At 58.7% G+C, this 57671-nt stretch carries 53 protein-coding genes and 1 tRNA gene; 20 read left to right on the plus strand and 34 right to left on the minus strand.

Features of this window, described 5'->3' with window-relative positions:
• Positions 1-6: 6 nt before the first annotated feature.
• From ACY692_RS02080 to ACY692_RS02140, 13 genes are all read right to left on the minus strand, one after another.
• A tRNA-Phe gene (locus ACY692_RS02080) sits at positions 7-82 on the minus strand.
• A 97-nt stretch (positions 83-179) separates the two neighbouring features.
• A complete protein-coding gene (locus ACY692_RS02085) occupies positions 180-356 on the minus strand; it encodes a hypothetical protein (protein WP_462323672.1) in 177 nt (58 codons plus the stop codon).
• Positions 349-618, minus strand: coding sequence for a hypothetical protein (locus ACY692_RS02090; protein ID WP_462323673.1), 270 nt, complete (start codon positions 616-618; stop codon positions 349-351). Before ACY692_RS02090 ends, ACY692_RS02085 begins: the two co-directional genes overlap by 8 nt.
• Positions 619-683: 65 nt before the next feature.
• Complete coding sequence (locus ACY692_RS02095; RefSeq protein ID WP_462323674.1) at positions 684-1544, minus strand: slipin family protein; 861 nt, start codon at positions 1542-1544, stop codon at positions 684-686.
• Positions 1545-1635: 91 nt separating this feature from the next.
• Entirely contained in the window at positions 1636-2967 is a 1332-nt protein-coding gene (locus tag ACY692_RS02100) for an NfeD family protein (protein WP_462323675.1), read from the minus strand.
• 130 nt (positions 2968-3097) lie between these two features.
• A complete protein-coding gene (locus tag ACY692_RS02105) occupies positions 3098-3838 on the minus strand; it encodes a hypothetical protein (RefSeq protein WP_462323676.1) in 741 nt (246 codons plus the stop codon).
• Positions 3829-5037 carry a bifunctional phosphopantothenoylcysteine decarboxylase/phosphopantothenate--cysteine ligase CoaBC gene (gene coaBC / locus ACY692_RS02110; RefSeq protein ID WP_462323677.1) on the minus strand — a complete coding sequence of 403 codons (1209 nt, stop codon included), beginning with the start codon at positions 5035-5037 and terminating at the stop codon, positions 3829-3831. The genes ACY692_RS02105 and coaBC overlap by 10 nt, the downstream gene beginning before the upstream one ends.
• 4 nt (positions 5038-5041) lie before the next feature.
• Entirely contained in the window at positions 5042-5524 is a 483-nt protein-coding gene (locus ACY692_RS02115) for a hypothetical protein (RefSeq protein ID WP_462323678.1), read from the minus strand.
• Positions 5525-5677: 153 nt separating this feature from the next.
• Complete coding sequence (locus ACY692_RS02120; RefSeq protein ID WP_462323679.1) at positions 5678-6190, minus strand: cyclic nucleotide-binding domain-containing protein; 513 nt, start codon at positions 6188-6190, stop codon at positions 5678-5680.
• Complete coding sequence (locus tag ACY692_RS02125) at positions 6187-7326, minus strand: ion channel (protein ID WP_462323680.1); 1140 nt, start codon at positions 7324-7326, stop codon at positions 6187-6189. The genes ACY692_RS02120 and ACY692_RS02125 overlap by 4 nt, the downstream gene beginning before the upstream one ends.
• Positions 7298-9136 carry a triose-phosphate isomerase gene (locus tag ACY692_RS02130; RefSeq protein WP_462323681.1) on the minus strand — a complete coding sequence of 613 codons (1839 nt, stop codon included), beginning with the start codon at positions 9134-9136 and terminating at the stop codon, positions 7298-7300. The genes ACY692_RS02125 and ACY692_RS02130 overlap by 29 nt, the downstream gene beginning before the upstream one ends.
• 315 nt (positions 9137-9451) lie before the next feature.
• The gene (locus tag ACY692_RS02135; protein WP_462323682.1) at positions 9452-9961 is read right to left on the minus strand and encodes a LysM peptidoglycan-binding domain-containing protein; all 510 of its coding nucleotides are present in this window, start codon (positions 9959-9961) and stop codon (positions 9452-9454) included.
• Positions 9962-10087: 126 nt separating this feature from the next.
• Positions 10088-10924, minus strand: a complete 837-nt coding sequence (locus ACY692_RS02140; protein ID WP_462323683.1) for a hypothetical protein — start codon at positions 10922-10924, stop codon at positions 10088-10090.
• Positions 10925-11164: 240 nt separating this feature from the next.
• Between ACY692_RS02140 and ACY692_RS02145 the strand changes: the two genes are divergently transcribed.
• The 9 genes from ACY692_RS02145 to ACY692_RS02185 all read left to right on the plus strand — a co-directional run bounded on the left by ACY692_RS02145 (position 11165) and on the right by ACY692_RS02185 (position 20868).
• Positions 11165-12043, plus strand: coding sequence for a hypothetical protein (locus ACY692_RS02145; protein ID WP_462323684.1), 879 nt, complete (start codon positions 11165-11167; stop codon positions 12041-12043).
• Between the two features lie 12 nt (positions 12044-12055).
• Positions 12056-12193, plus strand: coding sequence for a hypothetical protein (locus ACY692_RS02150; protein ID WP_462323685.1), 138 nt, complete (start codon positions 12056-12058; stop codon positions 12191-12193).
• Positions 12194-12196: 3 nt separating this feature from the next.
• On the plus strand, positions 12197-13327 hold the full coding sequence (locus ACY692_RS02155) for a hypothetical protein (protein WP_462323686.1): 1131 nt from the start codon (positions 12197-12199) through the stop codon (positions 13325-13327).
• Complete coding sequence (locus ACY692_RS02160; protein ID WP_462323687.1) at positions 13327-14361, plus strand: hypothetical protein; 1035 nt, start codon at positions 13327-13329, stop codon at positions 14359-14361. Before ACY692_RS02155 ends, ACY692_RS02160 begins: the two co-directional genes overlap by 1 nt.
• A gap of 54 nt (positions 14362-14415) precedes the next feature.
• Positions 14416-15678 (plus strand): hypothetical protein, encoded by a 1263-nt coding sequence (locus tag ACY692_RS02165; protein ID WP_462323688.1) that lies wholly within the window; start codon positions 14416-14418, stop codon positions 15676-15678.
• Positions 15679-17100 carry a hypothetical protein gene (locus tag ACY692_RS02170; protein WP_462323689.1) on the plus strand — a complete coding sequence of 474 codons (1422 nt, stop codon included), beginning with the start codon at positions 15679-15681 and terminating at the stop codon, positions 17098-17100.
• A gap of 53 nt (positions 17101-17153) precedes the next feature.
• Positions 17154-18404: a hypothetical protein gene (locus ACY692_RS02175; protein WP_462323690.1), complete on the plus strand. Its 1251-nt coding sequence runs from the start codon at positions 17154-17156 to the stop codon at positions 18402-18404.
• 153 nt (positions 18405-18557) lie between these two features.
• Entirely contained in the window at positions 18558-19073 is a 516-nt protein-coding gene (rfaE2, locus tag ACY692_RS02180) for a D-glycero-beta-D-manno-heptose 1-phosphate adenylyltransferase (protein WP_462323691.1), read from the plus strand.
• A 4-nt stretch (positions 19074-19077) separates the two neighbouring features.
• Positions 19078-20868 carry a GspE/PulE family protein gene (locus tag ACY692_RS02185; RefSeq protein ID WP_462323692.1) on the plus strand — a complete coding sequence of 597 codons (1791 nt, stop codon included), beginning with the start codon at positions 19078-19080 and terminating at the stop codon, positions 20866-20868.
• 172 nt (positions 20869-21040) lie between these two features.
• Here the strand turns inward: ACY692_RS02185 and ACY692_RS02190 are convergent, their stop codons facing one another.
• The 10 genes from ACY692_RS02190 to flgB form a co-directional block, all read right to left on the minus strand.
• Complete coding sequence (locus ACY692_RS02190; protein WP_462323693.1) at positions 21041-21640, minus strand: FlgO family outer membrane protein; 600 nt, start codon at positions 21638-21640, stop codon at positions 21041-21043.
• The gene (locus ACY692_RS02195; RefSeq protein WP_462323694.1) at positions 21630-21926 is read right to left on the minus strand and encodes a hypothetical protein; all 297 of its coding nucleotides are present in this window, start codon (positions 21924-21926) and stop codon (positions 21630-21632) included. The genes ACY692_RS02190 and ACY692_RS02195 overlap by 11 nt, the downstream gene beginning before the upstream one ends.
• 30 nt (positions 21927-21956) lie before the next feature.
• On the minus strand, positions 21957-22742 hold the full coding sequence (locus ACY692_RS02200; protein WP_462323695.1) for a hypothetical protein: 786 nt from the start codon (positions 22740-22742) through the stop codon (positions 21957-21959).
• A 105-nt stretch (positions 22743-22847) separates the two neighbouring features.
• On the minus strand, positions 22848-24173 hold the full coding sequence (locus ACY692_RS02205) for a FliI/YscN family ATPase (protein ID WP_462323696.1): 1326 nt from the start codon (positions 24171-24173) through the stop codon (positions 22848-22850).
• Positions 24170-24886, minus strand: coding sequence for a FliH/SctL family protein (locus tag ACY692_RS02210; protein WP_462323697.1), 717 nt, complete (start codon positions 24884-24886; stop codon positions 24170-24172). The genes ACY692_RS02205 and ACY692_RS02210 overlap by 4 nt, the downstream gene beginning before the upstream one ends.
• On the minus strand, positions 24873-25892 hold the full coding sequence (fliG, locus tag ACY692_RS02215) for a flagellar motor switch protein FliG (protein ID WP_462323698.1): 1020 nt from the start codon (positions 25890-25892) through the stop codon (positions 24873-24875). The genes ACY692_RS02210 and fliG overlap by 14 nt, the downstream gene beginning before the upstream one ends.
• Positions 25893-25895: 3 nt before the next feature.
• The gene (gene fliF / locus ACY692_RS02220) at positions 25896-27494 is read right to left on the minus strand and encodes a flagellar basal-body MS-ring/collar protein FliF (protein ID WP_462323699.1); all 1599 of its coding nucleotides are present in this window, start codon (positions 27492-27494) and stop codon (positions 25896-25898) included.
• Between the two features lie 58 nt (positions 27495-27552).
• Entirely contained in the window at positions 27553-27876 is a 324-nt protein-coding gene (gene fliE, locus ACY692_RS02225) for a flagellar hook-basal body complex protein FliE (protein WP_462323700.1), read from the minus strand.
• Between the two features lie 12 nt (positions 27877-27888).
• Complete coding sequence (gene flgC, locus ACY692_RS02230; protein ID WP_462323701.1) at positions 27889-28326, minus strand: flagellar basal body rod protein FlgC; 438 nt, start codon at positions 28324-28326, stop codon at positions 27889-27891.
• Positions 28326-28736 carry a flagellar basal body rod protein FlgB gene (flgB, locus tag ACY692_RS02235; protein ID WP_462323702.1) on the minus strand — a complete coding sequence of 137 codons (411 nt, stop codon included), beginning with the start codon at positions 28734-28736 and terminating at the stop codon, positions 28326-28328. The genes flgC and flgB overlap by 1 nt, the downstream gene beginning before the upstream one ends.
• Positions 28737-29122: 386 nt before the next feature.
• Here flgB and ACY692_RS02240 point away from each other — a divergent pair, with 386 nt between their 5' ends.
• From ACY692_RS02240 to hflX, 3 genes are all read left to right on the plus strand, one after another.
• On the plus strand, positions 29123-29692 hold the full coding sequence (locus ACY692_RS02240; RefSeq protein ID WP_462323703.1) for a tetratricopeptide repeat protein: 570 nt from the start codon (positions 29123-29125) through the stop codon (positions 29690-29692).
• A 253-nt stretch (positions 29693-29945) separates the two neighbouring features.
• A complete protein-coding gene (locus tag ACY692_RS02245; protein ID WP_462323704.1) occupies positions 29946-30545 on the plus strand; it encodes an IMP cyclohydrolase in 600 nt (199 codons plus the stop codon).
• A gap of 128 nt (positions 30546-30673) precedes the next feature.
• Positions 30674-32164, plus strand: a complete 1491-nt coding sequence (gene hflX / locus ACY692_RS02250; RefSeq protein WP_462323705.1) for a GTPase HflX — start codon at positions 30674-30676, stop codon at positions 32162-32164.
• Positions 32165-32223: 59 nt separating this feature from the next.
• Here the strand turns inward: hflX and plsY are convergent, their stop codons facing one another.
• The 4 genes from plsY to ACY692_RS02270 form a co-directional block, all read right to left on the minus strand.
• Positions 32224-32814, minus strand: coding sequence for a glycerol-3-phosphate 1-O-acyltransferase PlsY (gene plsY / locus ACY692_RS02255; protein ID WP_462323706.1), 591 nt, complete (start codon positions 32812-32814; stop codon positions 32224-32226).
• A gap of 136 nt (positions 32815-32950) precedes the next feature.
• Positions 32951-35005: a ribonuclease catalytic domain-containing protein gene (locus ACY692_RS02260; RefSeq protein ID WP_462323707.1), complete on the minus strand. Its 2055-nt coding sequence runs from the start codon at positions 35003-35005 to the stop codon at positions 32951-32953.
• Between the two features lie 7 nt (positions 35006-35012).
• Positions 35013-36290, minus strand: coding sequence for an IMP cyclohydrolase (locus ACY692_RS02265; RefSeq protein ID WP_462323708.1), 1278 nt, complete (start codon positions 36288-36290; stop codon positions 35013-35015).
• Positions 36291-36439: 149 nt separating this feature from the next.
• Positions 36440-37879, minus strand: coding sequence for an MltF family protein (locus ACY692_RS02270; RefSeq protein WP_462323709.1), 1440 nt, complete (start codon positions 37877-37879; stop codon positions 36440-36442).
• 319 nt (positions 37880-38198) lie between these two features.
• Here ACY692_RS02270 and ACY692_RS02275 point away from each other — a divergent pair, with 319 nt between their 5' ends.
• From ACY692_RS02275 to ACY692_RS02295, 5 genes are all read left to right on the plus strand, one after another.
• The gene (locus tag ACY692_RS02275; RefSeq protein WP_462323710.1) at positions 38199-39479 is read left to right on the plus strand and encodes an adenylosuccinate synthase; all 1281 of its coding nucleotides are present in this window, start codon (positions 38199-38201) and stop codon (positions 39477-39479) included.
• Between the two features lie 489 nt (positions 39480-39968).
• On the plus strand, positions 39969-41333 hold the full coding sequence (locus ACY692_RS02280) for a GAF domain-containing sensor histidine kinase (protein WP_462323711.1): 1365 nt from the start codon (positions 39969-39971) through the stop codon (positions 41331-41333).
• Positions 41330-42505, plus strand: a complete 1176-nt coding sequence (locus ACY692_RS02285) for a response regulator (protein WP_462323712.1) — start codon at positions 41330-41332, stop codon at positions 42503-42505. Before ACY692_RS02280 ends, ACY692_RS02285 begins: the two co-directional genes overlap by 4 nt.
• A gap of 183 nt (positions 42506-42688) precedes the next feature.
• Positions 42689-43417 carry a cell division ATP-binding protein FtsE gene (gene ftsE, locus ACY692_RS02290; protein WP_462323713.1) on the plus strand — a complete coding sequence of 243 codons (729 nt, stop codon included), beginning with the start codon at positions 42689-42691 and terminating at the stop codon, positions 43415-43417.
• A gap of 1 nt (position 43418) precedes the next feature.
• Entirely contained in the window at positions 43419-44294 is an 876-nt protein-coding gene (locus ACY692_RS02295; RefSeq protein ID WP_462323714.1) for a cell division protein FtsX, read from the plus strand.
• Here ACY692_RS02295 and ACY692_RS02300 read toward each other — a convergent pair whose 3' ends face one another.
• Positions 44295-44945, minus strand: coding sequence for an aspartate/glutamate racemase family protein (locus ACY692_RS02300; protein WP_462323715.1), 651 nt, complete (start codon positions 44943-44945; stop codon positions 44295-44297).
• A 134-nt stretch (positions 44946-45079) separates the two neighbouring features.
• Here ACY692_RS02300 and ACY692_RS02305 point away from each other — a divergent pair, with 134 nt between their 5' ends.
• Entirely contained in the window at positions 45080-46237 is a 1158-nt protein-coding gene (locus tag ACY692_RS02305; protein ID WP_462323716.1) for an ABC transporter substrate binding protein, read from the plus strand.
• 195 nt (positions 46238-46432) lie between these two features.
• On the opposite strand, the gene ACY692_RS02310 is transcribed toward ACY692_RS02305, so the two are convergent.
• The 4 genes from ACY692_RS02310 to ACY692_RS02325 form a co-directional block, all read right to left on the minus strand.
• Positions 46433-48019, minus strand: a complete 1587-nt coding sequence (locus tag ACY692_RS02310) for a hypothetical protein (RefSeq protein ID WP_462323717.1) — start codon at positions 48017-48019, stop codon at positions 46433-46435.
• A gap of 121 nt (positions 48020-48140) precedes the next feature.
• On the minus strand, positions 48141-50096 hold the full coding sequence (locus ACY692_RS02315; RefSeq protein ID WP_462323718.1) for an MFS transporter: 1956 nt from the start codon (positions 50094-50096) through the stop codon (positions 48141-48143).
• Positions 49994-50578 (minus strand): hypothetical protein, encoded by a 585-nt coding sequence (locus tag ACY692_RS02320; protein ID WP_462323719.1) that lies wholly within the window; start codon positions 50576-50578, stop codon positions 49994-49996. Before ACY692_RS02320 ends, ACY692_RS02315 begins: the two co-directional genes overlap by 103 nt.
• 96 nt (positions 50579-50674) lie before the next feature.
• On the minus strand, positions 50675-52666 hold the full coding sequence (locus tag ACY692_RS02325) for a SpoIIE family protein phosphatase (protein ID WP_462323720.1): 1992 nt from the start codon (positions 52664-52666) through the stop codon (positions 50675-50677).
• A gap of 184 nt (positions 52667-52850) precedes the next feature.
• Here ACY692_RS02325 and ilvD point away from each other — a divergent pair, with 184 nt between their 5' ends.
• Both ilvD and ACY692_RS02335 read left to right on the plus strand, forming a co-directional pair.
• Positions 52851-54518 carry a dihydroxy-acid dehydratase gene (ilvD, locus tag ACY692_RS02330; RefSeq protein WP_462323721.1) on the plus strand — a complete coding sequence of 556 codons (1668 nt, stop codon included), beginning with the start codon at positions 52851-52853 and terminating at the stop codon, positions 54516-54518.
• Positions 54519-54700: 182 nt separating this feature from the next.
• On the plus strand, positions 54701-55435 hold the full coding sequence (locus ACY692_RS02335; RefSeq protein ID WP_462323722.1) for a class I SAM-dependent methyltransferase: 735 nt from the start codon (positions 54701-54703) through the stop codon (positions 55433-55435).
• Between the two features lie 15 nt (positions 55436-55450).
• On the opposite strand, the gene ACY692_RS02340 is transcribed toward ACY692_RS02335, so the two are convergent.
• On the minus strand, positions 55451-56206 hold the full coding sequence (locus tag ACY692_RS02340) for a 2-amino-3,7-dideoxy-D-threo-hept-6-ulosonate synthase (protein ID WP_462323723.1): 756 nt from the start codon (positions 56204-56206) through the stop codon (positions 55451-55453).
• Between the two features lie 51 nt (positions 56207-56257).
• Complete coding sequence (locus tag ACY692_RS02345; RefSeq protein WP_462323724.1) at positions 56258-57538, minus strand: RsmB/NOP family class I SAM-dependent RNA methyltransferase; 1281 nt, start codon at positions 57536-57538, stop codon at positions 56258-56260.
• Positions 57539-57671: the final 133 nt, after the last annotated feature.

Genomic DNA, 57671 nt, shown 5'->3' on the forward strand with positions numbered 1-57671 from the left:
AGTTACTGGTGCCGAGGGACAGAATCGAACTGCCGACACGGGGATTTTCAGTCCCCTGCTCTACCGACTGAGCTACCTCGGCACCGCGAACGACAGGAACGGTGTTTATAGAAACCCTCGGTGGTTGGCAAGCGTTTTTTTGGGGGGATGGCCATTTTTTTTGTTTTTTTGGTCTTGGATCAATCTTCGCGATCGAGAATCGATTTGGTCCAGAGATACACCCCGCCGGCGATGAGCATGAACAGAATGCTCATGAACCAAGAACTGTCGGTGAACAGAAGATTGTACAGGCCCAGAATGGCCATGAGTGCGCAGGCACCCGCCAGAAGGTATTTGATGATTTGTTGTTCATTCACTGTCGTGCGACTCCTTTTCGTTGTCCTGGGAGGTGAGCGCGGTTTCGATGGCTGTAAGGCGCATTTCCACCATTTCCAGGAGGTGTTTGGAATACATCATGGTGTTGTGGCTGTTTTGCGCTGTTTGCCGTGAGTATTTCCAAATGAAGAACGGGGCGATGACCAGGCAGAGAAAGACCAAGGTTCCCATCACGCCGAGGAGAAACCAGAACAGGGCAAACCAGCTCCATGTCCCGCCGGGAAAGAAAAGTGATTCCACCATATGTACGTGTATTCCGGTTTATGGTCAAAAAAGTACATTTTTTTTAGCAGCGAGCTGTCCAACAATCAATAGGCTTCATGCCCGGCATCTGCTGCGTTGGAAGAACGGTCCGCCTCTTTACTGGGATGCGGCGGGCTAGAGAGTTCGGCCGGATCGGGGCAAGGTGCGTGCTTTTTGGGTGCCTGGCCGGTCAGCTGGCCGGCAGCCTTTAAAATATCAAAGGGAATGGGAAGGATGGTGGCTGCGTGGCTCTCTGCGGCCATCTCCCGCATGGTTTGGAGATATCGCAGCTGCAAGGCCTGGGGATTGGTGCTGATGATTTCCGCCGCCTGGGCCAATTTGTCCGCCGCCTGGTACTCTCCCTCGGCATTGATCACTTTGGCCCGACGTTCCCGCTCGGCCTCGGCCTGTTTGGCCATGGCCCGCTGCATCTCCTGGGGAAGGTCTATGTACTTGAGTTCGACCGAAGTGACCTTGATCCCCCATGCGTCGGTCTGTTCGTCCAGGATTTTCTGGATCTTTGTGTTGATCTTTTCGCGGTGGGCCAGGATCTCGTCGAGTTCGGCCGCGCCGCACACGCTGCGTAGCGTGGTCTGGGCCAGCTGGGAGGTCGCAAAATGGACGTCCTCGACTTCGAGAACCGCCTTTTGGGGATCGACCACCCGGTAGTAGACGACCGCATTGACTTTGATACTCACGTTGTCCTGCGTGATCACGTCCTGGTGGGGGACATCCAGGGTGACGATCCGCAGACTCATTCTGATCATTCGGTCGACTACCGGAATAAGGATGATCAGCCCAGGACCCTTGGTCTGGATGATCCGGCCCAGGCGGAAGATGACCCCCCGTTCATATTCGTTGAGCACCTTCAGGGCGGCGAAAAGGAACAGGACGACGATGGCGATGATCGGTGCGAGGGTGACCATGGATCCTCCCTATGGTTTGGGTTGTGCGTGTATCTATCGGGTCGTTTGGTTGTCGCCAGGCTCGTCCCCAGACGGGCGGTCCCTTGTGTTTTCAATCCGTGGAGGGGGCAGCTCCAGCCGGGGCGATATGTAGAACAAGTCCATCGGCCTTGACCACAACGATCCTGTCTCCAGGAACAAACGAAAGGTGGGGATCGGCCATTGCCGACCAGCGTTCTCCCCGGACCCTGACCTGGCCCTTGTTTCCTCCCCAGGTCAGGATTTCCCCTGATCGGTCCACGAGGGCGTCCAGGCCCATTGCCTTGGGTTTTGTGTGGGCCCTGGCCACGAGAACGAGAATGGCCAGGAACAAGAGGCAAATCCCACCGATGGACACGATGATGATCCGGAGGGGGAGCGAGGCCAGCCCATACTCGAAATCGAAGAGAATCAGGGAGCCGGAGACCAAAGAGGCGATCCCGGCGATGGTCAGCAGTCCATAGCTGACCACTTTGAGCTCGACAATGAACAGGATGAGCCCCAGAAGAATGAGCAGAACCCCGGCGGGTGTGGTCGGAAGTATGGACAGGGCGTACATTCCAAGGAGCAGGCAGAGCGCCCCGAACACACCGGGAAAGATGGCCCCGGGGTTGGAAAATTCAAAAAAAAGACCGGCTATGCCGCCGAGAAAAAGAAGATAGGCGATGCTCGGGTCCAGCAGCCAGGCGAGGAGCTTATATTTGGCGCCCGGTTCGTATGTTGTCATGCGGACCTGGGTTGCGCCGAAATGGAGGGTGTCCTTGCCCCGTACCAACCCCCTGGAACCGATCTGCTCCAAAAAGTCCTGCGCGGTCGGGGCCAAGAATTCCACGACCCGTTGCATCACGGCCTCCTTGGCCGTGATGCTCGCGCTCTCGGTGACCGCCTTTTCGTACCAGTCCATGTTCCGGCCCCTTGCCGTAACCATGCCGCGGAGCAGGCTGATGATGTCGTTTTGGATTTTTTTGGCCATGGTCCCGGAGACGTCCTTGCCGGTCACGCTCACCGGTGAGGCGGCTCCGATGGAGGTCTGCGGGGCCATGGCCGCATAATCGGATGCCGCGACCAAGAACACCCCGGCAGAAGCCGCCCGTGCCCCCGAGGGGCCGACCCATATGGCCACAGGGACCGGGGCGTTGAGCAGGGAGGTGACCATGGTCCGCATGGATGTTCCCAATCCCCCGGGAGTGTTCAGACCAATGAGGACCAGGTCGGCCGCCATGGCGTCTCCCTGTTCCAGGCAGTTGTCGAGAAGCTCTGCCTGGGCGGGTCCGAGGGGTGTTCCAAGCTGGAGATAGAGACAGGTGACCCCGGGGAGTGGAACGGCCACAGATACGGGCACAGCAACACAAAGAAGGGTGAACAGACAGAGGATGGGCACCAGCTTGGACAGTGGGCAGGTCATGGGCAGCCTCCGGGATGCAAAAGACCGGGGACTCCGGCCGGTGAATAACGGGAGCGGCTATATAACTCACAGGATAGCAATTTGTACCCGGTGGATGGGGGAAGGGCAAGAAAAAACGGACAAGAGAGGGTTACATGGGCATGGGGGAGTAGGCCTTGAGGATGCTCCAGGCCGCTTTTTTGGTTTCTCGGTTATCCGGGAGCATACCATTCAGGCAGGGAAGGAATTGGACCATGGCGGAGGTATGGGGAGAATGGGTGCGCGGGTAGGTACGCGGGTCCTTGTCCGGGGCCAGGAGTTCACATCCCTGTTCGCCAAAGCAGAATATGTATACAGGAGTGATGGCTCGGATGCCGTAGGTGAAAAGATCCACATCGGCAACAAGGGTGTTCTGCTGTAACCGGGACAGGGGCCAGAAGACGGCGGACCCTTTGGGCCATCCAAGGGCCCCGAGCATGTTCTTGACCAGTTTCTGTCTGGCCTTGTTGGGCGTTGGCCCGAGATCCACGGGCAGATCCCAATAGGTCCATACGGAGAAGGAGGGGATGGTTATCCGCGTGAAATAGTCGCGCAGGGAAGGGGGGAGGTCCGGACGGTGGTGATCCGGCACTCCACGGGAAGGTGTCTCCTCTTTCTGGGGATGGGAGGGTCCGGACATGCTGGATGGCCGGGAAGGAGCGGATGGCTCCGTGGAGCGATTTTTTGGGGGCGGATGTGGGGCCGTGGCGGTTTTTGGGGCGGGTGGTCGGCTGCCCTGGTCCTTGGGAAAACGGGCGGCTGCGACCGTCTCCGGATCGGCCAGGATGGACATGAGCCCCTGCTCGTACCACAGGTGCATGGGCAGAGAAAGGTCGATTCCTCCTAGAGCCAATCCCATATCCTCCATGCGATTTCTGTTTTGGGCAGATCGTTAAGATGGTCCATATTGCCATGTCCATCGATAATGAGCACCGAGTTGTTCCTGCGGAAGAACCCGCCCTGGTCGAGATCAATACGGTTGGCAACGATCAGGTCGAGGTTCTTGGATGCGAGTTTTGCCTGAGCGGTTTTTTGGATATCCGCGCCGGCCTCGGCGGCGAACCCGATCAGACGCTGGTCCGGTCTCTTGTCATCGCCCATGGTTTTTAGGATATCCGGATTGCGGGTAAATGGGACCCGCAGACCGTCCGGGCACTGGTCCTTTTTGAGTTTTCCTCCGCCGTCGTAGGGAACCGGGGAAAAATCGGCCACGGCCGCGGTGCAGCAGGCCATGTCCATGGCGGGCCACTGGTCCATGCACGCGGTGTACATCTCCCGGGCCGTGGCAACGGGGACCGTGGCCATGCCGGAGGGGAAGGAGAGGTCGACCGGCCCATGGACCACACAGACGTCGGCCCCCCGGAGCCAGGCGGCTATGGCCAATGACCACCCCATCCTGCCCGAGGAGGGATTGGACCAGAACCTGACCCGGTCGAAGTGTTCACGGGTCGGGCCAAGGGTGATCAGGATCTTCTGGCCGGCGAGGTTGTTGGGGAGCACCGCCTGCAGGGTCTTCAGGTATATCTCGTCCAGTTCGGCCAGACGTCCTTGGCCGGTATCTCCGCAGGCCACGTCCCCGGTACAGGGGGGGATGCCGATGACCCCGCGGGACACAAGGGAATGCCAATTGGCCCGCGTGGCCGCATGGTCCCACATCCTGGGGTTCATGCACGGGGCCACGATCAGGGGACCGGAAAAGGACAGGGCCTGGGTCGAAAGCATGTCATCGGCAAGACCGTTGGCCAATTTGGCCAGGAAATTGGCCGTTGCCGGGGCTATGACCAATGCCTTGGCCACCTGTCCCGGTTCCAGGTGGCCGTAGGGATGTTCCTGGTTGGTGAACAGAGAGCCGTATACCGGATCGGCCCCCAGGGACGTGAAGGAGAGATCCGTCACGAATTCGGAGGCCGCTGATGTCAGGGTCGCTCCAACCCCTAAACCGGTCTTGACGTACAACCTGAGGAGGTCCAGCCCTTTGTAGGCGGCTATACTACCGGTAACGCCAAGATGGATTCTTTTGCCGGAGCAAGCGGACAGCGAGAGAAGGTCCATGGGATTATTCGCTCAGGGTCCGTTCCATGGTTTTCGGGGCCCCGCCTTTTCGTTCGTTGACCCAGATCTGCAAACCGGTCTTGAACGAACCGTCGGAAATGGAGATGATACAGTCCTTGTTCGGTTTTTCAAACCCGATGATGTACCGGCCGTATTTGAAGGAACTGGTTGAGTGCCACCCATCCTTGGGCATGGAATTGACAAAGAAATCGAACAGGGAGACCGGTTCGACACGTCCCTCGAAGAACATCATCCCTGCCTTGAGGTTGGGGCTTTCGAAGACCAGGGATTTGTTGCTGTCGATTTCCATCTCCCTGGGTACGAGGACATCGTCGAAATCATAATAGGAATCGACCTCTTCCGCATTCACCGGTTCGGTCTGGTCGGGGGTGGCCGGATTCTGGGTGGTGGTCTCGGCCCCGCCCAGACCACTGCACGCCGTGCACAGTGTTACGAGAAGCATGAGGATGACGAGTTGTTTTTTCATGGACTTACCTTCCTTGGTGGGTTGGTGCTTTGGATGGGCCGCCGTTGTTGCGACGGCATGAACGAAGAATAGGTGTAGAAACCCGTTCTCGGCAAGGATGTCAAGGGACACGTGTGTGTACCGGTCCCTTTTCCACGGGGGACTGAGACAGGGTTATCCCTGACGGCTCAGGGCCAGGGCCAAGGCAGTGGTCAGCTTGATCTGTTCACGGTTTCCCTTACGGACATTATGGGCCAGAAGGCGGCCCAGGTTGGTCAGTATACGTATCCCGATCCCCGGGTGTTCGGCGATCAGCGAAAAAAACGTTTTCCGGTCGGTCTTCAGGAACTCCGATGGTTCCACCGTCTCTACTGTGGCCGATCTGACATCCCGGTCGAGCAGGGCCATCTCCCCGAAAAAGGGGAAGGTTTCGCTGTCAAGGGTTGCCAGGATCTTATGCGAGTTTTGCAGTCCCGGAATGGGGATGGATACCTCCGGCAGGAGCATGGACTTGGTCACCTTGACCCTGCCCCTGACCAGGATGAACATGGCATCCCCTTCGCTGCCCTCGGCGATGACCACCCGCTTGTTTCCGTAGGTTACCGGTTTAAAGAGTGTGCGGACCACACCGGTCTCCTCGGGAGAGAGTCCTGCAAAAAGGGGGATGGAAGCCCAGTCGATCTTCATGGCCGCTCCCCCGGTCGAAGGAATATGACCGCGTCGAATCCTTCCAGGGATTGCTCATCGTGGGGATTGACGGATACCTGGGGCTTTTGGTTGCCCATTTGGGTGGATTGGCCGGTCGAGGAAAAGAGCTCCAGTATGAAATGATCGAGAGAGGATTCCTGATCGAGAATGTCCTTCAGCGAAAGGCGCCTGCTCTCCTTGAAGAGGGCCAGCGGAAGCGTCCCCTCCCGCGTGCGGACCTCGTGCACGAAGGTTCGCCAGACCATCTCTTGTTCCGCGCTGCTCAAGGACCGACAACCGAGCATTCCCGGGGATGAGGCTCCGGCCAGATGTTTGAAAAAGGGGAAAAAGGCCGGAGTGGTTCCCATGAGTCCAAGAATGTTCCCGGTCAATTCTCCCCGGGCGATGACGTCGTCGACACCGGCCCGTAAGAGGTGTTCCCGGTTTTCCGCCAGCATGGCCTCGGCGTGGATGGGGACTTTCGGGGCCAGACTGCGCAGGGTCAACGCGGCATATATGTTTTGCTGGTCCGCCTCGGCCGGGGGCAGCTCTTCGGAGCAGAGGATAAAGATGACCCGTGCCCTGTCCGGCGATGTCCGGGCGGCGACCGCCCCGTGTCCGGGATTACCGGAGACCGAGTGGATGTCCCTGTCCAGCCGGTGTTCGATGCCGTCCCGCTGTTCCGGGGAGAGGGTGTTGACCATGACCAGATGTTCCAATGACTGGCCCATGTTTTTTTCCAGGGTCTTGATCAGATTGAACCCAAAAGGATTCCAGCCCACAACGATCACGTGTCCCGAGAGTTTCACCTTGAGGAGTCCTTTGCGTTTTTTGGTGTGCTGTTCCACGAGGAGTGAGGCCAGGTTACCGGTCAGGGTGGAGACGAGGCCGATACCCGAGAGCATGACCACGACACCGAGAATCCTCCCTCCGGTGGAAAGAGGGACAATATCCCCGTAGCCCACCGTGGATATTGTCACCACCGACCACCACAGGGCCTCGAGCATATCCCGGTCGGCCCCACCTCTGAGTTCGATGAGATAGAACAGGGTCGAGCTCAGGGTCAACAAGAGTCCGATGGCCAGAACGAGTTTGGCCAGGGGAGATCTAATCCATTTCCTGCTCTTTTTCATCATTCTCGATACTTTGCTGGATCTTTACCAGTTCTTCGAACCGAATGTCCGCGCCAAGAATCCCCTGTATGTCGTCTTCGCTGTCGCATACGGGAGTGGAGACGGTCAGGCAGAGTTTCCCCGAGAGGTAGGAACGGTAAAAATCGGTCACGCAGAATTTACCGCTGCTCATGGGGCCCATGAACCAGTCCCGGCTGGAAAAATCGTGGTCCGGACCGAGCTTGCTGCGGTACATTTCCTTGTCCTCTGGATGGGAGACCTGCCAGGTGATTGGGAATCCCTTGGTGTCAATCAGATAAATATATTGGATGAAGGGATATTCGTCCAGGAACCCGGTCATACCTTTGGCGGCACGGCCGCGGTCCAGGGAGGTGATGGCCGGGTCCTCCGCAAGTTTGGTGATGATTTTTGTAGATATATCCTGGGCCAGGGATTTGAGCTGGTCGAAGATGGAGGAAAAGAGTTCCGGCATGAACCGGGCCACGATGGCATGCATCTCGTCATAGGAGAAACGGGTCGTCCTGCCGCGGGCATAGGACTCCATGATCCGTTTGTAGATTTTCCCCACAGCGGGATGCCGTTTGTCGATTTTCTTGCTTTCGTCCAGATCCAGAGCGGTATTGATCCAATACGCGATCCCGGCCTTGCCCGACTTGTCGGTGATGGTGATGGGAACGGGTTTGTTCAGGATATGTTTTGTGTCGAAAATATTATAGATTTCTTCGTTCTTGAGCAGGCCGTCCACGTGGATCCCTGCACTGGTGGTGTTGAAGTCCCTGCCCACAAAGGGATAATTGTGGGGGATTTTGTAATCGAGCTCCGTTGAAAAATACGACCCGATTTCAGAGATGGTTTGGGTGATCGCGGCGTCATCGTTCCCGGTCAGGGAGATGTACTCGATGACCAGGGCCTCGATGGCAGCATTGCCGGTGCGTTCGCCGAATCCGAGCAGGGTGCCGTTGGCCCCACAACACCCGTAGATCCATGCGGTGGTCGTGTTGATGAGTGCCTTGTGGAAATCGTTGTGCCCGTGCCACTCGAGCCATGCTCCGGGGACCGATGCCTCGTCCGTGAAGGCGCGGACGATCTTGCCCACGCTGCGTGGCAGGGCGGCGCCGGGATAGGGGACACCGAACCCCATGGTATCACAGAGCCTGATCTTGACCGGAATACCGCTTTGTCGGGAAAGCGACATCAACTGACGGGCAAAGGGAATACAAAAACCATAGATGTCGGCACGGGTTATGTCCTCGAAATGGCAACGCGGAATGATCCCGTAGTCCAGGGCCTGCTCGACCACCTTGAGATAATCGCGCATGGCTGTTTTGCGGTCCTTCCCCAGCTTCAGATACATGTGGTAATCCGACACCGAGGTGAGCATGCCGGTTTCCTTGATCCCCATGTCCCTGACCAGTTTGAGATCCTCGGTGTTGGCCCGGATCCATGCCGTTATCTCGGGGAACCGGTAGTCCTTTTTCTGGCAAAGTTCCACCGCGTGCTTGTCCTTATCCGAGTAGAGGAAGAATTCACTCTGCCGAATAAGGCCGCTATGCCCGCCCATCCTGTGCAGCAGGTCGAAGATCTCGCCGATCTGTTTGACCGTGTATGGGGGGCGGGCCTGCTGCCCATCCCTGAAGGTCGTGTCGGTAATGAACAGCTCTTCGGGAACGCGGGGGAGGACAAAGTTGTCGTCAAAGGGCATCCGCCCTATTTTTTTGTATGGATAGATGGATCGATACAACTCCGGTTGCTCCACGTTGACCAGGTCGTGGTCCAGGCGGGCCGGGTTGAAGTGAAGTCCGTTTTTCAGCATGGGTGCTCCAGGGCGTTGAAGTTAAAACGGCATTGCTTCCGCGTCGATAGTCCCACGGGAGCGCGGAGGAAAGGATAGGTGTTCTTTTGGAGTAACGTGCGCGTAGTATCAGGATTTGGTTGTCCCGTGGGGGGAATGGCGGAGAAAATGGCGTGGACCGCTGATCGTCCCGGATTGCTAAAAATAGCAGGACAGTCGGCCTGCAGAGCAGGGAATGGGGAGTGCAAAGAATGTGAACGATAATTACGGTCCCTGCCCATAGAAAAAAGCGCCCCAGCCGGGAGGCGGGGCGCTTTGGATTGCTGCGTGGCCTGGCTAGAAGCCCCAACCGAGCTCGGCCCGGAGATTGGCCGGAAGGTTGGCGTCCCTCGGGGAGACATAGGGTTGGGGGGCACCGGCCTGTTTGCGGCTGGCGGTCAGATCGCCCATGTTGAAGTCCCTGGGGATGGAGAAAACCTGGTTGGGATAGATCAGGTCCGGGTTGTTGATCTTGCCCCGGTTGGCCTTGTAGATCAGGGGCCACATGAACGGATCGTTGTAGACCTGTCTGAATTCGGCGATCCACCACAGGCAGTCTCCCTTGGCGACCTGGTACTGGGTCGGCAACTCGGCGTAATCCTTCTCATAGATTTCCATTGGAGTCGGTTCGGGAACCGGAGTGGGAATGATCACTTCTTCAACCTCGGTTTCCACAACCACTTCTTCGACGACCTGTTCTTTCTGTTGGGGCGTTTCCGGCTCTGGGCAGGACACCTTGGTCTTCTTGGAGCAACCGAAGCTGAGCAGCAGTGCGGCCAAGAAAATGAGTCCGATTAATCGTTTCATGAAAAAATTCCTCCTATCAAAGTTGATGGCACGGGCTGGGTGACGAACATGTGCAATTGGGTAATCCTTTGTGCAAAGAAAATAAATATTAGCATCTATTGCTCAGGCTTGCAAGAATGAATTGGTTTATTCGGGCTGCTGTCCGGCCTTGTGCAGGGCTTCCCTGGCTTCCCTGTGCCATCCGCCCCGTTCGAGGCTCTCGGCGGCCAGGAGGTATAATTGGTCCCTGGACTGATCGTATATGGCTTGAATAAATTCTCCATAGCCACTGCGGAAAACCTGATGGACCAGATCGTCATGGTCATAAATGAACCGGGCCAGAAGCGGATTGTCCCTATGGGCCGGGAGATAGATGGTCAGCATGCGCCGGCAATGGAAGAGCAGAAAACGGACCCGTTTGACCTCCCTGTCGATACTCTCCTTGGTCTGTTCAATAAGCATATACAACTCCTTGCCGATGAGCAATTCCTCAGGGGCCAGGCCATTCTTGGGGGGCAGGGATTCGAACCAGGGCTTGTACCGTCTGCGCTGATAGCTGTCTTCCATGAGCTTCATGCATTCGTGGAAAATGTATCCTATGGCCCAGTCGAGGTAATGGGCGACAATGCTCTTCCCGGGTTCGTTCTGGAAGAGAAGATGGGCGGTGTCCTTGAGACGCCAGAGCTGTCCCTTGTTCGTCCGTGCCCCGAGCAGATCCTTGAAGAAGGTGAACCGGGTGAAGCCATGGTTGTCGTAATGGGTGAACTCGTTCTCGAGCTGTATGGACACCAGACAGAAGTCCCTGAGGACGTCCCGGACGAATTCATCGCGTTTTTGTTTGATCCATGGTTGTGACATGGCGTTGTTCTCGGGGTTGTGGTGTAGATCCAATGCGGCCTGGGTGAGCGGTCCGTTCTCGCAGCCGTTCAGGCGGGCTCGTTCGGGGTGCGTGGGGTATTGTTCATCGTTTATGCGGCTTGTCAAGCGGACCTGATCCGACCGGGAAGCTACGTCCAGTCGGGGCGAGCGGACTATGTGGGGGAACGATGTAGGACATATTGTAAAATTATTCTTGAGTTGGGAGGTAATTTTCTTTATGTTTTATGCTCAAGAACCAGACGACCGGGACTGCGAATGGTTGATGCAGGAAGATGGCGCGTTATCTGGCTAAACGGAAGAAAATCGCCCCACACAGGGGAGTGATGCCAACAAAGGAGGACGGGAATGAAACGGATGCTGCAATTGTGTGTGACGATGGTCGGGATGTTTGTCATGGCCGGAACCCTCATGGCCGCTGATCTTCCCCGGGTGATGATCATGGGTGAAGATGTGGACAGGGATTCCATTCCCAGACATTCCCGCGTGTACGACCGTGTCCTGAACGCCATGGTCAACCAGATGCTCAATGAGGGATTCGATGTCAAGGACGAGACCGCCATGACCATGGACACCCATGTTCAAGGCCGGCAGCGAAGGACCGATGCCGAGCTGATAAGTATCGCCAAGGATGCCGGCATGGACGTGGCCGTTATCTTCACCATCTATCCGGACGTCAAGGAGAGCTACAGCACCGTCAAGGCAACGGCCCGGGTCATGGGACGGATGCTCGATGTCTATTCCGGATCGCGGATGGGGAACTTTGAACTCGAACCCCAACAATACCAGCCCCTGCGCAAGCCCTATTCCCGCAATGACATCATTGAAGGGGTCGGAAAGATGGCCAAGCTCATTGGACGGGATGTGGGCGCGGAGATCGCCCAGCGGTTGTCGGGGTATGTTGACCAGCCCGGTGGGCAGCTCATTGAGTGGACACTCATCTTCGACGGTTTCACTGCCGATGACATGATGAATATGGAGGATTATCTGGTCATCTTTTCCGGTTACGACAGTCACCGGCCCAAGAAAAACGCCCTGAACACGTCCACCCACCACGAATATTTGTACAAATCGTCAATAAATTCCGCCAAGCTGAAGAGAAATTTCAACAAGGCACTGAAAAAAATGAATATGCGCGGACGGGTGTATCTCTCTGGCAACCAGGTCAAGGTGGTCAAGTCGGCGAAGGTCCGTCAGCGCCGGGTCAAGGAGCAGAGCGAGTGGTAGAAGACCACAGGAATGGCCGTTAGCAACGGAAGGGCAACCGCGGCCGCGGATTGCCCTTCCACGTTCATGGACCGGCGTCCATGCGGCACCGTGGCCGGGCGGGGGATTCCCGTGCCGGTATACTTCATCCATTTCAATCCAGGCAGGTGAACAATGGACAACAAATGCCGAATGGGCCTGTGGGTGGCCCTGGCGTGGATGGTCATTTTTCTTTTTCCGGTTTCTTCCGGGGCCGTTCAAGTCCGGGGTATGGGTGTGGACAGGGATCATGCCCTGACCAATGCCCTGCAGGTGGCCGTGGAACAGGTTGTCGGAGTGACCGTGAAAAGCAGCACGGATGTGGTCGATTTCCAGGTCATCAAGGATGAGATCGTCACCCATTCCAAAGGATACGTGGAGAGTTACAAGATTCTCGATGAAACCCAAGAAGCGGACGGCGGTTTTACGGTGGTCGTGGATGCCCGGGTGGATGCCGGTCAGATCGAGACCCACGCCCAGACCCTGGAGATATTGATGAAGATGGCCGGTCATCCCAGGATTCTTGTCTTTGGGGATGATTCGGACATCGATGCCGTGCCTTCGGGGACGGAGGTCTTTGACCCCCTTGTGGCCGCAGTGGCCGAGGTGTTCAGGGATAAGTTCCGGTTCGAGGTGGTGGACTGGCCGCTCATGAAAACCCGGTTCAAGGACCTGCCCGGCAAGCTGGACAAGGACGTGGCCGTTGCCAATCGGTCTCGGCTGCAGGCGGATTACTATGTGTCCGTTGAGCTGGAGATGGTTCCGGATATGGCCGGCAGGTCGGCCGGGCTGGATCTGGATCTCAAGGGAGTCCGCATCTCCGACGGTCATCTGTTGGGGCAGTCCACCCGCGATGCCGGATCGATCTCCCTGGTTGGCCTCACGCGGGCCCAGCAATACAGAACGGCCGTGACCACCGCTTCCGAGGACGTGTTCGTCGCTGCCGCCGATGTGGCCACCGCCCTGGTCGGTGAACTCCAGGCCGAGGTGGAGAAGGGCACCGGATTCAGATATACGCTCGGGTTCTACGAATTTCCGGACAAGGAGCTTCTGGAGCAGGAAGTGGCCGCCTTGAACGGGTATGTCCGGCATGACGTGGACACGGCCGACAGTGTCAATTTCAAGATCAGCTACTGGTCCAATCTCAGGGGGTCGGCCCTGGCCCAGGCCATCCAGGATATCATGGAAAAGCACGGGTACAGGGTACTCTTCAAGCAGGATGGGCGGACGTTGAAATTCAAATGGGAAAATCCAGAGGGATTCTGATGAGTAAGCATGTGTTCGCGGTTACGGAATGGACGCTCGCAGGGTTTTTGTGTGTTCTGCTGGCGGCCACGGGATGCGTCCAGCAGAAGCTGACGCCCAACGCCACCCTGTCCTTTGACATACCGTCGAAGATTTCGGTGATCAAGAAGGGGGCCCGGGTCAAGGTGTTCACCTCCGGGAACATGGGCCGTCAGACCAGGGGGTTCGTCCGGGATCTGACCAGGACGCTGAACGAGGCCGGATGGTTCACCATCGTTTCGAAAAAACCCTTTGACTACGCCATGAACATCAATACGTTCAAGGGGTATCGTCGCGACAATCGCAAAGAGGTCCCGTATAATCTCAAGGTGATCAAGAAATCCCAAACCGACAAGAGCGGGAGCGGGCGGGAGTTCCTGGTGAAGGAAAAGCGCCATTCGGCCATTGGAGCGTATGTGGCCTCGGTCTCCATCTACAAGGCCAGGACCCTTGAACCCATGGTCTATTTCAACAGCGTGGCCGCTCAAGGGGTCTGGGAAGACGCGTCGAGTCCCCTGCCCACGGACGGAACATTGGAAAAAAAGCTGGCCGGTCAGATCGTCAAGCGGATGCGCAACCTGCTCAGCACCGAGCACCGTCAGGTCGGGGTCATCCTTCCCGATGGCGGGGACCAACGGGTCAAGGATCTTCTTGTCCAGGGACGTGTGGCCGCAGCCGCCAAAAGGGCCGTTTCTCTTGTTCCCCGGACCCCTTTGGCCGATCTGAGTCCCGGTCTGTACGAAAAATGGGCCGATGCCGCGGATGAGGCCCGCAAGCAGGGCAACGAGAAGGTGGTCGAGCGGGACATGGAGACCGATTTGAATAATTTTTATCTATTGTTCATGGCCAAAGAGGCCTCTGGAGTGGCCGAATCCAGGCTGCGCGAGGTCCATGACGGCTATGCCGGGATCGTGGCCCTGACGGAGAACCAGAACCTGATCGACGGATGCGCCCATTCCCTGAGCCGCGTGGAGCAAAATGCCCGGCGCCTCAATGTCAACCTGAGCCCGGAATGATCCATGCAAAGAGATCACCACACAATGTCCATGCAAACCTGGAAGGATAGCACCATGAAATCAAATCTGTATCCCGGGGTTGTCATCACCGCCGTGCTGGTCTGCCTGGGGCTGCTCGGAGGATGTCAGCAGGCCCAGAAGCGGAGCCTGATGGCCAAGTATATCGTGCCGCCCGATGTGGTCCGGGATGTTTCATCCATCCAAAATCTGGCCATAGCTCCGCCCCGGGTCGTCCTGAGCGGAAGATATGGCAAGCGTTCCGAACTCAGGCCGGTCTTTGTCAATTGTCTGAACCAGCGGTTGGCCTCGGGGATCTACAGGGAGCGGTTTTTCAACGTTCAGGACGAGATCCACGGGAATGCCCGGGGACTGGGGCGTCTGGACAAGACCTTTGCCAAGGCCCACGGTTACTCTATCAAGCCTGCCCGTTTGATCCGACGGGCCGAGATCAGGACACGGGCCAACGTGAGCCTGACCCGGTCTACGGGCAAGGATCGGATGGTCACCTCCCTGGCCTCCATCCCATACAGCGTCCAGTATTCTGACGACGGGGTCCCCTATTCCGTACCCAACTATGACGGGCAGGTGGTCGAAGAACACGTCAGCCAGGTGCCGTTCGTCAAGATCACGGCCAAGGGGGATCTGCGGGTCGAGGTCCGGGACAACCAGGGGCGTGTGGTCTATGAAAAGACCTTCAAGAATCTGAGCTTTGAGAAAAAGGTCGGTGGCGACAATCCGGCGGAAGCGCTGCCCACGGTTCTGGAAATTGCCTCTTCCCTGTTCGACGCCTCCATCGCCGAGGTCGTCAGGGACATCTCGCCGCACAAGGTGGAGCGGACCCTGTACGTCAATGAAGATGGTGATCCCACGGCCGTTGCCCTGATCAAGGCCACGGCCTTTTCCGAGGCCTACAAGCGGCTCTCTTTTGTCCTCGAGGAGAATGGGGCGGCCTATGCACGTGAAGCAAAAGAAATCAAAGAGGATTTTGCCGAGAAGATCCAGGCCGCTCAAGCTGCTGATGCCGGGTCTCCGGCACCCGGCACCCTGCTCGAAACCCTGCGCATGGAAAAGAAGACAGCTCTCCTGGAGGCCGGTTTGTTCCGGTCCCCGGATTTCGAGAACATGGCCATTGTGTGCGAGGCCATGGGCATCACCAACGAGGCACTTGATTTCTACAAAATGGCAGCGGGAGCGGACCCGGCTAATAGTGCTGCAGCCTCTGCTCTGGCACGGGTGAGCAAACTTGCCGACAAGGTACTGACCCTGCCGGGGCAGATAAAGGGCGTGTACGAAGAAGAGGAAAACAAGGAGCGTTAGATGATACGGAGAAACGTACAGACCTTATTCATCGTCCTGGTCATGGCCCTGTCCGTGGGCTGTGTTCAGAAGGCCAAGATCTCCGTGCTCCAGCCCGGTGAACTCAAACTGACCGGGGTGAGCAAGATCGCGCTGCTGGATTTCAATACCATCCCGTCAGGGCTCGGTTCCGGCGTGTTTGCAGCGGACAGGGAGACATGCAGACTTGCCCGGCAGACCGTGGCCGATGTTTTTTACAAGGACCCGTTCTATTCCCTGGTCGATCTCCCCCTGGAACGACAGATCACGCGTCAGGTTGCCCGGAGTCGGCTCAAGTCCCGTTTGGATGCGGTTATGTACGGTCGGGTCTGGTGGCAGGTGGCTGACGAATATCGTAACTACATGCCGAGCAAGATGCGGTTGGAATCATGGAAGAAAGTTCGTTATGTCTGCGGGTATGACGACGACGGGAATCCTCGGTACTGCACGAAAAGGGTAACCACCAGGGCCAAGGACGTCTTTTACGAGAAACGGTACCGGGCCCAACAGGCCACGTTGATGATGGGGCTTTCAGTCTACAGACTGGACCGCAACGGGCATGTGGAAAAGGTGACCCATGTCTTTGAAGTGGCCAGTCGCCCGGCCTTTATCGTCAACGGGGAATTCTCCAAACGGCTTGAGTTGACCACGGCCAGAAAGGTTGCCGGGAAGATCAAGACCCTGAGCACGGATGAAGGGGGATTCATGTCAGGCCTGTCCTCCTTCATGGGCTCCATGGGGTTGGGGGGACAAAAAGAGGCCAAGGCCGATTTGGACGCATGCACCACGGTGGATGTGTGCACCATGCCCGTGGATCTGGAATCCCAGGTGGAGATGTGTGGTGAGATCGGGGCACGCCTCCAGAACCTGATCGCCCCCCACCGGGAAGATCTGCCCGTGACCGTTGCCGGATTGGACAAGAAGACCAAGACGCTCATTTCCGCGGAAGCCTATATGGGAAATGTCAAATATATCGCTCGGGCAAAGCTTGCCCAGGGGTATGACGACATTGCCGTGGATTTTTATGATGTGGATTTTGTGGCAGCGGCCAAGGCGGTCATCGCCCGGACCCATCGGGCCGACTACGAGGAATCGATACAAGGGGAGGACGCGGGATCGGTCGAGCCCTATGTGCCTCTTGATGGGGACGAATTGGTCGGAGAGGCCAACGATTATCTCGAAGACCACGTCAAGGACCTCTACAACATGGCCCTTTCCCTGGAGGCCCTGGGGGATTTTGAACGGGCCCTGGAGGTCTACCGGTTCGCCTTTGACCGTTACGAGAGCGAGGACCAGAACTATGCCGACGGACTGGGCCGTTGTCTGCTGGCCCTGGATATGGCCGATCGGCTGACCGAGGAAGAGATGGCCAAGATACAGGCCAGGGAAAAGGCCTCCTTCTGAGGTTATATCCTATACAGTATATCCTCTATCCCTGAAAATCATCCGAGGTACCCATGCGACACTCTCTGAATCTATTTGTCCTTGTCGTCCTGTTCTCTCTCGTAGCCGGCCCCGCCCTTGCCCTGGTCACCGAAGGGGTCGAGGTCGAGTGCTCCTGCTCCAGCCGGTTCAAGGCCAAGAAAAAAGTCAAGAAACTTGCGGGGCAGGAAGCGGTTCGTTCCTATGTGCTCCGGGCCAATCCCGGAATCGACAAAAAGAGTCTGGACGCCATCGCCTCCAGCCATGCCGCCTTTGTCAAGGGCAAGACCCAGCAGGGGTTTTCCTTTTCCGGCGGCAAGGGGACCGGAACCTACAAGGTGACCCTGGATGATGCGGCCATCAACCGGCGTCTGGAGGAAATGGGTGTGGGCGTGCAGTCCGGTCAGAATGCCAAGGTGGTCTTCGTGATCATGGAAGAACCCCCGACCAAGGCGAGCATGGATCTCATCCTGGACCCCGAGGCGTCCGACGGGGTCAAGAAGCTCAGAGGGCTCGGGCCGTTCGTGACCTTTTATCCGGATTTCCAGCGGGCCATCCGGGACGAGATCACCCGCAAGGCCAACCAGGAGGGGCTCAAACTCCAATGGTTGGCCCAGACACCGGGGATGGGCAGATACAAGCAGGCCCAGGACGATCCCCTGCTCGGGGTGCATTTTGATTTCGACCGGGAGGATTTCATCATCGATCAGCAGCTCATGCAGGGGGTGCGGGACCGGTTTGCCGCGGAAAACGGCATTGTCTACCGGTACCGTATCGATTCTTTGTACTTTGATCAGGTCAAACGGGTCTTGAAGGCCAAGCTGTCCATCTCCCTCCTGGATCTGACGACCAACGAGGTCAAGTCCGTGGGCGCCCAGGAGTATGCGACCACACTGACGCAAAAGGTCCCGTCCATCGCCCTGCGTGACGGATTGGCCGATGTGGCCGGCCGGGCGGCATCTCTCTTGATGAACGATGCCAAAAAGGAAGGCCGCCGCATGGCCTCCATGGCCCTGCAGCGCCAGAAGCGGGGAGCGGCCCAGCCGGGTAAGGTCAGTGTGAAACTGGCCTCAAAGAGAACCCTGTACAGGCTCAAGAAACAGCTCGAGTCGAGCGTGGCTGGCGCAAGCATGGAGGGCAACGTTCTCGTCCTTGATCTGCCCCCCGGAACCTCGCCCGATGATTTTGTGTTCATGGATCTCTATGACGCCCTCGAGGGCCTCGGACTAAATATTCCCGAAGACAATGTGCGCATAAGCGGCAATCAGGCCTATATCGAACAATAAATGCCGAACAACGAGGCCACCCGGTTCCTCTGGACCGGGTGGCCTTTTCCTTTGCGAGCGGAAGATGAAGGGCATGGGATTGTTCGCGGTTGTAGGGGCGGGCCCCCGTGTGCGCCCACAGCTCAACAGATAAACAGCATATATGGGATCGCCATGACCTGTTTCACCCAGAAGATAGTCCCTTTTGGAGACCTCCACGCGCTCCGCTTAGACCGTGCCGGCAAGCGCATGGTCTTCACCAATGGGTGCTTTGACATCCTGCATCCCGGACATGTGGACTACCTGGCCCGGGCCAGGGAACTCGGGGAGTTTCTCGTGGTCGGACTGAACAGCGACGGCTCGGTGCGCAGGATCAAGGGGGACAAACGGCCCGTGAATCAGGAGATGGACCGGGCCACGGTCCTCGCTGCGCTGGCCTGCGTGGACCATGTGGTTATTTTTAACGAGGATACTCCCTACCGATTGATCCAGGCGGTCATGCCCGATGTTCTGGTCAAGGGGGGAGACTGGTCCGTGGAGACGATCGTGGGGCGGGAGATTGTCGAGGGAAAAAACGGCCTGGTTCTCAGCATTCCTTTGCTGCCCGGATATTCCACGACCGGGATCATCGAACGGATCTGCCGCACCCAAAGGTGTTTTCCGGACGCGGAAGATCCGGACAGGGGGTAACCACATGTTCTCCAAGGGATGTCCCCGCCATGTCTACTCGTTGCATTTTCTCCTCGCCCTGCTCACCAAGCAGGGCGAGCTGCGCATGGACCAGGCCGAGTTCGTGGTCCGTAAGGCGCGGGACAACGGCATAGATGTGAACGATCCCAAGGGGATCGATTTTTTGGTCCGGCTGGGATTGAACCGGGCAACCCCCGGCACACCCTCCATGGGCCGACGGCTGGATGAGGAGAATATTCTGCGGTCCGTTGCTGCCGAGACGGGCCTGGAATTCAAGAGGATCGATCCCCTTGAGGTCGATCTGGAAGTGAGTACCGGACTGGTTTCCGGGAGCTTTGCCCGCCGGAATCTGCTCGTGCCCCTGCGTATCGAGGACGGGACCTTGTTCCTTGTCGTGCACAATCCCTTCCGTCCCGAACTGTGGGAAGACGTCGGCCGGGTGACCACACTGCCCTACAGAGTATTTCTGGCAACCAGGGACCAGGTCGGCAGGTTGATCGACGATGTCTACCAATTCCGGCTCTCGGTCCGGGCCGCGGAGCAAGAGATCGAGGGACAAGCGGGCCTGAACGATCAAGAATCCAGAGTGGATATCTCCGGGCGTCCCGATCCCGCGTCACGGCGTCATTTGGTCAAGGCCGTCGACTATCTCCTGTCCACCGCCCTGCGTGAGCGGGCCAGCGATATACATTTCGAGCCGAAACGGGACCATTGTTTGGTCCGGTTCCGGATCGACGGCATTCTCCATCCGATCCACCGTTTGCCCGTGAGTGTCCACCAGGCCATGCTCAACCGGCTCAAGGGGATGAGTCGATTGGATATCTCTGAAAAACGGCGTCCCCAGGACGGACGGGTCCAGCTCATGCTTGAGGGGATACCCACGGATGTCAGGGTTTCGACCATTCCCGTGGCCTTTGGTGAGAAGATGGTCCTGCGTCTGCTCGCCGGGGAGACCATTCTCAAACCCCTCGATGCCTTGGGCATGGGGACGGAACAGCTCTTGGCATACCGCTCCCTGATCGGTAAGACCCATGGGTTGATCCTGGTCACCGGACCCACCGGGAGCGGGAAGTCGACCACGCTCTATTCGACGCTCAAGTCCATGGCCCACTCCGGTGTCAATGTGGTGACTATTGAAGATCCCATTGAAATGATCGTCGAGGACTTCAACCAGATCGGTATCCAGGACAGGATCGGGGTGGGGTTTGGCTCCATGCTCCGCCATATTCTTCGCCAGGACCCCGATATTGTCATGGTTGGAGAGATGCGTGATCTGGAGACCGCAGAAGAGGCCATCCAGGCCGCCCTGACAGGACACCTGGTTTTTTCGACCCTCCATACGAACGACGCCGCTTCATCCCTGACACGCCTCAGGGATCTGGGTATCGAACCCTATCTGCTGAACGCTTCGGTCCTTGGGATCGTGGCCCAACGGTTGGTCCGGACCATCTGTCCCCATTGCAAGACTTCCATGCATCCCCGTGGGGAGGATCTGGCTGTCTGGGGGCTAGGAGACCTCTTCGCTCCCGAGGACACCCTCTACCGGGGGGTGGGGTGCGAATACTGTCGGAATACCGGCTACCAGGGACGTGAAGGGTTGTTTGAGGTCGTCCCTTTTGGCACCGGTCCGGACAAAAAAATCGATGCGAGCGTGGATCTGGATGGATTGCGCGGATTGATCCGTTCCAAGGGTATCAAGGGGATTTTTCAGGATGGGATGGAAAAGGTCAGGGCCGGAAAAACGACCATTGAGGAGGTCCTGCGGGTAGCCGGGGAGACCCAGATGAAAATATGACCAGATGCCGTAAACCGCGCTGGGCCGGGACGGAGGATCCCCCACCCCGGGGCCGGGAGAGGATGCCGGAAATGCGGCCATCCTCCCTGTGAACAAAAAAAATCCCGGACCAAATCCGGGATTTTTGGTTGGTACGGATGGATTGTCCAATGGGTCGGCCTGCCGTTGCCCATCAATACACAGGCAGGGATGTCTTGACCGTGGGGGTGAACAGGGATGTTCGTCCCCTTTTGTCGTTATGGGTCAAGAGGATATCGGTGTCCGACGTCCTGGTCAGCCTGAGAGGTCCCATGGCAAGTACCCTGTTCGAGCCTGCCTCCACGATCCGAATATGGAAGAGAACCTGGTCGTTAACGACTGTATATGTACCCGTGACCAATAGGGTTCCTGTGGCGGTTGTCTTGTACAGCGAGTCCGGATCGCGGGTCAGTCCCATTTCCCCCAGACCGGGCTCCATGACGATGGCATCGGACCTGCGGATTTCCTTGACGCTGTACCCATGCCGGACGAGCCACATGCTCAGGTCCTCGGCCACGCACCGGGCCAGGGGAGAGGTCTGGTCCAGATTGTCCAGATTGGCCGGTGTGGTCACGACAAACTCGGAGCGGCCAAGATCGTTGCCCCGGCGGGCGGCACGGGTGCGTAGCTGGTGGACGAGATCCTGGCCCAGGCTTTCGACCGGATGCCGGTCCGGGGATGCCCAGGAGGAAGGGGCCATGAGAAGGAGAAGCATGAATAGGGCCAATGGGGCGGAGCAGGGCTTATTGGGCATGGTCGGGGTGCCTCCTGGTTGTGATCATCGCGGTGAGAACATTGATTTCCCGGGAGCAGCGGGACTTGAAGGCGGGGTCCGAGGACGCGTCCCTTGCCATGGCGAACCGTTGGCGGGCCAATTCGAGACGTCCCCGCCCCATGTAGTGTTTGCCAAGATAATAATTGTACAATTCCTGCTCGTGGAATGGGACGCCACATGGCTTGGAGGATTTGGCACATCCTCCCCCGCTCAGACAGAGAGCGGCCAAGAGCAGTGTTGTAAGAACAGGTGGTAGAACGCGCATCGGGGGCCTCCTGGGCCGGTTCGGCCGGTGTTAGGGGGCAAGGGGGGATCGGATGGGAATGGGCGTGGGCGAAAGCCGCGACGGACCGGCGGCGAGCAGGGACCGGATAAAGGGGGTGAGGCCCATGGTCTCTTTTCCCCCCGCAAGTATGGTTCCCGTGCGTGTCCTGACCACCTGCCCGGAGAGGGTGAGGGTGGATGCGTCACGGTGATACGTCCCGACAATGCGGTGTGACGGCAGGACCCCTTGTACTCCGCCTGGCTCCAGGGAAGATTTTTCTAAGGCCAGGAACCCTCGCTTGGCGCATTCGTTCTGGAGCTGGACGGTGATGAACCGGCCCAGGGAGGATGGCGGGACGGATGGATCCAGGGGGACAAACGGCGAAACCATGACGACCGTTCCCGTTGTTTTGTCCTTGGGTGACCCGCCAAACCCCGACAGAAGTTGGTCCGCGAGACCATTGATTTTGAGGGTGAATTCCCGGACATCCTCCAGGGAGAGATCGGGCAGCCGCAAGAGATCCCCGGACCCCACCCACACGAGTCCACCCTGGTCATCCGGAATGAAATACCCGGCATACATCCCCTGGAGACGATGGATATCCACGTCTTGACCGTTCACGCTCCCTTGCTGGGCCGGCAAAACCCGCATCGGGGCGGCCATGAGCGGACCACGCTGCCGTTGTGGTGCGGGAGCTGTGGAGGTGGCGGTCTGGTGCGTGCACCCGGTCACCAGAAAGATGGTGAGGGCAAGACAGAGCATCGCGCCCCGCGTATCCGTGGGCCCCTCTGTTATGGATCGGAATGGAGAAGTCATACTAGATATATCGGCCAGAGAGGAGAAATCTTGAGGGGACTGTTGTCGTGGGTTCGGCAGGACAAAAAACAGCGGAATAACGGTGGGAATGGGAGCTTGTCCCGTTCAGGAAGGCTGGTCGGCGATCAGCTGCTTGAGGGCCGCAAAGCTTTGGGCGAGATCGGCCTGTTCGGCGACGGCTTGTTGGAGGAAGGCTCGGATCGGCTGGATCATGGACAGGGCCGCGTCAATTTCCGGGTTGCTCCCCTTGGCATAGGCCCCGATGTTCACCATGTCCTCGACCTTGTTGTAGGTGGCCAGGTGCCGGATGATGTGCTGGCCGGTGGTAATGACATCCTGGGGGGTGACATCGGATCTGAGGCGGCTGACGCTCTTGAGGATGTCGATGCAGGGATAGTGCCCCTGGTCGGCCAATTCACGGGTGAGAACGATGTGTCCGTCCAGGATGGATCGCACCGCGTCGGCAATGGGCTCGTTGAAGTCGTCCCCTTCGACCAGGACGGTGTAGATGCCGGTGATGGACCCGTGTTTGTTTTTGCCCGCCCGTTCGAGGAGTTTGGGCAGATGGGAAAAAACCGTGGGCGTGTATCCCCGTGTTGTCGGGGGCTCTCCGGCGGCCAGGCCGACCTCTCGAGCGGCCATGGCAAACCGGGTTACCGAATCCATCATCAGGATGACGTCTTTGCCCTGGTCCCGAAAAAATTCGGCCATGGCCGTGGCCGCGTAGGCCGCGCGCATGCGAACGAGGGGGCCCTGGTCCGATGTGGCCACGACCAGAACCGATCTGGCCATGCCCTCGGGACCGAGGTCCTTTTCAATGAATTCAAGAACCTCGCGACCGCGTTCGCCGATCAGTGCGATAACATTGACGTCCGCCTCGGTGTACCGGGCGACCATGCCCATGAGGGTGCTTTTCCCGACGCCCGAACCGGCCATGATCCCCACCCGCTGTCCCTTGCCCAGGGTCAACAGGGAATTGATGGCCCGGACACCCACGTCCAAGGGATCGGTGATCCGGGGGCGCTCCAGGGGGTTGGGCGCGGTGGTGTATAAAGGGTTGAACCGGGCCGGGGAGATGGTCGTTGATCTGTCCAGCGGGATCCCAAAGGCGTCCAGGGCGTGTCCGAGATACCGGTTGCCTACGGGAAACAGGGGAGGGGTGGCAGCGTTACGGATAAGACTGCCCGGTTTGATCCCGCGCATGTCGTCATAGGGCATGAACAGGACCGATCCCTCCCGGAAGCCGACAACCTCGGCGTTGATGCACTCGGTGGAGTGTCCGTCCGGCAGGAGCTGGCAGATGGAACCCAGGGGGGCCTTTATGCCCTGCCCCTCGGCCACCAAACCGACCACCTTGTTGACCTTGCCATAGGACTGGACCGGGGTCAGGTCACTGAGAAGATGGTATCCTGCCTTGGCGGAGAGGGTCATTGGTCGTCCTCCAATGCGATCTGGTCGATGATCTCCTTGACCAGGTCATGGCGCGATCCAATGGAATTGTCGACCATGCCGTAGCTGCTTTCCACCTTGATGCCTCCCCGGTGCAGCGAAACGCATTCCTTGACGATCCATTTGGAAAGATCGGGCCGGTTTGCCTGGGCCCGTGCGAGAAGGTCCTCGAGCAGGTGTTTGTCCTGGGCGGCACAGGAGAGGGTGATACACTCCCGGCTGTCGATCCGGTCCAGGGCCTCGTCGAGCAGGTGTTCCAGGACCGTTCCCCGGTTGTCGGCCAGTTCCGTGGCCAGGATTTTTTCCAGGGCCGTCTTGAGCACGAGAACGATTTCCTCGCGGCGGGAGGTCCAGAGTGACGCTTTTTCCGCATCGAAGCTCTCGACCACTGAGGCCAGGGTCTTGGAGAGATCCTGGCGGGTTGCCTCGATCTCCTTGTTGGCCTGGGCCATTCCCTGGTCATATCCTTCGGAAAAGGCCTGCTTTTTGACGTCCTCGGCCTCGTTCATGGCCCCGGCGATGATTTCCCGGGCCGCGTCCGTGGCTTTTTGCTTAACCCGTTCGATATACTCGGCCTCCTTTTCGGGGGAAAACACGGGGGACTGCAAAGGGGCCATCGGATCGACCCCTTTGGCATTGAGTCCCATGAAAATGCGACCCACCTTGAAACTCTTGTCGTTGTTAGACAAGGACATCTCCTCCTCCCTTGCCCGCGACCACGATCCTGCCTTCGGCCTCCAACCGTCGGATGGTCTTGACGATGCTCTGCTGGGCCGATTCAACATCCGAGAGCTTGACCGGGCCCATGATCTCCAGGTCTTCCTGGATCATGGTCGCGGCCCGTTCGGACATATTGCTGAAGAACTTGGTCTTGAGTTCTTCGGACGCTGTTTTCAGGGAAAGGCCGAGCTCGTCGTTGCTGATCTCCTTGAGCACTTCCCGGATGGCACGGTTGTCCAGCGAGGTCGAGTCTTCGAAAACGAACATGAGCTGCCTGATATCGTCGGCCAGGTTCGAGGATTCCTCTTCGATCTCGGTCAGGATCTCTTCTTCGGTGCTGTGGTCGATGGCGTTGAGTATTTCAGCAACCGCGTGGACACCACCGACATGTTTGCCTTCCTTGCCGCCGATGGCGATGAGCTGGTTCTGGAGGACCTTGTCCACTTCCATGAGCATGTCTTCGGGCACGGCCTCGAGTTTGGCCAGGCGCATCATCACTTCCGAGCGGACCCCGGTAGAAAGATTCTGCATCAATTCCGCCGCATTGTCCGAGGGGAGGTGCCCGGCGATTAGGGCCAGGGTCTGGGGGTGCTCGTTGCGCAGTATCTGTGAGAGGATCTTCGGGCTGACGGTGCGTAATTCCTTGAAAGGGGTCCGTCCCAGGTCGAGATCAAGGGAATCCAGGACATATTTGGCCGTATCCGCGTCCAGGTTTTCGGTGATCATCTTTTTGACCTGTTTGGGGCCGGCCACGAGCATGTCTTTCTGGACGATCATGGTTTCGTTGAATTCCTTGAGGACTTCCTGGGCCATCTCCTTGGAAATGGTGTCCATCTCGACCATGGCCTTGGAGATGGCCGTGATCTCTTCGCGTTCGAGATGCTTGAAGATCGTTGCCGCGAGTTTTTTGCCAAGCGCCAGAAGCAGGATGGCCGCCTTTTGGGTGCCGTTCAAGGAAGCGGTGTTGTTCGGAGCCGCCACGGATCAACCTCCCTTTGTAATCCATTTCTTGATGACCAGTACGGCCTGTTCCATGTTTTCGTCCACCAATTGTGATGCATAGGCCTTGGCGTCGTGGATCTTTGTCTGGTCTTCGATGTCCTGCATGACCTCGTCATCGATCCCATCGGCAAGGGCCATCCGTTCTTCCGATTCCGGCAATTCGTTTGCGGGCTGCAACTCTTCTCCGGAAACCCTGGGCTTTATGATCGTCATGATCACGGGGCGGACGATCAAGAGGAGGAAGAGGAGGACCAGGAGACCGTTGAGCAGGGGCTTGCCGATCATCTTGAAGTAGGTGGAGACCGTGTCGCTGATGGTCGGCAGGGGCTCGGCCTTGGGTTTGCCAAAGGAGATATTGGAAACCTCGATGGTGTCCGACCGAGTGGTGTCGAAGCCGACGGCCTTTTCCACGAGACTGCGGATCCGTTCCATCTGGGCCGGGGGCAACGGCGCGTAATCAAACACGCCCTGGTCGTTCTTGGTGTAGATCCCGTCCACGATGACGGCCACACTCAAGCGGTCTATCTCTCCTAACGACGAGACGGTGTGCTTGTCCACTTTGTTGATCTCATAGTTCGTGGTCGATGTGGTCCGTGTCGACGACTGGGAGGATCCCGCGGTCCCATCGTCCGTCGCCTGATATTCGGCTTCGGGGACCCCTTGTTCGGCCCTGGAGGTGCCCCGGGACTCCTCTTCGCTGCGCTGTTCGCTGCGGACCACCGAACTGGCCGGATCGTAGATCTCTTCATGGGTATTGGTCCGGCTGAAGTCGAGATCCGCCGATACCTTGGCGATGACCCGGCCCGGTCCGACGATGGGCACGAGCATCTGCTCGATGCGCCGTTCCAGGTTGCGCTGCAGGGTTTGCTGGTACTCGAATTGGGTACTGGTCAGTCCTATCCCCTCTTCGGAATTGGGTTCGTACAGGACCCGTCCCTTGGTTGTGGACACGGTGATATGTTCGTCGGTCATGCCCTCGACACCCGTTGTCACCAGATTGACGATACTTTGGATCTGCTGTCTGGAAAGGGCGTTGGATGATTTGAGCTTGAGGACCACCGACGCGGAGGTCGGTGCCTGCTCTTCGATGAACAGGCTTTTGTCCGGGATGACCAGGTGGACCCTGGCCGAATTGACGTCCGGATATTCGGTGATGGTCCGGGCCAATTCTCCCTGGAGGGCGCGCTGGTAGTTGATATGCTGGATGAAATCGGTCTGCCCGATCTGGGTTGTATCAAAGAGTTCGAACCCGACCCCCTGGCCGTGCAGGGCACCGGCCCCGGCAAGGGCGAGGCGGAGATTGTAGACCTGGCTTTCTGGTACAAGGACGGTCGATCCGTTGGCCCCGAGCTTGTAGTCCACCTTTTCTTTTTCCAGGAAGGCGACGACCCGTGAGGCGTCTTCCTGGTACAGATTGGAATAGAGGACCTTGTAGTTGGTCTGGTTGAACCAAAAGAGCAGCAGAAAAAAGACCACGAGAACGCTGACACAGAGTCCGATGACCAGGATCCGTTGGGCAAGGGATCGTGCCGACCAAAACGAGGTGATCGTGGAGAATGTCTTTTGTGCGAAAGGAGGCATAGTCATGAATCCGGTTGAAGAGGTTTGGGGACGGATTTTTCAAGGGGGCTAGAACAAACTAGAACTGCATTTTCATGAGTTCCTTATACCCCTCGAGAACCTTGTTCCGGACGGCCGAGGTCATGCGCATGGCCATGCCGGCCTTTTGCAGGGAGATCATCAGCTCGTGGACGTTCTGTTTTTCCCCGGAGGCAAAGGATTTGATCATGGTGTCCTTGTCCCCCTGCAGCTCGTTGACCTTGTCCAGGGAGTCCTTGATGGTATTGGCAAAGGACTGTTCATTTCCCGTGCCGGCCAAGGGATTCTGGACCTTGCCGGTCGCCTGGGTTCCATTGGTCAGAGGATTGGTGTAGGCCTTGAGGGCCATTGGATTGATACCCATGGACGTTCTCCTTTACTTGCCCAGTTCGAGGGCCTTGTTGAACATGGTCTTGGTCGTGGAGATCGAATTCGCGCAGGCCTCGTAGGTGCGCATAATGGTCATCATGGAGGCCATTTCCTGGACCACGTTGATGTCCGGATAGTTGACGTATCCGTCCTCTCCAGCATCCGGGTGACCGGGATCGTAAACCCTTTTGAAGGGCCGGGGATCGCTCTGGATGGAGTCCACGGCCACGCCCCGCAGTTCACGGTTCAGGGCGTTTTCCATCTGCTTGTCAAAGGAGGGTTCGGCCGGGACCGCCTTGAAGGAGACCTGCTGGCGACGGTAGGGAAGGCCGTCAGGGCCCTTGGTGGTCTTGGCGTTGGCCAGATTCATGGACACCACGTTGAGGTGTGTCCGTTCGGCACTGAGCCCGGATGCTCCGATATCGATGGCGGTCATGAAATCCATTACTTGCTCGCCTCCTGGATGGTTGTTCTAAGTCCTTCGAATCCCTTCTTGAGTGTCGTGGCCATGGCGTTGTACAGCAAGGTGTTCTTGGCCATGACGGACATCTCCTTGTCCAGGTCGACGCTGTCCTTGCCCTGGACGATCTGGTCCGCCGTATCCTTGTGGAAGGTTCCCTCGCATTTGTCCGGATCGAAGGTGTTCGGGATGTGTCCCGGTGATGTCTTGGCCATGCGCCCCCGCCTTCCGAGCTCCAGGGCATCCTGGAGTTCCGTCTCGAATTCGATGCGCCGTTCCCTGTAACCGGGTGTGTCGATGTTGGCGATATTCGAGGCGACGAGATTTTGACGTTGTAGCCGCAGATCGAGGACCTTTTCCGTCAGGTTCATGTGGGTGGCAAAAAGTGACTTCATGGCTTTTTCCTGTAACTTATTTATATTACTAAAAATTTTTATTTGGACCCTGTTCGGTGCCGGGGTCGATGTCCCGGCGTACCCAGCAGAGAAGCAACCTTCGTTCCAGAATGCCGAAAAAACGGATATTGTTTGTAGATATTTGATATATAAGTTAAAAAAAGTTGGGGGATGGTTGGTCCGACGGGAAAAAACTCGTTGGCATAATGTATGCTTTAAAATCGGCAGCGTACACATTCGGATGGGCACCTGCGGTGCATGCCGGTGTCGCAACAATGCACAGGATGCGGCGTAGAGGCCGCAGCGGTTTTAGAGGCCGGTCAGGGCTGTGTCCGACCGGTAGGTAATTGGGCCAAAGGGATACATGCAATCAGGAGGAGACAACAATGGCGAGCCATCTGGACTACGAAATCAACAAGGAACTTGGGGAATGTTATCTGTTCATGGGCGAACTGGATAAGGCCAGGGATTATTACGAGAAGGCGGCTGAAAACAATGATGTCCACCCCGATCCCTATCTCGGGCTGGCAACCATTGCCGTGCAGCAGGGAGAACTCTCCTCGGCCATGGAGATGTACAAGAAGGCCGCGGCGATAGAACCCGGGGACAAGGCCCTGGCCGGGATGGGACTCATAGAGATGGAGACGGGGGACAAGGACCGGGCCTTTGACCTCTTTGCCCAGTCCCTGGAAAAGAACCCCGAAAACATGATCGCCGTTTTCGGACTGGTCCAGCTCGGTCATACGCATGGGCGGTTGCAGGATGTGGTTCCGTTCCTCGGGGCATACCTTTCCCTCGATCCGAACAAGCACGAGGTCAGGTATTCCTTGGCCGGATGTCTTCTGGCCATCGGCAACCGGGATGGGGCCAGAACGGAGCTCGAAACCATCCTCGGGGCCGAACCCGGCCACAAGGATGCGCGGGACATGCTCGACCAGCTCGAGGGTGACGCATAGGAACGGATACGCCCCACGGACTATCGATCCGAATGACAATCCCGCCCCGTGGCCATACGGGGCGGGATTGTCGTTTTTGGCCCGGCTTGCATCTTGGCGGTGATTCTGGCACAGACGCGCATGATCAGTGGTCCTGTCCCGAATTTGAGCCGTGTGGGCGGGATCTCTTACATTTCTTCAATCCGCAATTCTGATTCTTGGAAGATGCACCTGGATAGTTACACAATATCTTTGACCGACAAGCGAGGAATATATGGAATTTTTACCCGTCAAGCGGGCCCTTCTCAGTGTCACGGACAAATCCGGGCTTACGGAGCTGGCCCGTTTTCTGGTTGATAACGGTGTCCAACTGGTTTCCACGGGGGGGACGAGGAGGATGCTCCTGGATGAAGGGTTGCCTGTCACTGCGGTCAGCGAGGTGACCGGATTCCCAGAAATTCTGGGAGGCAGGGTCAAGACCCTGCATCCCCATATCCACGCCGGGGTTCTGGCCGACAAGGACAACCCGGACCATCTGTCCACGCTTGGGGAGAAAAAGATCGCCCCCTTCGATCTGATCTGCGTCAATCTATATGATTTTGCCAAGGCGGTTTCCAATGCCATGGACCCCAAATCCGCTGTGGAACAGATTGACATTGGTGGACCGACCCTGCTCCGGGCCGGGGCCAAGAATTTCCATTCCATGACCGTGTTGCCCGATACTGCCGACTATACCCCCTTCAGGGACGAGCTTGCCTCTAACGGGATGCGGGTTTCCCTCGGTTTCAGGCAGGCCATGGCCGTGAAGACCTTCAAGATGATTTCCGAGTACGACCGGATGATCTCGGAATACCTTGGGAGGAACGAGCCATAGCGACCAAGCTCAAGGGGAATCTGACCGGGCTCAAACCCAATCAGATAAAGAGGCTGTCCCGGCTATACAACCGGCGTTTTCCGGCCCATGGTGGCTATTCCCTGGAACAGGCCCGGGAATTGGCCCTCTTGAGCGAGGATGTTTCCCGGCAGATCGGACTGGTCATCGATCGCAGGGGACGGCCGGTCATGGTCGTTATCGGGGAGCGTGACCGGATCCTCATCCCCGAACTCTCCGGCTTCCGGACCAGTTCCGGAAGACTCCGGGGGGTCCGGTTTCTGCTTACCCGGTTTGCGGAGACGGCCGTCACCCAGGAAGACCTGATGGACATGGTCTTTCTTCGGCTGGACTCCTTTTCCGTCCTTTCCGTAGACCAGGGAATGCCCCGTCGGTTGTATTGGGCCCACTTGCTCCCGCCCGGCGCGGGTGGGACCCCGTATATGGTCCACCCCCCCCTGTCCTGGGACCGGGTGGACGTGGATTTTACCGCACAGGCGGAATCCCTGGAAGAGGAACTCGCCCGCACCGGCCAGCAGATCGACACCTCGGCCAGGGAGGGCACGGCCCTTCTGGTCAGCGTGGGGACGGATGCCAGGAAGGACCAGGACGCACGGCTCGATGAACTCGCGGATCTGGCCCACACGGCCGGGCTCGAGGTGGCCGGCCGGATCGTGCAGCGGGTCGGCAGGGTCAATCCCAAACACATCCTTGGCAAGGGCAAATTGGCAGAGCTCGAGGTCCGTGCCCTGCAGAACAATGTTTCCGTACTCGTTTTCGAGGACGAACTCAGTCCCACCCAGATGCGCAACCTCTCCCGGTTGAGCGAACGCAAGGTCCTGGACCGGACCCAGCTCATTCTGGACATCTTTGCCCAGCATGCCGTGACCAAGGCAGGGAAACTCCAGGTGGAGCTGGCCCAGCTCAAATACACCCTCCCCAGGCTCGTGGGCAGGAGCAGGGCCATGAGCCGTCTTGCCGGGGGGATCGGCGGCCGCGGACCGGGGGAAACCAAGCTTGAACTCGACCGGCGCAAGATCAGGGACCGCATCTCCCTGCTCAGGGGAGAGCTCAAGCGGCTGCGCAAACACCGGCATGCGACCCGCTCCAACCGGGCCCGGGCCGGAGTGCCCATCGTCGCCCTGGTGGGGTACACCAATGCGGGCAAGTCCACCCTTTTGAATACGTTGACCCACAGCGGGGTTCTGGCCGAGAACAAGCTCTTTGCCACCCTTGATCCGACCAGCAGACGGCTCAGATTTCCCCAAGACCGGGAGATCATCCTCACAGACACGGTCGGATTTATCCGGAAGCTCCCCGAGGATCTCAAGGAGGCCTTCATGGCCACCCTCGAGGAACTGGAAGTGGCCGATTTGTTGATCCAGGTGGCCGACGCGGGCCATCCCGGAGTCGAGACACAGGTCGCGGCCGTGGAAACCATACTCACGGAACTGGGGGTCCACGAGATCCCCAGAATCCTGGTGATGAACAAGGAGGATCTCCTCGATGGACCGGCAAGGGAGCGCGTTGCAAATCTTTTTCCCGGGGGGATTTTTGTATCGGCCAAGCACCGGCCCTCGCTCGCCCCTCTTGTCAGGGCGGTCCTCGCCCGGCTCCCATAAAAAAAAGCCCGCTGCAGCGGGCTTTTTTTTATGGGAGCAGAATGGGCGATGGGTTCAGATCATTGTTTTTTCTTTTTCCAGGAATGTTCTTCCCCGGCCCTGAGACGCTCGATGTTCTCCCGGTGTTTCCAAAAGACCAGGGCCATGAGTGCGATGGCGAGGGGAATGAAGGGGACATTCCCGCCAAAAAGGAGAAAGAGGGGCAGGACCGTGGCCAGGGTCAGGGACCCCATGGATACGTAGCCGCTGACAATGGTCACCACGGCAAAGACGAGTACGGACCAGAAAACCGTGCCCGGTCCCAGAGCCAGAAATACTCCCAGAGTGGTGGCCACACCCTTGCCACCCTTCCAGCCCAGGAACACCGAGTACATGTGTCCGAGGACGGCGGCCAGGCCTGTAAGGGTCAGAAAGACGGCCGAATCGGTGAAGCTGGTGGCCAGGATGACCGGGAACCATCCTTTGAGGAGGTCCAGGAGCAGGGTCAACAACCCGTACCCCAGGCCGCAGGTCCGGGCGATATTGGTCGCACCTATACTTTTGCTCCCCTGGGCCAGGGGATCTATTTTGCAAAAGGCCTTGGCGATGAGCAGGCCAAAGGGGATCGCTCCAAGGAGATAGCTGAGTCCCAGCCAGAATACTGTTACCATGATCGTCTCCATGCTGTTGTTGGGGATGGAAGGGGAGGATTCGGGTCGTGCAACACCCGATCGTGATCGGCGTGCTCATTTCTAAAACAAGAGGGTCGTGAGCGCAACCATGTGCCGTGTGCCACCACTGCCGGACTCATTCCTCCCTGGCCTCGGCGATGCGCAGTTCGTTGTTCAATGGATCGATTTTTCCCATACGTATGGAATATCTCTTGCCCACGGCCACGGTGTCCCCGAAGAGAGGTCGGGGGGCCTTGAGAAAGAGCTGCTCACCCGAAAGGGCCACGGTGACCAGTTTGTTTGTCACCTCCACAATTTTTCCCGTCCAGCGTCCCTCTTTGGCCTGTTGTTTAAAGAAGAGGTATTTCCAGTATCTGGGGCGGAAGCGCTGGATTTTGCCCACGGCCTGGGCCCGGGCGCTCAGATAGGGGAGGACCGCCCCTATGGACTCCTTGGTCCATCGGGGCGTCTGGGAGGATACCCGGGAAAGGACCTGGGCCGAGTTGATGAAGTCCGCGTACCGCCGCAGGGGAGAGGTGATCGGTGCGTACCCCGTGACCGCCAGCGTGGCGTGGGGTTTGGGATCGGTCTCCATGATCGAGGGCCCCATGCATTTGATGAGTCTGAAGATGTCACAGGGGTCGGACCAGATGCCCGGGCTGTCCTTGGGCAGTGTGATGTTCTGGGTCCTGAAGATCAGGGGGACCCCCTGTGCCGTGGCCCATTCAGCGATAACGGTGTTTGCCAGGATCATGAACTCGCTGACCAGGACATGGGCGGGGGATTCTTCTCCGCCGGTGTCCAGGAAGACCTCCACCCCTTCTTGGTGGTGGGCCAGGGTGATCCTGGGGTCGGATTGCTGCATGACCACGGCACCCTTCTCGATCCGCCTGGAGCGCAGGGTTTGGGCAAGCTCTTCAGCGGCGCGGAGCATGGGGTCCGGGGTCTTTGAAGCCAGATTGTCCCGTACCCATCCATAGGTCAGATTGTGTTCCAGGCGGACCCACCCATGTCTGGGGGTGGCTCCGAGAATCCGGCCCGTGCCGTCCACATCGATCCCCAGGATCAGGGCCGGTCTGTCCTTGCCCGCAAGGAGGCTGAAGAAATCGGTCCCGAGATCCTGGGGGAGCATGTTCGCCGTCCCCTCGGGCAGGTATATGGACGAAAACCGTTCCATGACGGCCTTGTCCAGAGGAGATCCGAATGCCCATCCCAGAGCGGGACAGGCCAGAACGAGTTCGAGGCGGTATCCCCGTGGGGTTTTTTCGACCACGAATCCGTCGTCGATATCCCGGGTGGAAGGGGAATCGATGCTCACCGCACGGGTGCATTCCACCTCTTGGGCCATGGACCGGACCCTGGTACGGAGATCGTCGATATCCGCGGCAAAGGGTGCGGACCAGGATTGGTCCTCCCAGGTATACCCGGCCTGGTCCAGAAGGTAATTGTAGTGCTCGGGAACGATCCCCCATGCCTGGGCGAGCAACAGGGCAAGGAAAGGAACATCCGGCAGTCCGGCGGTCATTTTTTTCCACAGCGGATCGGTCTCGTTTGTTGCACGCAGTGCGATGCGGTCCAAGAGCAAGGATTCGAGTTTGCCGGCCGTCTCCGGATCGGGAAAGGATGTCGGAACGGTCCCTTTGTGGCCGGCTTCCCACAACTCCTTGAAAAAGGGCTTTCCCGCATCGAGCAGGTGTTCACGTGCCTGAACACGGCGCATCTCCTCGGTCCTTTTTTTTACCATCTCCTGCGTATAGATCTCGAAGTGCGGTGGGGAGAACTTGAAGTGCGTCCTGGCCTCGAGGAGCGTGCGTCCCAGGGCGGCCGATCGGTCCGCATCGGGGGATTCCCAGAGCAGTCCAGCCAGCCATCCCAGGGAGGCCTTGGAGATTTCGCCCTGGGCCAGCTCCCATAGTTCCAAGGGATCGATGTCCCGGCCCAAGGTTTCGCGCTGGACATTCAAGGTCTTGAGGGTGTGCAGGACCTCGGATCTGCTCGATGTCTCGGGGAGACCGGGACCGATCCACGGGAGGATTCTGGCCAGAGGGAGTTTCATCTCCCGCTGGTTGATATTCACAAGTTTGACCCTGCCGGTACGGATTTCCTGGACCCATCCCATGACGGGCTGGTTGTTCTGGATATATTCGACGACCGTGCCGGGTCGGAGAGTGTCGGGGGAGAATGATGGCATGATTGTATTAGTGTTTGAAGGACCGCTGTCCGGTGAAGACCATGGCGACCTGGGGAACGGCCCCGTTGACCGCCCGGATGATTTCGTGGTCCCGGATGGACCCTCCCGGTTGGGCGATGGCCGTGATCCCCTGGGCGATGGCCACATCGACCCCGTCCCGGAAGGGAAAGAATCCGTCGGAGACCATGACGGATCCGGGCAATCCTCCCTTGGCCTTCTCGGTCCGGGCCAAGATGTCGTCGAGGATTTTTTTGGGGGCCCCATCATTGGCAGCCTTTTCCTTGAGTTCGTATAGGGAGCAGGACTGCTCCTCAAAGGCCAGGTTGTCGGCGTATTTGGTGTATGCCTTGTGGATGGCCAGCTCCACGCATCCGACACGGTCCTGTTCGCCCGTGCCTATGGCCGTGGTCACCCCGTTTTTGACCATGATCACGGAGTTGGAGGTCACCCCGGCCTCCACGGCCCAGGCAAAGACGAGGTCATCGGCCTCCTGTTTTGAGGGGCCCCGGGCGATGACGGTGGACCCGTCCTTGGTCGTGGCCTCGGCGGTCAGGAAGTCCTCCGCGGTCAGGATCTTGTTCCTGAAGGAGAACTGGGCGATGATCCCGCCATCGGTCAAGGACTTGAGGTCCAAAAACGGGGTGTTCACCAGGGTCTCCAGGGTGGCCAGGCCCGGGATCTCCAGGATGCGCAGATTTTTGCGTGATTTGAGGATGTCCACCGTGCCCGGCTCGAAGGAGGGGGCGGCCACGACCTCGAAATACCCCCCGGCAATGTTCTCGGCGGCCTGGGTGGTTATGGGGCGGTTGACCACGATGGCCCCGCCAAAGGCGGCGATCCGATCGGCCAGGAAGGCCTTGGCCAGGGCCCCGGCGATCCCGTTGTCCGACCAGGCCGCTCCGCACGGGTTGTTGTGTTTGAGGATCACGGCGGCGGGCTTGGCGCTCAGGTACTGGAGAATATTGATCCCATTGTCCACATCGGTCAGGTTGATCTTGCCGGGATGCTTGCCGGCTTGGACCATCTGTTCCTCGGTCATGCCGGAAACCAGCCCTTGGCCGCCTTCCCGCAGGGTGACACCGCCGAGTTCGAGTTCTCCCTGCTCGAGTTCATACAGGGCGGCGGGTTGGTCCGGATTTTCCCCATAACGCAGTCCCTGTTCCTGATCGTTGATCGTCCAGGTCCGTTTGTGGAAGGTCAGGGTGGTTCCACCCATGGTCATGGTCATGGTCGGGGGGAAGGGATCGGACTGGATGGTCCGGTACATCTTTTTCAGATCGCTCACGATGGACTCCTTGTATATTTTTGCAATGTGGGAATACTTCAATCTCTAAAATCCGTTGCTCTGTGCTTGGACACACCATTGGATTGCAACGTTTTGCTGTGCCGGAATCCGGGCATGGATCGTCATTGTTCCTTTTCGCCCCTACAAAATCAGGGGGCAAATGAAGGCGGGGGATGGTGTTTGGACAGGCCGGGATCGAGGAGAAGGGAGAGCTCCCCGCTTGCCGGACGGTCCAGACGGACGAGGCCGGTGAGATAGTAGTAATAATAGCGTATGGAATCGACGTAATCCACGGCCTCGATGCCCCTGCAGTAGCCGTGGGGGGCATCCTGGTAGTACTTGCGGTAACTGAGCAGGGGGAAGACTTCCTTGACCTCCCGCCATCCCGTGCTTTGTCTGCCGAGTTTTTTGGCCAGATCGATGGCGTCCTGCAAATGGCCCATGCCCTGGTTGTAGGCCGCCAGGGCCAAGAAGAGGGTGTTCCACTGGTCAAGCCCCAGTGGGTGCAGCCGGTCGATGAGACGGCGTAGATACCTTGCCCCCCCGAAGATGCTCTGGCGGGGGTCGAGACGGTTGGCGATACCCAGCTCCCTGGCCGTTATTCGGCTGATCTGGAGGAGACCGCGGACCCCGGTCTTGCTCCTGGCCCGTGGGTTGAAATGTGATTCCTGGTAGATCATGGCCGTCAGGAGCAGGGGGTCGAGCCCGTTTTTAGCGGCTGCCGGAACGATGGTTTGCCGGTAGCGGGGCAGCGCCGAGTCGATAATCTCCTGGATGTGGTCCAGCTCGTAGAAGTCCGTGGAATCGGGAAAGAATCCGAAATAGCGGGCCTTGAGCTCGGTAAAAAACAGAGACGGAAGAAGGCCGGACCAGAAGGAAGCAAGTTGTGCGTCCAGGTTTGAGTGGTCTGTTTTCTGCCAGATCCACCGGGTCCCAAAAAATCGGTGCACCGGGAATGAGGGCCGGATATCCGGAAAAAAGGGCTGCCAGAGCCTAAAATCGTTCGCCCCGACAATGGCGAAACGGGTCCGGTTGCGGGCCATCTCCGCGAGGAGGGGGCGCAGGCCGGGACCGATGGGCAATAGCCCGATGTTTGGACAGCCGATGGCTTGGGCCAGGGAGAGCGCTGCGGATCGTAACGCGGGATGGGGGGAGATCGGCAGGGTATACTTGCAGATATCCCGCGCATGGACAAGGCCGTGTTTCCATCTGTTGTGGACGACGAGGGGGTGGTCGGTCATATAGCGGGGGCCGCTGACGAAACGGTCCGATGGCTGGGCATGCCGGGATCCGTGGGCCGCGATGAGGATATCCGCGCGGTCGGAGTCCACAAGCTCGAACCCTTGGTCGGGAGAATCCACCACGATCCATTCCGGTTCGAGACGGTGTTCCTTGCAGAACCGTTCTACCAATTCTCTGCCGAACCCGGGGCCGTACGGGGAAAGTCGGGATATGGTCATCCCGCTGGGGACAAAGGCGACCCGTAAACGGCGTGGGGGGTGGCCGGGAGTGACCAAGTGGCCGACGAGAAGGGTTTCGGCGGCGACGAGTACGATGATATGTATAACCAGAACGATGGAAGTACGCATATGTGCCACCGACCGTTAAAGAAGGGGACGGTGTTTGGCAAGCATAAGACCGTTGTACCCCCTGAAAGAGTCCGTTTCATGGTTTTCGCTACGTCATTGACCGTGTACCGGGCACACATATCCCGGCCCCCATCCGGAACGGCGATGGGACCCCGGTTGTTGCCCGAAAAAACGGGGGGGGCGTCGGGACCGTGGAGAATTGTACCTGTTTGGGCGGATGGCGAGCTTGCACATTGACTTTGTTGCGACCATTTTTTAGGCAATGGTGCTATTTGCCGTCCGTACGGGGACTGCGATCATCTGCAAGGAGAAAAGGAATATGTCGAATACAGTGGTGATGGGAGCGCAATGGGGTGACGAAGGCAAGGGCAAGATTGTCGATCTGTTGACCCGGGAAGCGGACCTCATTGTCCGTTTCCAGGGAGGGAACAATGCCGGACATACTCTGGTCGTGGGGAAGACCAAATGCATATTGCATCTCATCCCCTCGGGTATCCTGCATGCGGACAAGACCTGTTGCATCGGCAACGGTGTGGTTCTCGATCCCGAGGTTTTTTGCAAGGAGTTGGACGGATTGGTCGAGCATGGCCGGACCATTGGGCCGGACCATCTGATGATCAGCAAAAAGACCCACGTGATCATGCCCTACCACAAGGTTCTTGATGCCGCCCGGGAAGCGTCCAAGGCGGGCAAGGACAAGATAGGGACCACCGGCCGGGGGATCGGTCCGTGTTACGAGGACAAGGCCTCGCGTATCGGGGTACGGGCCGGTGATCTGGCCGACAAGGAACTCTTGCGGGACAAGATTGCCAAGGCCCTGGTCGAGAAGAATGCCCTTTTTGCCTCCCTGTACGGTCTCCCTCCCCTGGATACGGAGGCCGTTCTCGAGGAGGTTTGGCCCTATGCAGAACGCACGGTCCGCTATCTTGGGGATGTCTCCGCGGCCATCCAGGAGAATGTCGCCCAGTCCCGTTCCATCCTTTTCGAGGGGGCCCAGGGAACCCACCTGGACATCGATCACGGGACCTATCCCTTTGTGACCTCTTCAAATACCGTGGCCGGTAACGCCTCTGCCGGCGGGGGGTGCGCCTGCAATATGCTCGACCGCATCGTGGCCGTGGTCAAGGCCTATACCACCAGGGTCGGTAGTGGCCCCTTTCCGGTGGAGCTGGATGACCAGGCCGGAGCGTTTCTCCAGGAGAAGGGGGGCGAGTTCGGGGCTACAACCGGACGGCCACGGCGGTGCGGATGGCTGGACCTGGTCATCCTGCGCGAGTCCGTCCGGCTCAACGGCCCCACGGGGATCGCCCTGACCAAGATGGATGTTCTTGGCGGACTCGAGGAAATAAAAATTTGCACTTCATATACCTATAAGGGTGAAGAAATCCTCTATCCCCCCCAGGAAGAGAATGGATTGGCCCGGGTGACCCCGGTGTACGAAACCATGCCCGGGTGGCAGGAGGATATCACCGGGTGTACCTCGTTCGAGGCGTTGCCCGCCGCGGCCAGGAAGTATATTCTGCGCATCGAGACCCTTCTGGGGGTACCCATCCGGTATGTGTCCGTCGGTCCGGACAGGGACCAAACGATCCAGCGTTAGCAACGGTACGCATCTTTTGTTGTTTGCCAATAGTACAAAATACAACGGCCGGGAATATTTCCCGGCCGTTGTATTTTGTAAGACAAGTATTCGATTTGTAAGACCAAATATTTCAATTACGTTATTGCAATAATGAAAAAATATATGGTACGCATCCAGGCGCGTTTCCCAAGAATCAGGAGTGCAAATTTAAGAAATTTAAGAAATCTAATGCGGCCAAGCCGCAGTTCCAGGGTGTAGGTTTTACGTTCAGTCGGTTATAGAATTTTCTTGTTTTTTATGGCAGACGTTCTTGCGTAAGATACTAAAAGGTTTACGCAATTTGAGAGGGATACGAGACTATGGGGGGGGGGTAGCGTGTAGGTCTCTCCTTTCTTGGGTTTTTTACCCCTCCCAATTTTTCAATGTCCTAACCGTAAAATTTTGGCCTGAATAGTTATAGTATATTGTACTTGGTTCCATGTTCGAGCAAACGGGGCGGGTGTACATATGTCAAGTATGGAAATGGAAACAACGTGCCGGAGTGTGGGTGCTGGTTTGGACCATGGGACGGTGAGCGGCCCGGGCATGGTCGTCGAGGGGACGGTTCTTTTCCAGGTCGTCCAGCTCTTGTCCCGGAATGATCTCTCTTTTGGGGACAAGATCCAGCAGGGATTGGAGATCCTCCTGGCCCGGGTCGGGGCCGAACGCGGATCAATCATGCTCCTGTCCGATGACTGGGAGGGACTCGAGGTCATGGCTGCCTCCGAATCTTCACTGATCGGCCTGGTCCAGCCCCTCTGTCCCGACTCGGTTTCAGGGCATGTTCTTTCTGCCGGGAAGGCCCTCCTCGTGGCCGACATCAAGGGGGACGCACGCTTCAAGGAGTGGGGCCGGGCGTACAAGACGACCTCGCTGGTATCCGTCCCCCTGGTTTCAGGTCGGGACGGCCGGGTCCTCGGCGTGGTCAATATGTCCGACAAGAGCGACGAAACCTCTTTCAAAAACAATGACGTGGATCTCCTGGCCACCTATGCCGGCTGGATTTCTCCCCTGCTCGAGAACTGCCGTTTGCTCGAGACCCTCAGGGAAGAAAAGGATCGGTACAAGGTCCTTGCCAGGGAGTTGGAGCACAAACGCAACGAACTTTTGTCTTCGACCCTGGAGCGCATGGAGCTGGTCCAGATGGTTGTCCACGATTTCAAGAGTCCCCTGTCCGCGGTTATCGCGACCTATGATTTGCTTCTGTACATGGGGGTGGAGGAGCAGCGGCGGCATATCGTGGAGAACGGTATGGCCGGGGCCAAAAAGCTCTTGGAGATGATCAATGATTTTCTCGAGATCGCCCGGATCCAGGACCGTGAGCGGGTATCGTCCCTGGAACCCGTCCGGATCCTCCCGGTGGTTTGTGAGCAACTCGAACGTATTTCTCCCGTTGCCGAGCAAAAGGGACTGGTTATCCAGGACTGCAGTGGACCGGACATCCGTATCTGGGCCGATGACTATCTCCTGCCCCATTTGTTCCAGAATCTATTTTCCAATGCGGTCAAATATACCCCGGAACATGGAACGGTCCGGGTGGGGTGGGAGGAGTACAGGGGGCGCAGGGCCGCGGACAGGGACAAGACCCTGGTCAAGATCTGGGTTGAGGATTCCGGTATGGGCATACCGGATACATACAAACAGGGGGTGTTCGAGAAATTTTCCCGGACCTCCCAGGCCGCCGAACAAGGTATACAGGGAACGGGTATAGGATTGTACATGTGCAAGAAGATCGTTGGGTTGTTCCAGGGGACCATCTGGGTCGAGGATTCCGGCATCGGAGGATCCCGGTTTTGTGTCTCCGCGTATGTCTATGGGGAGGAACGGCCATGATCGACCGGCATGGTCCGGTGCTGGTGGTCGAGGATATCGTTCCGGCCCGGCAAACCGTGGTCAATATTCTTCGTGTCCTGGGATTCTCCAAGGTCATGGAGGCCGGCAATGGTCGGGAGGCCTGGGACGTGATCCGGAACGTGGAGGAGACCCTGGGCCTGGTCATCTCGGATTGGAAGATGCCGGTTATGTCCGGCATGGATCTGCTCAAGCGGGTCCGCTCACATCCTCCCACCAGCATGGTCCCCTTCCTCTTGCTCACCTCCCGGGCCGAGCCCGGGGATTTGGCCCTGGCCGCCGACGCCGGGGTGAGCGACTACCTGATCAAGCCCCTTGTCATCAGTGCCCTCGAGGAGAAGCTCGCCCTGCTTGACCGTTGCCGGGCCGTGGGCGGGAGCGATGCCTGTCGACATCTTGAAACCCTGGTCGGTGCGGAAGAGACCGAGGAGGCCCGGCGGTTTCTTGGTCAGATCGCCCGGGAGTTGGGGGCAAGGGCCCGGGCAGTGGTTCTCTACGGAGAGGCCCTTTTGGCCTGGAAGAGTAAGCGATGGGAGACGGCCAGGGAGGATATCGATGCCTGTTTGGAACAGGCTCCGTTGATGAGCCGTGGTTGGTATCTGCGGGCCTTGGTCCTATCCGGGATGGGAGACGGGGCCGGTGCCTCGGCGAGTCTGGACAAGGCCATGGAAATCAGTCCGGAAAATGTCGATTATGTCCTGTCCAAAGGGCGGTTCGAGATGGGGCAAGGAAGATATCCCGAGGCCAATCAATGGTTCATGACCGCATTAAATATGGAACCACGCAACCGCGAACTCAAAGAGAGGGTTTGGTCGATCTATCTCCAGGAGGGGGCGGTGGAAAGGGTTCTGCGGGAGTATACCCCGTATATTTTTTCCTCCCTCTCCTCTGACGCGCTGAACGCCACCGCGCTCGCCCTGCGCAAAAAAGACAAGGTCACGGCGGCCGTGAAGATCTACATCCAGGCACTCCGCAAGGATCCTGAAAATATCAAGCTCTTGTTCAACCTGGCCATGGCCGAAGTGCATAACTCGGACATCCGGGGGGCGACCAACCACCTCAAGCGGGCCATCGCTCTCAAACCCGACTTCACGTCCGCATGCGAGATGCTCGAACGTCTGGAGTCCAAGAATCCGGACGCATCCTCGGGGTGAGTGTTCGGGTATGTTGTCGCCATCCATCTTCTCCATCTTCTTCCCGCATCTTCCGGCCCCGCCGCATTGCATCCTTGCGCGCTTTTGGGTAGTTGACAGTGACGCGATCGTTCTTGATCGTCGCGTCCCACCGGCCGTGGAAACGACCGGACCCAAACGACCTTGACCCGTGCGAACGCCCCCATGATCCACGTACAATCCCTCTCCTATTCCTTTGGCTCCCATTGGGTGCTCAAGGACGTCTCTTTCTCCCTGTCACAGGGAGATTTTCTCTTTCTCGTCGGGCCCTCGGGGGCGGGGAAAACGACCCTGATGCGCGTTCTGCACGGGGCCCTGCCCGTCCAAAGAGGACGGGTCAATGTGGCTGGTATTGATCTGGGTTCCCTGCGTGCCGGGCGTCTGCACCGTTTACGCCGACAGATCGGGGTGGTTTTTCAGGATTTCAAGGTCCTCCCCTTGCGGACGGTCTACGACAACATCGCCCTGCCCCTGAGGGTTCAGGGACAGAAGCCCCAGGTCGTCCAGCACCGTGTCCGGGCCGTGCTCAGGAGCCTGGAACTGGACACCAAGGCCCGCTGCAGGTGCGAGGAGCTCTCCGGGGGCGAACAGCAGCGTGTGGCCATTGCCCGGTCCGTGGTGGTCAAGCCCAAGATCATTCTGGCCGACGAACCCACCGGCAACCTGGATCCCGACCTGGGGAGGCGGCTCATGAACGTATTCCACCAGTTCAACAAACATGGCACGACCATCGTCTTTGCCACCCATAATCGGGATATTCTGGCCAATACTCCCCACGCGAACATACTCTTCCTGCGCGACGGGGTCCCCATGACTCCGGGAACCACGTCCGCTAAAGATCTGCGCCGGGATCTCGTTTCCAGACAAACGACAGCCTGCCGTCGGGAGGAATGAAGTGATCGGATTGCCGGGACTGTTCATACAGGGAGTCCGTGATATCTTCCGGACCCCGTGGGCGCTTTGTCTGACCATTGCCGCTGTTGGTCTGGTCGCGTTTTTGGCGGGCATGTTTCTCATGCTGGTGAATACCCTGGAGGACCAGGTTCTGGGGCGTCAGGCCGAGATACAATTCCAGGTCTATTCCCGCCCGGGGAGCGAGCCCGGACAGATCCGGGCCGCGTGGCGGTCCATGGAGGAACTCCCGGGGCTGGTCGCGAGCAAGACCTTTACCCCTGATGCCGGGCTGGACGTGCTCGCCCAGGCCTTTGGGGACCAGGTCGATCTGAACGGCTTCAAAAAGGCGAGCCCTATTCCGGCGACCGCCCTGCTGACCTTCACCCTGCCGGCGGATGACCAGAGCGGATGGGCCAAATCCATGCTGGTCAGGTTAAAATCGCTGCCCCTTGTCCAAAAGGTCCACTACAATCCGCTCCGGATCGACGTGGTCCACTCCTGGATGCGGGTGAGCAATGCAATGTTCTGGCCGGTGATCTGTTTTCTGGTCCTGGTGGTCGGTCTGGTGGTGGGCAACACGATCAAGCTGGCCCTGTTCCAGCGCAGGGACGAGATCGACATTCTGCGTCTGGTAGGTGCCAGCCGGCTGTATATCCGTTTCCCCCTGATCGTTGGAGGGGCTGTGCAGGGGCTGTTGGGGGGAGGGCTGGCCCTGGGGCTCCTTGGACTCGTCCACGTGGGACTGCGGGACATGCTCTATTTTCCACCCCTGTGGATCGAGGTCCCCTTTCTCTCATTGCAGGAGTCTCTGGGCATGCTCGGCATGCTCATGGTGGTGGGGATTGTCAGCAGCTTCGTGGCCGTGAAAGAAGGGTGACTATTTTCCAAGAGACGCCATGGCTATCCCGGCCATGGCCGTTCCCGTGTCGATGACCGGCAGGGGGCTGATTTCGCGGATGTGGGGAAAGACTCCCGTGAGATGGGTGCATCCCAGGACGATGGCCTGGTTGTCCTGCCGCAGGGCCATGGAGACCAGCTCGGCAAAGGGGAATTCTTCAAAGGCGCGGTCGGGGGGTTCCTGCTCGATGAGCTTGACGAATCCGAGGCTCGAAAATCCCGATATGGATATTGCGGGGTTTCTGGACAGCAGTAATCTTTCGATGTCCGCGAGGGTGTGCCCATTGGCCGTTATGAGGAAGATGCGGTCCCATTGACGGGCCAACCGTTCGTACACGTCCAGGGGGGTGACGATGTCCAGGGGGGTTGTTTGCCTGAGCCGTTCGAGATCCAGACATGCCGCAAGGGAATTGCAAAAGACCATTACCCCGGTGAAACCCTTGCGCTCAAGGCGTGATACGGCATCTTCCACCTTTTTCTGGAGCCCTGGCGAATCCTTGTATTGGAGAAGGTTTTGCTCCTCCGGGGTCCTGGCCATGGGCACGGGATGGCAGAGGATGCCGGACCGTTCCAGGATGGAACAGCCCAGGGCCGTATCGTACCGGGTTCCGGCTATGACAGCGATTTTCAAGGGGGGCAGCCTCTTGGCAGATGTCATGTTTTTGGTATACACACGACGTGTACACCAATTGTCTGGCATTGTTGTGGGACAGTGTTACTAGCGCACCCCGCCCCTGCCTGCAATACGAAAGCATGGAAAAAGTCATGAAAAAAATTTGTTTTTGCCTGCTGTATCTGCTCGTTTCGGTTTCCCCGGCTCTTGCTGCACGGGACGACGGGGTCGACCCCCGGCCCAGGGCCGACCACTCCGGTCCCCTTTTCCGTATCGGTTACCTGGAGGGGGGGCCGTACGTGGATTACCAGAAGAGTCTCCGCGGACTTGTCGCTGGTCTGGTCGAACTCGGATGGATCGAGCCCATCGACCTTCCCCGGACCAAGGACCCCAATGAGACCAGAGCGCTCTGGGACTATGTGGCCGAGCATGCCGAAAGTGAATATGTCACGTTTGTCAAGGACGGTTTCTATACCTCGGGGTGGAACGACACTGCTCGTCCCAAGACCAAGGAAACCCTTCTTGCCCGGTTGAACAGGGACAAGGACATTGATTTTCTCATCGCCATGGGGACCTGGGGGGGGCAGGATCTGGCCAATAGCCGCCATGATGTCCCCACGGTCGTGTTTTCCTCGAGCAATCCCGTGCAGGCGGGGATCATCAAGAGCCCCGAGGATTCGGGGTTCGATCACCTGTTGGCCAAGGTGGATCCGACCCGGTACGAACGTCAGGTTCGGCTGTTCCACGATGTTATCGGGTTTGACCGTTTGGGACTCATCTACGAGGATACCCCCGCCGGTCGCGCCTATGCGGCTGTAGACGACGTGGAAAAGGTGGCCAGAGAGGAGGGGTTCGGGATCGTTCGCTATGAGGACGCATTCGACATCAAGGACCTGGATCTGGCCTATGAGCGGCTCGTCAAGGCGATGAACGAGATCGCTCCAAAGGTGGATGCGATCTATATCACTGCGAATCGGGGCATCCAGGAAACGAAGATGGGCACCATTCTGGCCCCGGTTTTCAAGTACAAGTTGCCGACTTTTTCGCAGTCCGGTTCCCGCGAGGTCGAATTGGGGACACTCATGTCCATCTCCCAGGCCGGGCACAAATATGTGGGACTTTTCTATGCCTCGACCCTGGGCAGGATCATCAATGGTGCGGTTCCCGGCTATTTGAGCCAGATCTACGAGGAGCCGCCCAAGATCGCCCTGAACCTCGAGACGGCCAAGAAAATCGGGTACAATCCGTCGTTCGATATTCTGCTTTCAGCGGATGAGATCTACGAGAGGATAGAGCACGTGGAAAAATAGTCCTGAAATACGGCGCCATACCCTGATATGGTTAAGGGACACCGCATCCATGAAGATGCGTTGTCCCTTTTTTTGTGTGGCCGACGATCCAGGGACCGCAAACCGGAGCCGGGAAGCGGGCATTGTTGGTGTACATTGCGGAGGGCCAGGGCATGTCCTGTCCCTCCGGACGCCCCGGACCATATCGGTCCAGGGCTAGGTGACTCCGAAACAGGGCAACGCGTCCCCCAGCCGTTCGCAGATCAGTCGGGTGAGTTCCGTATACCCCCGGTGGGATTGCCATTGGGACGGCAGGAAGGGGGCAAAGGTTTCCGGGAGGGCGGCCAGACTGGCCTGACGAAGGGTCAGGTCGGCCATGGCATCGAGATGTTCCGGGGTGATTCCCCCCGCGGCCATCAATTCGATCCGGCCAGCAGAAACGGCTGTGCCGTCAGGATAGCGGGCCATGGCCAGATTGTGTCCCGAGCAGAAGGCGTTGGTGTGGACAGCCTCGATTTTTACCGCGTGTTCTGCGTTGCCGGAACTGCGCAGGGCCAGGGATAGCCCGGCCTGCATGGCGGGCAGGTACTCGGTCTGATAGATCCCCCCATGGCAGACAAGTCCCCGCGCCAAAGCCAGCACCGTGTAGCTGGTGAACAGAGAGGGGAGGATGCGGCCTTCCTGCAATGCCCCGGAGATTCCCGCGGGCGTCCAATCCTCCCCCCTGGTCCACGGGGTGGATCTGACGGGGACCAGTCGGGTGGTGGTTCCGGTCCTGGATAGGGCCATGGGCAGCTTGCAGCCCTTCTGGTCGATGGTCCAGAAAAAGAAGGTACCCGCTCTGGTGTTGTGCACGGGGCCCCGCGAGGCCAGAAGCCCTTGCAGTCCTTTCAGGGACCAGCAACCAACCGTGCCGTCGAGGGCGTGGACGAGTTCCCGGCGGATTTGCGTGTCGAACAAAAGAGCGTGCACGAGGGAGTGCTCGTCGGCAAAATCGGCCTCCAGGAGGCTGGTGCAGATGGCTTCCAGCCCCAGATACACGGGCTTGGGGAATATGGGACGCAGATCGCTGGAGAACATGCTTTTCCAGGCCCGGTCGTTGATGAGTGTGGATTGGTCGGAAAAGTTCCTGTGGTCCAGGGCTGCCGAATACACCCCGTCCAGGAGATGGAGGACACCCTTTTGTTCCGAGTCCAGCAGAGCCGTGGATGGAGCCAGTGTTCTGGATCGGGCTTTTTCAAGCATGGCCATGGTGTAGGCGGGAAGCATACTCGCCAGTGCATGTTGCATCCGGCGGGGAAAGATGGGGATTTTGGCCGCTGCCCACCGGGTCTCGTTGCGCCCGCTTCTGGTTTGGATTTTACGGGCCAGAAGAACCCCCTGGGGATAGGTCAGGTTGTTCAGGGAGATGTTGCCGCAGGCAAGGACAGGGAAGTTTATGGGATCCGTTGCGCAATCCCGGAACCGGGCCAGGGCGAAGAGCAGGGTCCCTTGCAGGGTCTGGGCGTAGCAGTCCAGTCCCTGATGGTTGGAGGTGAGAACATTGGGAGAATGTTCAATATGTTGGACAAGTTTGGCCGCGGTCCCCTTCCCCAGCAGGCGGGCCGTGTGGCGGAACACGCAGTCGAGGAGCGGATCGTTGGTTGGCAGATCCGACGACCAGGGCGTCCAGAGATTTGAACACCAGTCACCCAGGCGTATCGATCCCTTGGTCCTGATCAGTCCGTCGAGATGGCGGCGTTTTGTTAGGGCCTGCTTGTGTAGGGTATCCAGAAGAGCGGGAGGGGGCGGATGCGGGGTCATAGGGCAGTTCGTTCCAGAGATACGGAGCCGGTGGGGGGGGGAAAGAGGATGACTCCGGACAGGGAACGGTGTGTGTGCACCCACACCCGCACGGAATGTCCGGATGGTCCATGGGCGCGGATCATGACTGTCCGGGAGTTGGTCGGGGCTCGGGCTGATCCTCGGATCCGGCAAAAATGAAAAAGATGGCCGTGACCAGAAGGTAGACTATGCCCGCGGTGACAATGGCCTTGTTCATCCCGACCAGGGTGATCAGTCCGCCCAGAACCAGGGGACCCAGGACCTGACCGATCCGTTCCGTGGCGCTGCACAGCCCGACGGCCTTGTTTTCGCCAAAGATGCGCGTCGCCCTGAGGTTGAGGGCATAGCCGTTCTGTGAGGCGAACCCCACGCTGCTCGAGAGTCCGAAGAAGAACACGGCAACGGTGGCTGCGGTCAGTCCGTCCAGAAAGAGGTAGGAGCCCATGGCTGCTGCCCCCAGAACGCCGGCCAGGAAGACAAAGGGCTTTCTGCTCCCTGCCCGTTCGATGATCCGGCTGACCATGGGGGCCAGGTAAACCAGACAGACGCCGTAGATCATGATGATGCGCCCTATATCCGCCTGGGAGGCTCCCACGAGATGGAGGTAGACCGGAAGGGCGTAGTTGATGAACCCGATCAGGACCAGGGCGCTGGGGACGATACTGAAAAGGAGCAGGGCGAGAACATTCCTGTTGCCGATATAGGCCCGAACTCCGGATGGGGCGGAAGATGCCGGCTCGTTGTTTTGGGTGGGGGGCGGGGTCTTGAATAAAGGCCTGAAGAAAACCAGGACCAGAACCATGGTTACGATGAAAAGGACTCCGGAGACCAAGAAGACCGGACCGTACCCCAACCGGTCGGCCATCATGGCCCCGGCCGCGCTGCCGCAGATATTGCCGGCATAGACCCCGGCGAAAAAGGTGGCCAATCCCGAGGCCTTGCGCGCCGGTTCGGCGTACTTGAGCACGAATCCCTGGGACCCCATAAAGGCCAGACCGAATCCCGTGCCGCACAGGCCGAGGGAGATGACGTAGCCGAGCGGGCTGTGCGTGAGCCCCGCACTGGAGAATCCCAGGCTCATGGCTGCAAGCCCCAGGAGCAGGGGCTCGTGCCAGCCCCGTTTGTCGATCCAGAATCCGGCCAGGACGATGGCCAGTCCGGCACCGGCCATCTGCATGGAGATGGGCAACCCCATGATCATTTCCTTGGAGAGCCCGAGCATGGGCTCGTAGATTTCTCCCATGCGCAGGGGAATGAAGGTGAAGCAGAGGCTCATGGCGAAAATGACCACGAATCCTACGGGCCGGATGAGAGCGCTCTGGAAACCGGGCGGGGATGGTCCCGATGGGGCGTGGCCGGTCTTGCGGCTTTCCAGGTACAGGGACAGAAGCATGATTATCTCCATGAGGAAAAGAATGGAGATGACGGCCACGGTGAGCGTGTCCAGGACGATGGTTCTGATCCGTTTGCCAATGACCCCGGCCGACAGGGTCAGATCGATATGCCCCCGCACCTTGGTCGATCCGGTCGATTCCACGGCGATGTCGAGATTGTTTTCCGGGTCGACATTCCTGTATGTGGTCCCGGAATGATGGTGGATCAGTCCATGGGGCCCGGCCGCGAACAGGACGTGTCCCTGGGTGTCCCTCAGGCTGATCGAACTGATTTCCGGGGTCACCTTGATGATGTCGTAAAAAAAGGTGTCCACCCCATGCATCTGCTCCAGGCGGACCCCCTTGGCCAGAAGGTTGTCGATGTCCTGTTTGACCATGCTGATCACGGTCGTTGAATTGCGCTTGATAAAGGACAGGGATTGGTCCTTGAAGAAAACGATGTTCGATATGCTGTAGAAGAGCTGGGCGCATCCAAAGGCCAGAATGAGGACCGTGTACAGCCGCGTATTGAAGGAAGGATGGTCCGCACGGGCCGGGACCACGAAGATCATCCCGAGAATCAGGATGAGGGCCGCTCCGGATGTGGCCATGGCCAATGTCGTGAGATTGGACAGGACCGCATGTTCCAGGGCGTCCTTGATCCGTTGTTTGGACAGGACCAAGGCGAGCCGGCCGGCCGGTTGTTTTTTGACCGTGATGGGAAGGAGCAGATAGACGCTGGTCGAGGATTCAAAACTTGCAGTCCCCCCCTTCTTGCCGCGGTCGATGCGCGTGATTTTTCCCTGGGTCCCGAGGTATGTTTTCCACGTGGGTGCGGTCGTGGGGGGGGGGCCGAGCCCATGGCCGCGGCCACGGTCCCGTCGGGGAGCAGGACCAGTACATCGGTCACGCTGGGAGCGTGTGAGCGGATATTGGCAAAGAGCTGGTCCATGCCCACGAAACGGTCCAAGGGTTTGCCCAGTCGGATGGCCCGTTCGATTTTTCGGACCATATCGCCACCGGCGACACGGTGACGGGACAGAGTGCCCTGGATGTACATCTTCTCCAGTGACGACATGGTCAGCCCGGCATTGAAGATCTGGGAAAAGGCCAGGATGGCCAGGGTGAAAAGGACGAGGCGTGTTTTGAGACCGATCCGTTGCATAGGGATCCACTATGTTGGCATATCTATAACGATTCAGGGCATGATTGGGGTCTTACAACATCTCTCTAAAATTTCCAAAATTTCTCGCGTTGCAGCCTAGCCCTCGTACCGGAGTGCGAGCATGGTGATGTCGTCGGATTGCGGGGCCGTGCCCACATGCTGCTTGACGCTCACCCGTACGGCATGGATCAGGGCTTCGGGGTCGGCCTTGCGACTGGTCGTCACGTCATTGAGAAGCCGCTCGTCCGAGAACAGATTCATGTCCGTATCAAGGGCCTCGGTCACCCCGTCCGTGTATACAAAGACGGTTTCTCCCGGGTGCATGGTAAATTCCAGGCCCATGTAGGGAACCCCTTCCATGCCGCCGACAACCAGGCCGCTGATCCCGTCCTGGTAGAATGTTTCGCCGTTGTTTCTTATCAGGATGGGCGGGTTGTGTCCCCCGTTGGCGTACGAGACGTGGCCGGTTGCGGTGTCGAGAATGCCGATGAACAGGGTCACGAACATGGAGTTGGGATTTTCCTTGCTGAGCTTGTCGTTGACCCGGGTCATGATCCCGGCGGGATCGTCATGCTCCTCTGCCGTGGACCGGATCAGGGTCATGGTGATGGCCATGAACAGGGCCGCGGGGACACCTTTGTCGGACACGTCCCCCACAACGAAGCAGAGCCGTTGTTCGTCCATGAAGAAGAAGTCATAGAGGTCGCCCCCCACCTGCTTGGCCGATTCCAGGCTGGCGAAGAGCTGGATTTCCTTGCGGTCGGGGAAGGCGGGGAAGATCTTGGGGAGAATGCCTTCCTGGATCTCCTTGGCAACGTTGAGTTCACTCTGGATGCGCTCTTTGGAGGCGGTGACATCCATCAGATGGGCGACGTTCTTGCGCAGTTCGGCGAGCATATACACGAACGCGGCTGCCAGCCGTGACACTTCATCCCGGGACCGTGTGCTCAAGTGGTCGATGGGGGTGGTCTCCGAAGACGGGGTCGTGAGGTCCATGTCCGGAAGGTCTTTGGCAAACCCGGTCAGCTCCTTGATGGGGCCGGAGATGCGTCCGGCAAAGATGAGTCCCAGGATCAGACCGACCAGGGAGACGGCCAGAATGAGCAATGTCTGGCGGGTCACCAATGCGTTGGCCGGTTCCTCGATCTCTTCGGCGGGCACGAACGCGGTCACGTACCATCCAAGGGGTTTGAAAAAAAAGGTGCGGGCGAGCATCTCCCGTTCATTCCCGTCCTCCCGGGAGACATAGGTCACAAATCCTTTCCCGGCCCTGGCGTTGGCCATCAGCGCGGTCATGGTGGATCCGTCAAGGGCGGATTGTTCCGGGTGGATGGTCACCGGTTGTCTGGCTTGGTTGAAGATGGAGATGCCGCCGGTCTGAGCGATGCGGATGGTAGCCAGGGTGGTTTCCAGCACCTTGACCAATTCCCGGATTTTCTGGTGCTCTTGGACGCTGATATCGTCCACGCTGATGACCGCGCCCACGATCCATCCCCATGGGGTAAAGGGGCGGAAATACCCGAGTTGTTTGCCGGATTTTTGGTCCGTGGTACCGTCCCAGGTGAACACGGCAAATGTCCCGCCGTACATGGAATCCTGATTACGGACGACGCGGGTGATGGCCCGGCCTTTCATGTCCCGCAGGCCGGTCATGGATTTTCCGGTCTTGGTGCCGTCGGGATGGAAGATGATGTCGTCGTCGGGACCGATGATCGTGAGCATCTCTCCGGCCCCGGAGCGGATGGACGAGAAAATGGTCACCAAACGCTCCCGGGCCTGGCTGCGGGTCATGAGGTCCGATTCCACCATGTCGAGATATTCCCGGCAGATGGAGAGCCCGGTGGAGGCCATGTGGCGGAGCTGTTTTTTACGGGCCTGGACGGTGGATACCTTGTAATCCAGCAGCCCCTCGTATTCGCCCCTGATGGTCGTTTGGATAAGACCGAGGGCGTTGGCCACCGAGCGGACTTCGGCCTCAAGCATGGCCTTGCCCACATCTTTTTTGGTGAAAAAGGTGATGGATGCGCCCGTGACCATGAGGACGAACAGGATGAGCACGATGATTTTGGATCGGAGAGAAGGGAGCATGGCGGTTTGGGTTGGCCGGGAGCGATGGATTGATTTTTATGCAGGATAAAATAATTCGGTCATGAATACAAGCAGACATCCTCGGATCAAAATCATGCGCACGGCAAAATTCCTTGACCCTGACCGATGCCGTCGCGTAGTTTTTAAAAGAAAATAACCACGACACCATTCACAAGGATCTTTCATGCGCAGCAAACTCATGACCCACGGATTGGAAAAGGCCCCGCACCGTTCCCTGATGTTCGCCTCCGGACTGACCCGGGAAGAGCTTGCCCGCCCCCTGGTAGGGGTGTGCAACGCCGCCAACGAGATCATTCCCGGGCATGTGCATCTGGATACCATCACCCGGGCCGCTAAGGACGGGGTACGCATGGCCGGGGGAACGCCCCTGGAATTCCCGACCATCGGGGTGTGCGACGGCATCGCCATGAACCATGAGGGCATGAAGTTCAGCCTGCCCAGCCGGGAACTCATTGCCGATTCCATCGAGATCATGGCCACGGCCCATCCCTTTGACGCCCTGGTTCTGGTCACCAATTGCGACAAGATCGTGCCCGGTATGCTCATGGCCATGCTCCGACTGAATATTCCCGCCATCATCGTCAGCGGCGGCCCCATGCTGGCCGGTTCCCACAAGGGAAAGACCGCCGACCTGATCACCGTCTTCGAGGGCGTGGGCAGGGTCAGTCAGGGCGAGATGAGCGGAGCGGAGCTCAGGGCGCTGGAGACATCGGCCTGCCCGTCCTGCGGGTCCTGTTCGGGCATGTTCACGGCCAATTCCATGAATTGTCTCAGTGAGGCCATCGGTCTGGCCCTGCCGGGCAACGGGTCCATTCCTTCGGTCACCAGCGCGAGAATTCGGTTGGCCAAGAAGGCCGGGATGCAGGTCATGGAGTTGCTGGAGAAGAACATCCGGCCCCGGGACATCGTCACCGAAAAAAGCGTGGCCAACGCGGTCACCGTGGACATGGCCCTGGGATGTTCCACCAATACGGTTCTCCATCTTCCGGCCGTGTTCGCCGAAGCCGGGCTCGATCTGACCCTGGATATCTTTGATACGATCAGCCGGACTACCCCCAACCTCTGCCACCTCTCACCGGCAGGGGACCACCATCTCGAGGATCTGGACCGGGCCGGGGGGATCCCCGCGGTCATGTCGGAACTCAACGGTAAAGGACTTTTGCAGCTGGACGCCCTCACCGTGACCGGAAAGACCCTGGAAGAGAACCTCGAAGCGCTTCAGGCCGCAGTCACGGACCATGGGGTCATCAGGTCGGCTGAAGAGCCTTACAGTGTGGAAGGGGGGATCGCCATCCTGCACGGCAATCTGGCCCCGGACGGGTGTGTGGTCAAACAGTCGGCCGTGGCGCCGGAAATGATGCAGCGGACAGGTACGGCCCGGGTTTTCGAGTCCGAGGAAGAATCGGTCACCGCTATCCTGGGCGGCACAATCAAGGCCGGAGACGTGGTGGTCATCCGCAACGAAGGCCCCAAGGGCGGACCCGGCATGCGTGAGATGCTCACCCCCACCTCGTCCATCGCCGGTATGGGCCTTGGCAAGGATGTTGCCCTCATTACAGACGGCCGGTTCAGCGGAGGGACCCGTGGCGCGGCCATCGGCCATGTCTCCCCGGAGGCCTATGGAGGCGGACCCATCGGGCTGGTCCAAGAAGGCGACCGCATCAAGGTGGATATTCCGGGGCGGACGCTGGAACTTCTGGTTTCCGGAGAGGAACTCGCCGAACGCAAAAAGACCTGGAGGCCTCTGGAAAAAGAGGTCACTTCTCCTTTCCTGCGCCGCTACCGCAAGCACGCCTCATCCGCGGCCAAGGGCGCTGTATTCGATCGGTAGGCACCGTAGGAACATCCCTTGCGGGTGCCCTGAACCGTGGATGTTTCCCTGATATCGGCAATTTTGGGTGTTTGGACATTCGCAATAATGGTTCGTGGTGAGCGATACGTTAGGCGATGCCGATAATGTTGGGCACCCGCAAAAGGGGTGCACATACGCGTAACCAATGATATAAGTTTACCATGCCCTGGAACGACAAACAAGCCGACCACTACGAACACTGGTTCACCACTCCGCTGGGACAATTCGTCCTGGACAGGGAGAGTCGTCTCTTGCAGCGGCTCGTATCCACCTGGCCCAGGCGGCGGCAGGGGTTGTTGGATGTGGGGTGCGGTGCGGCCCATTTTTCCCATATGTTCTGGGAATGGGGCTTTGATGTCAGCGGGATCGATCCCGCTCCGGCCATGCTGCGGCTGGCCAGGAAGCGGATGGGAGACCGGGTGGATCTGCGGGTGGGGGTGGCCGAGAGACTACCCTATGGCGACAACGAGTTCGATTTCGTCTCTCTGATCACCGTGCTTGAGTTCTGCGAAGATCCGGAGACGGCCATTGCCGAGGCGGCCCGGGTGGCCAGGAAGGGATTGGTCATCGGTTTCTTGAACCGGCATTCACTGTACTATCTGACCCATGTCAGGTCCCGGAAGGCGGGCAAGGATTCCATGTGGGCCGGGAGTTCCTGGTTTTCGTGGTGGGATATGCAGCGGCTGATCAACGGGGCCATCGGCAAACAGTGGATGCTCGCCAAGTCGGTCCTCCCCGGACCGGTCTGGACCTGGCGTAAGCTCCCACCGTTCAAGCAGGCCTGCGGGATACTCCTGCCGCCCTATGTGGGAACCTTCGCCGCCGTGCGGATCGATCTTCTCGGAGGTCCGGCCAAGACACCGCTCATGGCGTGGAAGACCGAACCCAGTATGTGATTCTTTTCAGGGACCCTATCCACGGACCACGGTCGCCATCTCCTGAAGGGCCGTGACCGGGCGCTCGTGCTGGAAGATGTTCCGGCCGATGCTCACTCCCCGGGCTCCGCAGGTCATCGCCTCTTGTATCATCCCCAAGAATCCCTTGAAGTCATCTTTTCTCGGGCCGCCGGCCACGAGCACGGGCACTGGGCAGCCCTGTACGGCCCTGGAGAAACTTTCCGGGTCACCGCTATAGGGAACCTTCACCAGATCGGCCCCGATCTCCGCACCCAAGCGGATGGAATGGGCGACCAACGTGGGGTCGAGTTCGTTCACGATCTGGCCGCCTCTGGCATAGATCATGGCCAGGACCGGGATGCCCAGCAGGTGGGCCTCGTCCGTGACCATGCCCAGGTCCGTGAGCATGCGGTCCTCGCAGTCGTTGCCCATGTTCACGTGTACGGATACCCCGTCAGCGCCGAGCCGGACCGCCTCCTGGACCGAGCAGACCAGGGATTTGGCATAGGTGGGGAGCCCATGCCGGGTCCCTGCGGAAAGATGGACGATCAGGTTGATCCGCGGATCGATTTGTTGAGCATGGGCCGCGGCCATCCCCTTGTGCAGGATGACCCCCTGGATGAGTTGCGGGTCGAGCCCCTGAAGAAGGGTGGGCATATCTTCGATCCCTTGGAGCATGCCTTCGCTCACTCCGTGGTCCAGGGGAAGGAGGATGGTGGTATCGCTGGTTCGGTCGAAGAGCCGTTGTCGGCGTCGGAGGCATCCTTTCATGGTTGCGAGATGATGGGTTAGGAAGTTGTATGAAGGAGGGCAATCGCTGTATCACCGGTCCGACCAGAGACACCGTTTTCCCTTGTATTTGAGCCATCCCAGGGGCAACCCCCGCCAGTAGAGGCCGCCGTGTTTGCCGGCGCTGGGCGCGGGCAGGCTCTGGCCTGATACCATTTTGTGCAGGATGTCAATGTCAGAGACATTCAGCCCGCCCAGCACCTCATGCTCGGGCATGAGGCCGTGCAGGGTCGGATCGATGCGGAACCGGTTTTTGCGCAGGGTCCCAAGAGGGAGTCCCTGCCAGCGGGCTCTGTCGGTGAGATACTGCAACGCCTTGCGGTGCAGAAAAAAAACCCTGTCCCTGAAGAGATGGCATGTGCCTTCCTTCAGGGTTTTTTCGTTCAGGGGATGTTCTCTGGTCAAAAGATCCACGGGTACGAGGTTGGTATCCATGGTTGAACCGTTGTGCGTCAACCACTGCTCTTCACCCTGGTTTACCGGTTTCCTGAGCCGGGCCACAAAGAATCCCTGGGCCCCGGATTTGTCCCCGTCCACCAGCAGACAGTGGGCCAGTTCGGGCGGGCCGTCGCGTTGCACGGTGAAACCGGACAGGGGATCGAGATGTTCCAGCTCGAGGCCGAGTCCGTCCACGGCCCAGCGGACCTGTTCCTCGTTTTCCAGGGGATCGGTGGTGCAGGTGGAATAGATGAGAGTTCCCCCTGGTTCCAGGAGTCTGGTGGCCTTGGCCAGAATGTCCTTTTGGAGCCGGACCAGGGGAGCGAGTTTGTCCTCGGTCCAGACCTTCATCACCTGGGGGTTCTTGTCCACGGTGCCCCAGCCGCTGCACGGTGCGTCCACCAGGATGTAGGGCCACGAGTTTTCTTCGAGGGGAAGCTCCTGCCCCTGATAGCAGGTGGTGACCACGTTGGGGAGATTCTGGGCTCGGACATTGGCCCGCAGGGTGGCCAGCCGTGAGGGGTTGACCTCGTTGGCCACGATCAGACCTTCGGGACCCACCAGCCGGGCCAGAAGGGTTGTTTTGCTCCCGGGGCTCGCGCACATGTCCAGAACCACACCGCCTTGGGGAGGGGCCAGGAGCAGGGGAGGGAGCATCGAGGAACGGTCCTGGATGTAGATGTAGCCGAACTGGTGGGCAAGGGCGTTCCCCAGTGCCGTGGGGCCTTGTGTGAGGCGACGGGCCAATGGATAACAGGGATCGTTTTCAAGGAGGAACCCCTCGGCCTGCAGCAGGGATTCCACGGATTCGGCCTCATGGGGACGGCAGTTGAGGCGGAAGGTTCGGGCAGGGGAAGGGTGTTGGTCGGAAGTCATGGCCTGCAGGGGTTCGGATTGGGCGCGGCGATGATGCGCGGTGCAGATCACCGCTAAACGAGAACCCCGGGTTCGTCCAGGCTTGGGTATCGGTGAAGATCGCTCTGGACCAAACCCCGTTTGAAAACCGTTG

Source organism: Desulfoplanes sp., from assembly GCF_054921335.1.

Excerpts from the sequence above, each read along its gene's own strand:
- ACY692_RS02305 (WP_462323716.1), top strand. The coding sequence starts at position 45,080 with ATGAAAAAAATTTGTTTTTGCCTGCTGTATCTGCTCGTTTCGGTTTCC.
- ACY692_RS02185 (WP_462323692.1), top strand. The coding sequence starts at position 19,078 with ATGTTCTCCAAGGGATGTCCCCGCCATGTCTACTCGTTGCATTTTCTC.
- ACY692_RS02125 (WP_462323680.1), bottom strand. The coding sequence starts at position 7,326 with ATGATGAAAAAGAGCAGGAAATGGATTAGATCTCCCCTGGCCAAACTC.
- ACY692_RS02170 (WP_462323689.1), top strand. The coding sequence starts at position 15,679 with ATGATACGGAGAAACGTACAGACCTTATTCATCGTCCTGGTCATGGCC.
- ACY692_RS02335 (WP_462323722.1), top strand. The coding sequence starts at position 54,701 with ATGCCCTGGAACGACAAACAAGCCGACCACTACGAACACTGGTTCACC.
- ACY692_RS02155 (WP_462323686.1), top strand. The coding sequence starts at position 12,197 with ATGGACAACAAATGCCGAATGGGCCTGTGGGTGGCCCTGGCGTGGATG.
- ACY692_RS02130 (WP_462323681.1), bottom strand. The coding sequence starts at position 9,136 with ATGCTGAAAAACGGACTTCACTTCAACCCGGCCCGCCTGGACCACGAC.
- ACY692_RS02320 (WP_462323719.1), bottom strand. The coding sequence starts at position 50,578 with ATGCAACGGATCGGTCTCAAAACACGCCTCGTCCTTTTCACCCTGGCC.
- ACY692_RS02270 (WP_462323709.1), bottom strand. The coding sequence starts at position 37,879 with ATGCGTACTTCCATCGTTCTGGTTATACATATCATCGTACTCGTCGCC.
- ACY692_RS02145 (WP_462323684.1), top strand. The coding sequence starts at position 11,165 with ATGAAACGGATGCTGCAATTGTGTGTGACGATGGTCGGGATGTTTGTC.
- ACY692_RS02345 (WP_462323724.1), bottom strand. The coding sequence starts at position 57,538 with ATGACTTCCGACCAACACCCTTCCCCTGCCCGAACCTTCCGCCTCAAC.
- flgC (WP_462323701.1), bottom strand. The coding sequence starts at position 28,326 with ATGGATTTCATGACCGCCATCGATATCGGAGCATCCGGGCTCAGTGCC.
- ACY692_RS02260 (WP_462323707.1), bottom strand. The coding sequence starts at position 35,005 with ATGCCATCATTCTCCCCCGACACTCTCCGACCCGGCACGGTCGTCGAA.
- ACY692_RS02150 (WP_462323685.1), top strand. The coding sequence starts at position 12,056 with ATGGCCGTTAGCAACGGAAGGGCAACCGCGGCCGCGGATTGCCCTTCC.
- ACY692_RS02175 (WP_462323690.1), top strand. The coding sequence starts at position 17,154 with ATGCGACACTCTCTGAATCTATTTGTCCTTGTCGTCCTGTTCTCTCTC.
- ACY692_RS02275 (WP_462323710.1), top strand. The coding sequence starts at position 38,199 with ATGTCGAATACAGTGGTGATGGGAGCGCAATGGGGTGACGAAGGCAAG.
- flgB (WP_462323702.1), bottom strand. The coding sequence starts at position 28,736 with ATGAAGTCACTTTTTGCCACCCACATGAACCTGACGGAAAAGGTCCTC.
- ACY692_RS02090 (WP_462323673.1), bottom strand. The coding sequence starts at position 618 with ATGGTGGAATCACTTTTCTTTCCCGGCGGGACATGGAGCTGGTTTGCC.
- ACY692_RS02095 (WP_462323674.1), bottom strand. The coding sequence starts at position 1,544 with ATGGTCACCCTCGCACCGATCATCGCCATCGTCGTCCTGTTCCTTTTC.
- fliE (WP_462323700.1), bottom strand. The coding sequence starts at position 27,876 with ATGGGTATCAATCCAATGGCCCTCAAGGCCTACACCAATCCTCTGACC.
- ilvD (WP_462323721.1), top strand. The coding sequence starts at position 52,851 with ATGCGCAGCAAACTCATGACCCACGGATTGGAAAAGGCCCCGCACCGT.
- ACY692_RS02120 (WP_462323679.1), bottom strand. The coding sequence starts at position 6,190 with ATGAAGATCGACTGGGCTTCCATCCCCCTTTTTGCAGGACTCTCTCCC.
- ACY692_RS02190 (WP_462323693.1), bottom strand. The coding sequence starts at position 21,640 with ATGCCCAATAAGCCCTGCTCCGCCCCATTGGCCCTATTCATGCTTCTC.
- ACY692_RS02115 (WP_462323678.1), bottom strand. The coding sequence starts at position 5,524 with ATGAAAAAACAACTCGTCATCCTCATGCTTCTCGTAACACTGTGCACG.
- ACY692_RS02310 (WP_462323717.1), bottom strand. The coding sequence starts at position 48,019 with ATGACCCCGCATCCGCCCCCTCCCGCTCTTCTGGATACCCTACACAAG.
- ACY692_RS02340 (WP_462323723.1), bottom strand. The coding sequence starts at position 56,206 with ATGAAAGGATGCCTCCGACGCCGACAACGGCTCTTCGACCGAACCAGC.
- ACY692_RS02210 (WP_462323697.1), bottom strand. The coding sequence starts at position 24,886 with ATGTCCTTGTCTAACAACGACAAGAGTTTCAAGGTGGGTCGCATTTTC.
- fliF (WP_462323699.1), bottom strand. The coding sequence starts at position 27,494 with ATGCCTCCTTTCGCACAAAAGACATTCTCCACGATCACCTCGTTTTGG.
- plsY (WP_462323706.1), bottom strand. The coding sequence starts at position 32,814 with ATGGTAACAGTATTCTGGCTGGGACTCAGCTATCTCCTTGGAGCGATC.
- ACY692_RS02205 (WP_462323696.1), bottom strand. The coding sequence starts at position 24,173 with ATGACCCTCTCCGCCAAGGCAGGATACCATCTTCTCAGTGACCTGACC.
- ACY692_RS02285 (WP_462323712.1), top strand. The coding sequence starts at position 41,330 with ATGATCGACCGGCATGGTCCGGTGCTGGTGGTCGAGGATATCGTTCCG.
- ACY692_RS02100 (WP_462323675.1), bottom strand. The coding sequence starts at position 2,967 with ATGACCTGCCCACTGTCCAAGCTGGTGCCCATCCTCTGTCTGTTCACC.
- ACY692_RS02165 (WP_462323688.1), top strand. The coding sequence starts at position 14,416 with ATGAAATCAAATCTGTATCCCGGGGTTGTCATCACCGCCGTGCTGGTC.
- ACY692_RS02200 (WP_462323695.1), bottom strand. The coding sequence starts at position 22,742 with ATGACTTCTCCATTCCGATCCATAACAGAGGGGCCCACGGATACGCGG.
- ACY692_RS02195 (WP_462323694.1), bottom strand. The coding sequence starts at position 21,926 with ATGCGCGTTCTACCACCTGTTCTTACAACACTGCTCTTGGCCGCTCTC.
- ACY692_RS02280 (WP_462323711.1), top strand. The coding sequence starts at position 39,969 with ATGTCAAGTATGGAAATGGAAACAACGTGCCGGAGTGTGGGTGCTGGT.
- ACY692_RS02245 (WP_462323704.1), top strand. The coding sequence starts at position 29,946 with ATGGAATTTTTACCCGTCAAGCGGGCCCTTCTCAGTGTCACGGACAAA.
- ACY692_RS02325 (WP_462323720.1), bottom strand. The coding sequence starts at position 52,666 with ATGCTCCCTTCTCTCCGATCCAAAATCATCGTGCTCATCCTGTTCGTC.
- rfaE2 (WP_462323691.1), top strand. The coding sequence starts at position 18,558 with ATGACCTGTTTCACCCAGAAGATAGTCCCTTTTGGAGACCTCCACGCG.
- ftsE (WP_462323713.1), top strand. The coding sequence starts at position 42,689 with ATGATCCACGTACAATCCCTCTCCTATTCCTTTGGCTCCCATTGGGTG.
- coaBC (WP_462323677.1), bottom strand. The coding sequence starts at position 5,037 with ATGGACCTTCTCTCGCTGTCCGCTTGCTCCGGCAAAAGAATCCATCTT.
- ACY692_RS02135 (WP_462323682.1), bottom strand. The coding sequence starts at position 9,961 with ATGAAACGATTAATCGGACTCATTTTCTTGGCCGCACTGCTGCTCAGC.
- ACY692_RS02240 (WP_462323703.1), top strand. The coding sequence starts at position 29,123 with ATGGCGAGCCATCTGGACTACGAAATCAACAAGGAACTTGGGGAATGT.
- ACY692_RS02160 (WP_462323687.1), top strand. The coding sequence starts at position 13,327 with ATGAGTAAGCATGTGTTCGCGGTTACGGAATGGACGCTCGCAGGGTTT.